The organism is Streptomyces sp. DSM 41931, assembly GCF_050271085.1.
GTDB lineage: Bacteria > Actinomycetota > Actinomycetes > Streptomycetales > Streptomycetaceae > Streptomyces > Streptomyces albogriseolus.
Map to the genome: position 1 here is coordinate 2,282,669 of NZ_CP189902.1, position 57,671 is coordinate 2,340,339.

45 protein-coding genes and 2 tRNA genes (2 of these 47 running past the window's edge) are annotated in these 57,671 nt (G+C 71.9%); 13 read left to right on the forward strand and 34 right to left on the reverse strand.

The features are described from left to right. The 4 genes from ACP7TJ_RS10660 to ACP7TJ_RS10675 form a co-directional block, all read right to left on the reverse strand. On the reverse strand, positions 1-123 hold the 5' end (the start) of the coding sequence (locus ACP7TJ_RS10660; RefSeq protein ID WP_345579043.1) for a phosphocholine cytidylyltransferase family protein. Its footprint begins 630 nt before the window's first position; 123 of the gene's 753 nt are visible here — the first part of the coding sequence; it begins with the start codon at positions 121-123; the stop codon falls past the left edge of the window. An 80-nt stretch (positions 124-203) separates the two neighbouring features. After that, positions 204-4,514, reverse strand: a complete 4,311-nt coding sequence (locus tag ACP7TJ_RS10665) for an Rne/Rng family ribonuclease (RefSeq protein ID WP_427762928.1) — start codon at positions 4,512-4,514, stop codon at positions 204-206. Positions 4,515-4,775: 261 nt separating this feature from the next. Next, positions 4,776-5,564, reverse strand: coding sequence for a TIGR03936 family radical SAM-associated protein (locus ACP7TJ_RS10670; RefSeq protein WP_167742622.1), 789 nt, complete (start codon positions 5,562-5,564; stop codon positions 4,776-4,778). Positions 5,565-5,798: 234 nt separating this feature from the next. Continuing rightward, complete coding sequence (locus ACP7TJ_RS10675; RefSeq protein WP_425935121.1) at positions 5,799-6,824, reverse strand: hypothetical protein; 1,026 nt, start codon at positions 6,822-6,824, stop codon at positions 5,799-5,801. Positions 6,825-7,088: 264 nt separating this feature from the next. Here ACP7TJ_RS10675 and ACP7TJ_RS10680 point away from each other — a divergent pair, with 264 nt between their 5' ends. Next, a complete protein-coding gene (locus tag ACP7TJ_RS10680; protein WP_093765715.1) occupies positions 7,089-7,874 on the forward strand; it encodes a DUF2637 domain-containing protein in 786 nt (261 codons plus the stop codon). 87 nt (positions 7,875-7,961) lie between these two features. On the opposite strand, the gene ACP7TJ_RS10685 is transcribed toward ACP7TJ_RS10680, so the two are convergent. The 12 genes from ACP7TJ_RS10685 to ACP7TJ_RS10740 form a co-directional block, all read right to left on the reverse strand. Next, on the reverse strand, positions 7,962-9,926 hold the full coding sequence (locus ACP7TJ_RS10685) for a TIGR03960 family B12-binding radical SAM protein (protein ID WP_093765716.1): 1,965 nt from the start codon (positions 9,924-9,926) through the stop codon (positions 7,962-7,964). A gap of 102 nt (positions 9,927-10,028) precedes the next feature. Next, positions 10,029-11,606, reverse strand: a complete 1,578-nt coding sequence (locus tag ACP7TJ_RS10690; protein WP_167742620.1) for a CYTH and CHAD domain-containing protein — start codon at positions 11,604-11,606, stop codon at positions 10,029-10,031. Positions 11,607-11,682: 76 nt separating this feature from the next. Beyond that, a complete protein-coding gene (gene rodA, locus ACP7TJ_RS10695; protein ID WP_093765718.1) occupies positions 11,683-12,885 on the reverse strand; it encodes a rod shape-determining protein RodA in 1,203 nt (400 codons plus the stop codon). Next, positions 12,882-15,212, reverse strand: coding sequence for a penicillin-binding protein 2 (mrdA, locus tag ACP7TJ_RS10700; RefSeq protein ID WP_167742619.1), 2,331 nt, complete (start codon positions 15,210-15,212; stop codon positions 12,882-12,884). Before mrdA ends, rodA begins: the two co-directional genes overlap by 4 nt. Before the next feature lie 114 nt (positions 15,213-15,326). After that, the gene (gene mreD / locus ACP7TJ_RS10705) at positions 15,327-15,995 is read right to left on the reverse strand and encodes a rod shape-determining protein MreD (protein WP_093765720.1); all 669 of its coding nucleotides are present in this window, start codon (positions 15,993-15,995) and stop codon (positions 15,327-15,329) included. A gap of 13 nt (positions 15,996-16,008) precedes the next feature. Beyond that, positions 16,009-16,950 (reverse strand): rod shape-determining protein MreC, encoded by a 942-nt coding sequence (gene mreC / locus ACP7TJ_RS10710; RefSeq protein WP_093765721.1) that lies wholly within the window; start codon positions 16,948-16,950, stop codon positions 16,009-16,011. Between the two features lie 166 nt (positions 16,951-17,116). Then, positions 17,117-18,136, reverse strand: coding sequence for a rod shape-determining protein (locus ACP7TJ_RS10715; RefSeq protein WP_006133575.1), 1,020 nt, complete (start codon positions 18,134-18,136; stop codon positions 17,117-17,119). A 435-nt stretch (positions 18,137-18,571) separates the two neighbouring features. Further along, the gene (ndk, locus tag ACP7TJ_RS10720; protein WP_019527665.1) at positions 18,572-18,985 is read right to left on the reverse strand and encodes a nucleoside-diphosphate kinase; all 414 of its coding nucleotides are present in this window, start codon (positions 18,983-18,985) and stop codon (positions 18,572-18,574) included. A gap of 64 nt (positions 18,986-19,049) precedes the next feature. Beyond that, complete coding sequence (locus tag ACP7TJ_RS10725; protein ID WP_427762934.1) at positions 19,050-19,400, reverse strand: DUF4233 domain-containing protein; 351 nt, start codon at positions 19,398-19,400, stop codon at positions 19,050-19,052. Positions 19,401-19,406: 6 nt separating this feature from the next. Then, positions 19,407-20,927 carry a bifunctional tetrahydrofolate synthase/dihydrofolate synthase gene (folC, locus tag ACP7TJ_RS10730; RefSeq protein ID WP_427762936.1) on the reverse strand — a complete coding sequence of 507 codons (1,521 nt, stop codon included), beginning with the start codon at positions 20,925-20,927 and terminating at the stop codon, positions 19,407-19,409. A gap of 54 nt (positions 20,928-20,981) precedes the next feature. Continuing rightward, positions 20,982-22,022, reverse strand: coding sequence for an acyltransferase family protein (locus tag ACP7TJ_RS10735; protein ID WP_427762938.1), 1,041 nt, complete (start codon positions 22,020-22,022; stop codon positions 20,982-20,984). Between the two features lie 146 nt (positions 22,023-22,168). Next, positions 22,169-24,793, reverse strand: a complete 2,625-nt coding sequence (locus ACP7TJ_RS10740) for a valine--tRNA ligase (protein WP_167742616.1) — start codon at positions 24,791-24,793, stop codon at positions 22,169-22,171. Positions 24,794-24,929: 136 nt separating this feature from the next. On the opposite strand from ACP7TJ_RS10740, the gene ACP7TJ_RS10745 reads away from it, so the two are divergent. Both ACP7TJ_RS10745 and ACP7TJ_RS10750 read left to right on the forward strand, forming a co-directional pair. Beyond that, positions 24,930-25,895 carry a hypothetical protein gene (locus tag ACP7TJ_RS10745; RefSeq protein WP_189909742.1) on the forward strand — a complete coding sequence of 322 codons (966 nt, stop codon included), beginning with the start codon at positions 24,930-24,932 and terminating at the stop codon, positions 25,893-25,895. A gap of 37 nt (positions 25,896-25,932) precedes the next feature. Beyond that, positions 25,933-26,886 (forward strand): hypothetical protein, encoded by a 954-nt coding sequence (locus ACP7TJ_RS10750; protein ID WP_189909743.1) that lies wholly within the window; start codon positions 25,933-25,935, stop codon positions 26,884-26,886. 63 nt (positions 26,887-26,949) lie between these two features. Here the strand turns inward: ACP7TJ_RS10750 and clpX are convergent, their stop codons facing one another. The 5 genes from clpX to ACP7TJ_RS10775 form a co-directional block, all read right to left on the reverse strand. Beyond that, on the reverse strand, positions 26,950-28,236 hold the full coding sequence (gene clpX / locus ACP7TJ_RS10755) for an ATP-dependent Clp protease ATP-binding subunit ClpX (RefSeq protein WP_019527658.1): 1,287 nt from the start codon (positions 28,234-28,236) through the stop codon (positions 26,950-26,952). 182 nt (positions 28,237-28,418) lie between these two features. Further along, positions 28,419-29,126, reverse strand: a complete 708-nt coding sequence (locus ACP7TJ_RS10760; RefSeq protein ID WP_033276868.1) for an ATP-dependent Clp protease proteolytic subunit — start codon at positions 29,124-29,126, stop codon at positions 28,419-28,421. Between the two features lie 108 nt (positions 29,127-29,234). Beyond that, complete coding sequence (locus ACP7TJ_RS10765) at positions 29,235-29,840, reverse strand: ATP-dependent Clp protease proteolytic subunit (protein ID WP_163080449.1); 606 nt, start codon at positions 29,838-29,840, stop codon at positions 29,235-29,237. A 300-nt stretch (positions 29,841-30,140) separates the two neighbouring features. Further along, the gene (gene tig / locus ACP7TJ_RS10770) at positions 30,141-31,526 is read right to left on the reverse strand and encodes a trigger factor (RefSeq protein WP_093765729.1); all 1,386 of its coding nucleotides are present in this window, start codon (positions 31,524-31,526) and stop codon (positions 30,141-30,143) included. Between the two features lie 164 nt (positions 31,527-31,690). Continuing rightward, a tRNA-Pro gene (locus ACP7TJ_RS10775) sits at positions 31,691-31,767 on the reverse strand. Positions 31,768-31,932: 165 nt separating this feature from the next. Between ACP7TJ_RS10775 and ACP7TJ_RS10780 the strand changes: the two genes are divergently transcribed. After that, positions 31,933-32,003 (forward strand) — tRNA-Gly (locus ACP7TJ_RS10780). A gap of 92 nt (positions 32,004-32,095) precedes the next feature. On the opposite strand, the gene ACP7TJ_RS10785 is transcribed toward ACP7TJ_RS10780, so the two are convergent. Continuing rightward, positions 32,096-32,290, reverse strand: coding sequence for a hypothetical protein (locus ACP7TJ_RS10785; protein ID WP_093765730.1), 195 nt, complete (start codon positions 32,288-32,290; stop codon positions 32,096-32,098). A gap of 674 nt (positions 32,291-32,964) precedes the next feature. Between ACP7TJ_RS10785 and ACP7TJ_RS10790 the strand changes: the two genes are divergently transcribed. Continuing rightward, positions 32,965-34,107, forward strand: coding sequence for an acyltransferase family protein (locus ACP7TJ_RS10790; RefSeq protein WP_376724715.1), 1,143 nt, complete (start codon positions 32,965-32,967; stop codon positions 34,105-34,107). On the opposite strand, the gene ACP7TJ_RS10795 is transcribed toward ACP7TJ_RS10790, so the two are convergent. Together ACP7TJ_RS10795 and ACP7TJ_RS10800 are read right to left on the reverse strand one after the other, a co-directional pair. Next, positions 34,104-34,565 (reverse strand): HD domain-containing protein, encoded by a 462-nt coding sequence (locus tag ACP7TJ_RS10795; RefSeq protein WP_193458790.1) that lies wholly within the window; start codon positions 34,563-34,565, stop codon positions 34,104-34,106. The two genes, ACP7TJ_RS10790 and ACP7TJ_RS10795, sit on opposite strands and share 4 nt — an antisense overlap. Positions 34,566-34,588: 23 nt before the next feature. Next, positions 34,589-35,767 carry a PP2C family protein-serine/threonine phosphatase gene (locus tag ACP7TJ_RS10800; RefSeq protein WP_093765731.1) on the reverse strand — a complete coding sequence of 393 codons (1,179 nt, stop codon included), beginning with the start codon at positions 35,765-35,767 and terminating at the stop codon, positions 34,589-34,591. 165 nt (positions 35,768-35,932) lie between these two features. Between ACP7TJ_RS10800 and ACP7TJ_RS10805 the strand changes: the two genes are divergently transcribed. Then, positions 35,933-37,183 carry a GNAT family N-acetyltransferase gene (locus ACP7TJ_RS10805; protein WP_427762940.1) on the forward strand — a complete coding sequence of 417 codons (1,251 nt, stop codon included), beginning with the start codon at positions 35,933-35,935 and terminating at the stop codon, positions 37,181-37,183. Between the two features lie 12 nt (positions 37,184-37,195). Here ACP7TJ_RS10805 and ACP7TJ_RS10810 read toward each other — a convergent pair whose 3' ends face one another. Further along, a complete protein-coding gene (locus ACP7TJ_RS10810; protein ID WP_403160344.1) occupies positions 37,196-38,017 on the reverse strand; it encodes an Fpg/Nei family DNA glycosylase in 822 nt (273 codons plus the stop codon). Positions 38,018-38,054: 37 nt separating this feature from the next. After that, positions 38,055-38,540, reverse strand: coding sequence for a ribose-5-phosphate isomerase (locus ACP7TJ_RS10815; RefSeq protein ID WP_093765734.1), 486 nt, complete (start codon positions 38,538-38,540; stop codon positions 38,055-38,057). Positions 38,541-38,744: 204 nt separating this feature from the next. On the opposite strand from ACP7TJ_RS10815, the gene ACP7TJ_RS10820 reads away from it, so the two are divergent. Further along, positions 38,745-40,217 (forward strand): amino acid permease, encoded by a 1,473-nt coding sequence (locus ACP7TJ_RS10820; RefSeq protein WP_189909747.1) that lies wholly within the window; start codon positions 38,745-38,747, stop codon positions 40,215-40,217. A gap of 90 nt (positions 40,218-40,307) precedes the next feature. Here the strand turns inward: ACP7TJ_RS10820 and ACP7TJ_RS10825 are convergent, their stop codons facing one another. Further along, complete coding sequence (locus ACP7TJ_RS10825) at positions 40,308-40,892, reverse strand: biotin transporter BioY (RefSeq protein WP_167742611.1); 585 nt, start codon at positions 40,890-40,892, stop codon at positions 40,308-40,310. Positions 40,893-41,318: 426 nt separating this feature from the next. Between ACP7TJ_RS10825 and ACP7TJ_RS10830 the strand changes: the two genes are divergently transcribed. After that, the gene (locus ACP7TJ_RS10830) at positions 41,319-42,698 is read left to right on the forward strand and encodes an amino acid permease (protein ID WP_093765737.1); all 1,380 of its coding nucleotides are present in this window, start codon (positions 41,319-41,321) and stop codon (positions 42,696-42,698) included. A 63-nt stretch (positions 42,699-42,761) separates the two neighbouring features. On the opposite strand, the gene ACP7TJ_RS10835 is transcribed toward ACP7TJ_RS10830, so the two are convergent. Then, positions 42,762-43,409 (reverse strand): DsbA family protein, encoded by a 648-nt coding sequence (locus ACP7TJ_RS10835; protein ID WP_093765738.1) that lies wholly within the window; start codon positions 43,407-43,409, stop codon positions 42,762-42,764. Between the two features lie 137 nt (positions 43,410-43,546). On the opposite strand from ACP7TJ_RS10835, the gene pepN (ACP7TJ_RS10840) reads away from it, so the two are divergent. Both pepN (ACP7TJ_RS10840) and ACP7TJ_RS10845 read left to right on the forward strand, forming a co-directional pair. Beyond that, a complete protein-coding gene (gene pepN, locus ACP7TJ_RS10840; protein ID WP_189909749.1) occupies positions 43,547-46,123 on the forward strand; it encodes an aminopeptidase N in 2,577 nt (858 codons plus the stop codon). 226 nt (positions 46,124-46,349) lie between these two features. Continuing rightward, complete coding sequence (locus tag ACP7TJ_RS10845) at positions 46,350-47,402, forward strand: hypothetical protein (RefSeq protein WP_167742608.1); 1,053 nt, start codon at positions 46,350-46,352, stop codon at positions 47,400-47,402. 19 nt (positions 47,403-47,421) lie between these two features. Here the strand turns inward: ACP7TJ_RS10845 and ACP7TJ_RS10850 are convergent, their stop codons facing one another. Continuing rightward, complete coding sequence (locus tag ACP7TJ_RS10850) at positions 47,422-48,579, reverse strand: serine hydrolase domain-containing protein (RefSeq protein ID WP_367453586.1); 1,158 nt, start codon at positions 48,577-48,579, stop codon at positions 47,422-47,424. A gap of 121 nt (positions 48,580-48,700) precedes the next feature. Then, positions 48,701-49,159, reverse strand: coding sequence for an NUDIX hydrolase (locus ACP7TJ_RS10855; RefSeq protein WP_266397153.1), 459 nt, complete (start codon positions 49,157-49,159; stop codon positions 48,701-48,703). Positions 49,160-49,453: 294 nt separating this feature from the next. Between ACP7TJ_RS10855 and ACP7TJ_RS10860 the strand changes: the two genes are divergently transcribed. Beyond that, positions 49,454-52,771 (forward strand): S8 family serine peptidase, encoded by a 3,318-nt coding sequence (locus ACP7TJ_RS10860; RefSeq protein WP_427762944.1) that lies wholly within the window; start codon positions 49,454-49,456, stop codon positions 52,769-52,771. A gap of 161 nt (positions 52,772-52,932) precedes the next feature. Here the strand turns inward: ACP7TJ_RS10860 and ACP7TJ_RS10865 are convergent, their stop codons facing one another. Together ACP7TJ_RS10865 and ACP7TJ_RS10870 are read right to left on the reverse strand one after the other, a co-directional pair. Continuing rightward, positions 52,933-53,733 (reverse strand): hypothetical protein, encoded by an 801-nt coding sequence (locus ACP7TJ_RS10865; RefSeq protein ID WP_386000750.1) that lies wholly within the window; start codon positions 53,731-53,733, stop codon positions 52,933-52,935. 1 nt (position 53,734) lies between these two features. Beyond that, complete coding sequence (locus ACP7TJ_RS10870) at positions 53,735-54,268, reverse strand: RNA polymerase sigma factor (RefSeq protein ID WP_093765744.1); 534 nt, start codon at positions 54,266-54,268, stop codon at positions 53,735-53,737. Between the two features lie 333 nt (positions 54,269-54,601). Here ACP7TJ_RS10870 and ACP7TJ_RS10875 point away from each other — a divergent pair, with 333 nt between their 5' ends. Beyond that, positions 54,602-55,618: an aspartate-semialdehyde dehydrogenase gene (locus tag ACP7TJ_RS10875; protein WP_093765745.1), complete on the forward strand. Its 1,017-nt coding sequence runs from the start codon at positions 54,602-54,604 to the stop codon at positions 55,616-55,618. A 57-nt stretch (positions 55,619-55,675) separates the two neighbouring features. On the opposite strand, the gene ACP7TJ_RS10880 is transcribed toward ACP7TJ_RS10875, so the two are convergent. Next, positions 55,676-56,023 carry a type II toxin-antitoxin system PemK/MazF family toxin gene (locus ACP7TJ_RS10880; RefSeq protein WP_093765746.1) on the reverse strand — a complete coding sequence of 116 codons (348 nt, stop codon included), beginning with the start codon at positions 56,021-56,023 and terminating at the stop codon, positions 55,676-55,678. Continuing rightward, positions 56,010-56,240, reverse strand: a complete 231-nt coding sequence (locus ACP7TJ_RS10885) for a ribbon-helix-helix domain-containing protein (RefSeq protein ID WP_167742605.1) — start codon at positions 56,238-56,240, stop codon at positions 56,010-56,012. Before ACP7TJ_RS10885 ends, ACP7TJ_RS10880 begins: the two co-directional genes overlap by 14 nt. Before the next feature lie 142 nt (positions 56,241-56,382). On the opposite strand from ACP7TJ_RS10885, the gene pepN (ACP7TJ_RS10890) reads away from it, so the two are divergent. Beyond that, a protein-coding gene (gene pepN / locus ACP7TJ_RS10890; RefSeq protein WP_427762948.1) for an aminopeptidase N crosses the window boundary here: on the forward strand, positions 56,383-57,671 show its 5' portion. It continues 1,288 nt past the right edge of the window; 1,289 of the gene's 2,577 nt are visible here — the first part of the coding sequence; the start codon lies at positions 56,383-56,385; the stop codon falls past the right edge of the window.

Consider the following 57,671-nt stretch of genomic DNA (forward strand, 5'->3'; position numbering starts at 1 on the left):
GTCCAGGACGGTCGCGGCGTCCGGGTCGCCCTCCGCGCCCACCGGCACCAGGGCCTTGGGGAGCGTGTCGGTGTACGGGCGCAGACGCCGGCCGGCGCCGGCCGCGAGCACGAGGCCTATCATCGCGGTCGTTCTCCTCACGGGACGGAAAAAGCGTGTGGCCCTGCCCCGCAGGGGACAGGACCACACAGCGTAGACGCTGGTCAGCTCTCGTCGGCCGCGGCCGTGACGGAGGAGGGCGCCTGCTGCTCGGCAGCGGCCGTCTTCTTCGTCGTGGCCTTCTTCGCCGTCGACTTCTTGGCGGCGGTCTTCTTCGCCGCCGTCGTCGTCTTCTTGGCCGCGGTCTTCTTGACCGTCGTCTTCTTCGCGGCGGCCTTCTTCGCCGTGGCCTTCTTGGCCGTCTTGCGGGCGGCCTTCTTGGCCGGAGCGGCCTCCTCGGCACCCTCGACGCCCTCGGCGGGCTCGGCGGCACCCTCGGCGGGCTCGGCGGCCTGTACGGCCTCGGGCTCGGCGGCGGGCTCCTCGGCGGGCCTCCGCTCGTCCGCCGGGGCGGACGGCAGGACCACGACGGCCGTGTCCTCGGACGCGGTCGAGGTGCTCGGCTTGCGCACCGCGCGACGCCGCGGACGGGCCGGGGCCGGCGCCTCGGGCGCGGGCTCCGGGGCGGGAGCCTCGGCCGGGGTCTCCTCGGCCTTCGGCGCCTCCTCCGTCTTCGCGGGCTCGGCGACGGTCACCACCGCGGCCTCCGCCCCCGCCGGGGAACCGGCCGGCGCGGACACCTTGCGGGTGGCCCGGCGACGCGTACGGCCCTGCGGAGCGGCCTCCTCGACGGACGGCGGCACCACGGCGTCCTCGGCGGCGGCCGGCTCGGCCAGCGCCTCGGCGGCCGACTCGGGCTGCACCGGACGCCGCTCCTCCTCGGCGACCGTCACGTCCTGCGCCGTGGGGACGGCGGGCGTCTCCTCGGCGACGGGCGCCTCCTCGGCGCGCTCCTCGGCCGCCTGCCTGCGGCCGCCCCTGGCGCCCTCACGCTGCGGGGAGCCCGCGGGCGCGGACGCCCGACGGCTCGCCCGGCGGCGCGTACGGCCCCGGGAGGCCGCGGCCTCCGCCTCGGCGGCGCTGCTGTACAGCTCCTCGTCCGGCGTGAACTCGGGCGCCGGCAGCGCGGCCGGCTCGGCCACCTCGGCGGCCACCTCGGCCGGCGTCTCCGCCTCGGCCTCGGCCTCCTGCTCCGCCGTCTCCACGGCGACGGCCTCGTGCTCGTGCGGCTGGTCCGCCGCGCCGGCCCGGGCCCGCTTGCGGCGCTTGCCGCCGCCGGAGGCGGACGGCTGGTCGAGGTGGACGATGACACCGCGGCCGTTGCAGTGGACGCAGGTCTCGGAGAACGACTCCAGCAGGCCCTGGCCGACCCGCTTGCGGGTCATCTGGACCAGGCCCAGCGAGGTCACCTCGGCGACCTGGTGCTTGGTCCGGTCCCGGCCCAGGCACTCCAGCAGACGGCGCAGGACCAGGTCCCGGTTGGACTCCAGCACCATGTCGATGAAGTCGATCACGATGATGCCGCCGAGGTCGCGCAGCCGCAGCTGACGCACGATCTCCTCGGCCGCCTCCAGGTTGTTCCTGGTGACCGTCTCCTCGAGGTTGCCGCCCTGACCGGTGAACTTGCCGGTGTTGACGTCGATGACGACCATCGCCTCGGTCCGGTCGATCACCAGCGAACCGCCGCTGGGCAGCCAGACCTTGCGGTCCAGCGCCTTGGCGAGCTGCTCGTCGATCCGGTACGTGGCGAAGACGTCGACCTCGCTGGTCCACCGCTGCAGACGGCCGGCCAGGTCGGGCGCGACGTGGGCGACGTAGCCGTGGATGGTCTCCCAGGCCTCGTCACCGCTGACGATGACCTTGGAGAAGTCCTCGTTGAAGATGTCCCGCACGACCCGGACGGTCATGTCCGGCTCGCCGTACAGCAGCGTCGGGGCGGTGCCGCCGTTCTTGGACTTCTTCTTGATCTCCTCCCACTGCGCCTGGAGCCGCTCGACGTCGCGGCGCAGCTCGTCCTCGCTCGCGCCCTCGGCGGCGGTGCGCACGATGACGCCCGCGTCCTCGGGGACGATCTTCTTGAGGATGGTCTTCAGCCGGGCCCGCTCGGTGTCGGGCAGCTTGCGGCTGATGCCGGTCATCGAGCCCTCGGGCACGTACACGAGGTAGCGGCCCGGGAGGGAGACCTGGCTGGTGAGGCGGGCGCCCTTGTGGCCGATCGGGTCCTTGGTGACCTGGACCAGCACCGGCTGCCCGGACTTCAGCGCGGACTCGATGCGGCGCGGCCCGCCGGACATGCCGAGCGCGTCGAAGTTGACCTCTCCGGCGTAGAGCACGGCGTTGCGGCCCTTGCCGATGTCGATGAAGGCGGCCTCCATCGACGGCAGCACGTTCTGCACCTTGCCGAGGTACACGTTGCCGACGTACGAGGTGGCCTGCTCCTTGTTGACGTAGTGCTCGACGAGCACGCCGTCCTCGAGGACGCCGATCTGCGTGCGGTCGCCGTGCTGGCGGACCACCATGACGCGCTCGACGGCCTCGCGGCGGGCCAGGAACTCGGCCTCGGTGATGATCGGCACGCGCCGGCGGCCCTGCTCGCGGCCCTCGCGGCGGCGCTGCTTCTTGGCCTCCAGGCGGGTGGAGCCCTTGATGGACTGCACCTCGTCGGACGGCTCGGCACCCTTTTCCCGCAGGGGACGGGGCTCGCGGACCTTGACGACGGTGCGCTCGGGGTCGTCGGAGGACGGCTCGGGCTCCCCGCCGCTGTCCCCGGCACGGCGACGGCGGCGGCGCCGGCGACGGCTGCTGCTGGAGCCGCCGTTGTCCTCGCGCTCCTCGGCGTCCTCGTCGGTCTGCTCGGCGGCGTCCTCGGCGGACTGCTCGGATCCGGCCCGCTCGGCGCCGTCGGTGTCGCCGTCCTGCTGCTCGCCGCTGTCGGCGTCGGCGGACTCGCCACGCCGGCGGCGACGGCCGCCACGGCGACGGCGGCGGCGCGAACCGGACGACTCGTGGTCGTCGTGCTCGTCGTCCTCGTCGGTGTCGGCGCCGTCGGCCTGGTCCTCGGACTGCTCCTGGGCGTCCTCGGTGTCGGCCTCGGGGGTCTCCTCGACGGCGGCCGGGGCGGCGGCCTCGGGCTCGTCGGACGCGCCCTTGCGGCGGCGGCGACGGCGGGAGGCGGCGGGCTGCTCCTCCGGGAGCTCCTCGGTCTCCTCCTCCGGCTCCGCGGCCTCGGTGAGTCCGGCGGCCGCCTCGGCGGCGGCCCGCTCCGGGGTCTGGAAGCGGGGCTCGGTGAACACCGGCGGCTGGAACACGGCGACGGCGGGACGCGCGGGACGGCGCGGACCGCCCTCCTTGTCCTCGGCCTCGGCGGTGCGGGCGGGGCGCGCGGGCTCGGCGAACCCGGCGGCGGCCTTTCGGACGGCGCGCCGGCGGCGGCGCGGGCCGGCCTCCTCGGCGGGGGCCTCGTCCTGGTTCTCGTTCTCCGTCACCGGGGCCTCCTCGGCGGTCGGGGCGGCCTGCTCGGTCTCGTCGTCGCCCTGTACGGCGACGGCCTCGGCCGTCACGTCGGCGGCGGGGGCGGACGCGCTCCGCGTGGCACGGCGACGGGTGCGGCGGGGAGCGGCGTCCTCGGTGACGTCGGCGGCGGCCTCGGGAGCCGTCCCGGCGGCGGCAGGAGCGGTCTCTTCCGCGGGCTCCTCCGCCTTCGGCTCGGCGGGGGTCTCGGCAGCCGGGGCGGTCACCGTGCGCGTGGCACGGCGACGGGTACGGCGCGGAGCGGCCTCCTCGGTCGCGGCGGCGGCTGGCTCGGCCGGCGTCTCGGCAGTCTCAGGGGTCTCGGGGGCCACGGCCGTCTCCTCGGCGGCCGGGGTCTCCGCGACCGGCGCCGGCGCGGTCACACTGCGCGTGGCACGACGACGGGTACGACGCGGAGCGGCATCCTCCGACGCGGCCACGGCCGGCTCGGCCGGGGTCTCGGCAGTCTCAGGAGTCTCGGGGGCCACGGCCGTCTCCTCGGCGGCCGGGGTCTCCGCGACCGGCGCCGGCGCGGTCACACTGCGCGTGGCACGACGACGGGTACGACGCGGAGCAGCGTCCTCCGTGGTGTCCGCGGCCGGTTCGGGCGCCGGGGCGGTGGCCTCGGACGCGGGCTGCGTCGCGGGCACGACGGTCTCGGCGGCCTCCGCGGACGCCGGCGCTCCGGCGGGCGCGGCCGCGCGGCGGACCACACGTCGGCGCCGGGGCGCGGGGGCCCCGGTCTCCTGCTGGGCGTCGGTCGTGCCCTCGGCCTGGGGCGTCTCCGCCGGCTCGGCAGGCGCCTCGGCGGCCGGTATGGCCGGCGTGACGGTCTCCGCCGTGGAGCCGTCGGCGGCGGGCGGGCCCGCCGGGCGGGACGCGGCCCTGCGTCGCCGACGGGGCGGCAGGGTGTCGCTGGGGGTGTTCGGTTCGGAACCCTCGGTGGGCTCGGTCGGTTCGAGCATGCGGGCGTTTCTCCCGTCAGGCTCCCGGGCGCCGCGCCTGGTCCGGCGATGCCGGTGACGTCCGCGGCCCGCGCGGTGCGCGATGGCCGCCGTCCGGGGCGCGGGCGCCGCTCGGAAGCTCTCTGTGTCCTGTCTCGCCGGTTCCGTACGCCGAATGCGTACGGCCTGGCGAAAGTCTTCTGGTCGGTGCGCTGCCCGACCCAGGTGGCTCCCGAGTTCGAGGGCGGCGCTTACGACGTCCGTCCCTACGCGGGACCTTCCTTACGCCGGCGCCGTCGCGGCGGCAGTGGCGGCGGCCGGGTGCGGCTCGGTCGCTGCTGCCTCGCGGTCGGGCGCGAGCGGGTCGGTCACCGTGCCGGTCTCTTCATCGAACAGCCCCTGCGCCAGCCTGGTCACCGCTACGGGGACCGGCGGCGCCAGGTCGGCCACGGCGCGGAGACCGGACAGGACGTCGTCGGGTCGTACGGCAGGCGTCACGTGCCGAACAACCAGCCGCAGTATCGCACAGGGCCGGTCGGTCGGCCTATCAGCCGGCGAGGAGTCCGTCCCGGCGTCTTCCTCGACGGTTTCGAGGGAGGCGACCGCGGAACGGGCGTCGAAGGTACGGATGCCGTTCTTCATGCGGCGCTGGACCTCGACGGTCCCGGCCGCCTCGAAGGCGTCCACCGCGCGGCGGGCGTCCTCGGGGGCGACGCCGTCCAGCCGCAGCTCCCACACCGAGGCCGTGAGCCGGTCGGCGAGCCCGGAGGTGCGGGCCTCGACGGCCTCGACGATGTCGAGCCCGGCGGGCATCGACTCGTCGAGCAGGGCCCTCAGCCGCTCGGGGTCCCGCGGCGCGGTGAGCGCGATCTCCAGGTACTCGGCCTCGCTGCCGGTGCCGGTGGGTGCGGCATTGGCGTACGACACCTTCGGGTGCGGCGTGAAACCGGCCGAGTACGCCATGGGCACCTCGGCGCGGCGCAGCGCGCGCTCGAAGGCACGCTGGAAGTCACGGTGGCTGGTGAACCGGAGGCGGCCGCGCTTGGTGTAGCGCAGTCGGATGCGCTGCACCGCGGGTGCGGGCGGCGGGCCTTCGGGCTGTCGCTTGCCCAGTGGATCTTCTCCTTGTCGCAAGGGGGCGCGGGGAGCGCCTCCCCTTCCAGGGTACGGCCGTACGGGACGGCCCGACGGGCCCGGTCGGGCACCGGGACCGTGTCCCTTTCAGGGTACGTGCCCCTGGGGACGGCGGTCCCCCGGTGTCACCGGCCGGCGGGACGCTCTCCCTGCGCACAGGTACCCGCACGGTTACCCCAGGAAGCACCGGGCATGCCGTTCCCGTACGTGCCGGCGGGGGCGTCGGCGGGGGCGTACGCGCCGGAGGCCGCCCTGGCGTCCTTCACCTCCCGGTCGCCTTGTTTCACCCGCCCTTCCGGGATCGCCGAGAAGCGCCCGCCGGACGTCCCGGCGGGCCTGGCGGGCAGTAGTACGCACGAGACGGAGGGTTTCGCGTGCGACGCGTCCCGCAGCCCGGGCGGCCTCCGCGACGGGCCTCAGCACCGCGTCACGGACGGCGTGACCGACCGGTGTGAGCACGGTCCGGTACAGCCATCGGGCCGGCTCCACGACCGTCCACCGCAAAAGGGCGGCGAGAGCCCGGCCCACGGCGAGCGAGACGTACCCGGCGACCCGCCAGGCGTGCCCGAGCGCGGCCCCGGCCTCCCGCGCGACGACCCCGAGCACCCGGCCGACGGGCGCCAGCACCCAGCGCCACACGGCGTAGGCGGGCCACACCACCAGGACGCGCACCGTCCAGTACAGGGCCGCGCCGATCCCGGCGACGAGCAGCGCGCCCACCGCGACGAGCCCCCTGCCGCACCACGCCAGCGCGTGCCCGACCGGTGTGAGCACCCACCGGTACAGCCACACCGACGGCACGACGAGAAGCCCGTGCCCGAGGGGCGTCAGCACGCGCGCGTACATCCACACGGCCGCGTGCCCGAGAGGCGTCAGCACCCACCGGTACAGCGCCCCGGCCGGGACGACGACCAGCACCGCGCCCAGCCACCGCAGCGCCGTCCCGAGCGGCACGAGCACCCAGCGCCAGAGCGCCACGAAGGGCCACACGAACACCGCGCGCCCCACCCACGCCAACGCGCGCCCCATCGGACGGAGCACCGTGTCGCCGAGGAACCGCCCCGCGACCACCAGCGCGTCCCACACCATCCGCACCGGCACCACCAGCACGAGCACCACGATCCGCACCGGCATGCGGAGCGCGACGACGAGGCACCCCTCACCGCCCGACCGCTCCCGCGACGTCTCCAGATCCATACCGGCAAGGACGCCGGGGACGCCCGCGCGGATGCGAACGCCCGCTTCCGGGCTCTTCATATGCTGAAAGGCCCATCAAAAAAAGGAAATTCAGAGCCTTCGACAAACCAATTGTCGCTACGGCCGTTCACTCATTCGCCGCGCATCCAAGTGAAAGTGCCGCCGTTAGTCGCTGTATGAAGGCAAGCAGGTCAGGTCCGCTCCAACTGCACTTCGCGCAACCGCTGTTGAGTGCTTCCGTCGGCCCGATGAATCAATCCTGACATGAATGATGAACGCTACGACCCGCTCTGGTACGCCGACGCACCGGACCCGTTCACCGAAATGGGAACCGGCCGGCACCGTGCCGGAGCCGTCTACGCGGAACCCGTCGAGCCCGCCGTGCCGCCCTGGGACCCGGCCGAGGAACTGGCCTACCTCCTCCAGGAAGCCCGCGCCGACGAGTACGCCGCCCCCACGGTGCCGCCACCGCGCGAGGAGACCTCGGTCACCGCTCCCCCGGCCGGCAGCCCCATGGGCAACCTGCAGGAGATCACGGCCGAACTGCCGCCCCTGCGCTCCGCACCGCGCGCCCACCGCAAGCCCCCGCGACCGCGCCCCGACGCCCTGCGCGTCGCCAGCTACGCCATCGCCGCGATGGCGGCGGTCACCGTCTCCATGGTGAGCGTCTTCAGCGGCGTGGTCACCTACGAGCCGCTGCTCCTCGTCACCACGGCGCACAGCAGCGGCGACTCCTCGTCCTGGTGGCCGATCCTGGTGTACGGCCCCTGGCTGGCCGGCTCCTTCTCCATCCTCCGCGCGGCCCTCCACCAACGACGCGCCCTGCACTCCTGGTTCGTCGTCCTGCTCTTCTCCTCCGTCGCGGTCCTGCTGTGCGTGGCCCAGGCGCCCCGCACCGTCACCGACACGGCGGCCGCGGCCCTCCCGGGCGTCGCCGCCCTGGCCTGCTTCCAGCAACTGGTCCGCCAGATCACCCTCACCCGCCCACCCCGCCGCACGGTCGGCCCCCGCCACCGGGTCCGCCCGTACGGCGGCCGCCAGGTCCCGTGACCGGCACCCCGTACAGCACGGAGCAGCGGCCCCTGCCCAGGGGCCGCTGCTCCGTTTCATGCTTCCGCCCGGCCGCCCGGGCCGGTCTCAGTGCGCGTGACCGCTCGGCACCGGGCCCGCGTTCTTGACCGTCAGGGGCAGCAGCTTCTTGCCCGTCGGGCCGATCTGGATGCTCGTGTCCATCTGCGGACACACCCCGCAGTCGAAGCACGGGGTCCAGCGGCAGTCCTCGACCTCGGTCTCGTCGAGGGCGTCCTGCCAGTCCTCCCAGAGCCAGTCCTTGTCCAGGCCCGAGTCGAGGTGGTCCCAGGGCAGGACCTCCTCGTAGGTGCGCTCGCGGGTGGTGTACCAGTCGACGTCCACGCCGTACGGGGCCAGCGCCTTGTCCGCGCACCGCATCCAGCGGTCGTAGGAGAAGTGCTCGCGCCAGCCGTCGAAGCGTCCGCCGTCGTCGTAGACCGCGCGGATGACCGCGCCGATGCGGCGGTCGCCGCGGGAGAGCAGGCCCTCGACGATGCCGGGCTTGCCGTCGTGGTAGCGGAAGCCGATGGAGCGGCCGTACTTCTTGTCGCCGCGGATCTTGTCGCGGAGCTTGGCCAGGCGCTCGTCCGTCTCCTCGGCGGAGAGCTGCGGAGCCCACTGGAACGGGGTGTGCGGCTTGGGCACGAAGCCGCCGATGGAGACCGTGCAGCGGATGTCGTTGGAGCCGGAGACCTCGCGGCCCTTCTGGATGACGCGCGTGGCCATGTCGGCGATCTGCAGCACGTCGTCGTCGGTCTCGGTGGGCAGGCCGCACATGAAGTACAGCTTCACCTGGCGCCAGCCGTTGCCGTAGGCCGTGGCGACGGTCCGGATCAGGTCGTCCTCCGAGACCATCTTGTTGATGACCTTGCGGATGCGCTCCGAACCGCCTTCGGGCGCGAAGGTGAGACCGGAACGGCGGCCGTTGCGGGTCAGCTCGTTCGCCAGGTCGATGTTGAACGCGTCGACGCGGGTCGAGGGCAGCGAGAGGCCGACCTTGTCCTCCTCGTAGCGGTCCGCGAGGCCCTTGGCGATGTCGCCGATCTCCGAGTGGTCGGCGGAGGACAGGGAGAGCAGGCCGACCTCTTCGAAGCCGGTCGCCTTCAGACCCTTGTCGACCATCTCGCCGATGCCGGTGATGGAGCGCTCGCGCACCGGGCGGGTGATCATGCCGGCCTGGCAGAAGCGGCAGCCGCGGGTGCAGCCGCGGAAGATCTCCACGGACATGCGCTCGTGGACCGTCTCGGCGAGCGGGACGAGAGGCTGCTTGGGGTAGGGCCACTCGTCGAGGTCCATGACGGTGTGCTTGGACACACGCCACGGCACACCGCTGCGGTTCGGCACGACGCGGGCGATCCGGCCGTCGGGGAGGTACTCGACGTCGTAGAAGCCGGGGACGTAGACCCCGCCGGTCCTGGCCAGGCGCAGGAGGAGTTCCTCGCGGCCGCCGGGGCGGCCCTCCTCCTTCCAGGCGCGGATGATCCGGGTGACCTCGAGGACGGCCTGCTCGCCGTCGCCGATGATCGCGCAGTCGATGAAGTCGGCGATCGGCTCCGGGTTGAACGCCGCGTGGCCGCCGGCCATGACGATCGGGTCGTCGTCCGTGCGGTCCCGGGCCTCCAGCGGAATGCCGGCCAGGTCCAGCGCGGTGAGCATGTTGGTGTAGCCCAGCTCCGTGGAGAAGCTCAGGCCGAACACGTCGAAGGCGCGCACCGGACGGTGGCTGTCGACGGTGAACTGCGGCACACGGTGTTCGCGCATCAGCGCCTCGAGGTCCGGCCAGACGCTGTAGGTGCGCTCGGCCAGGACGCCGTCCTGTTCGTTGAGGACCTCGTAGAGGATCATGACGCCCTGGTTGGGGAGTCCGACCTCGTACGCGTCCGGGTACATGAGTGCCCAGCGGACGTCGCAGGAGTCCCAGTCCTTGACCGTGGAGTTGAGCTCTCCGCCGACGTACTGGATCGGCTTCTGCACATGCGGGAGCAGAGCTTCGAGCTGCGGGAACACAGACTCGGCGGCTTCGGCAGGCATCTCGCGAACCTTCGTGTGGTGACTGCGGTCCCCCCGGGCCGATGCCTCAGGGGCGGGTGACCATCCAGCCTAACCCGCCCGGAGGGGTCTCCCGTACGGCGCTCAGAACGGGAATGCCCGGCTGATCGAGCTCCACGCCTCGGGCAGCGCCTCCTCGGCGGCCCGGGCGCGGTGGGCCTCACCGGCGTACAGCACCCCGTACGTGAAGTCGCTCTCCCCCGCCGCGTGCGCCACGGCGGCCAGCTCGCGCAGGGTGCGGCGGGCCATGACGCTGTCCTGGTGGTCGCCGAGCAGGCCCTGCAGCGCCTTCATGTCCGAGGCCGCCTCGTCCGCGGGCCCGCCCAGCGCGGGCGCGGCGGCCTCGGCGGCGTACCGGGTGCGCTTGGTCTTCTTGCGAGCCTCGTGCAGCGTGGTGTCGCGCTCCTGGCCGGGCGGCAGTTCCAGGGCGTGCTCGACGAGCCCCGCCAGCTTGCCGAAGTCCTTCCGTACGGCCTTGGCGAGCACCTTGTCCGGGCGGGCGCCGGCCTTCTTGCGCAGGGGAGGGTCGGCGAGCAGGGCGTCCAGGGTGTCGAGGAGGGTGAGGTGGCGGCGTGAGTCGAGGATGGCGAGGAGCTGGTGGTGGGCGCGCTGGTGGCGGGCCTCGGACCAGGCGGCGAGGCGCTCGGCGACCGGGCCGGTGACCTGGTCGGCGGGGAGCCGGTCGAGGGCCTGGGTGAGGCGTTCGGCGAGGACCTCCTGGTCGCGGTCCTTGCCCAGTTCGGCGGCCAGCCACTTCAGGTCGGCGGCGACCGGGTCGGTGGCCGCGCGGTCGAGGACGGTGCGGAAGCTGCGGAAGGTGCTGCGCAGCCGCCGGGTGGCGACCCGCATTCGGTGCACGGCGTCGGGCACGTCCCGCCGCACGGCGGGGTCCAGTTCGACGAGGGCGTCGCGCTGGGCGCGGAGGTAGGCGAGGACGTGGTCGCCGGCGGTGACGGGGGTGCCGTCCGGGCGGGGGCGGTGCTTGTGCCGGGGGGCGGCCTCGGGGGCGGTGGCGGGGGGTGCGCCGACGCCGTCACGCCCGGCGGATCCGGCGGGTCCGGTGTCCGGGGCGGTCTCGGCGAGGGCGCGGGCCAGTTTCGAGGAGGACGTCGAGGGCCGTACGCCCGCCTTCCTCAGCCGTTTCTCCACCTTGTCGAGGAAGGCCGGGTCGCCGTCGTCGGCGAGTTCCACCTCGATCTCGGTCCAGCGCGCCTCGCCGCCCTCGCCGGTGAGGCGTTCGGCGTGCACGGTGTCGACGCTCACCTCGGCGAGCAGCCGGTCCTGGTCGTCGAGGAGGTGACGGACGTCGCGGTCGGAGCGGAGGCGGACCACGGGCAGCAGTTCCCGGTCGCGGACGCGGGAGCGGACCAGGGCGGCGAGTTCGTCCGGGAGGGTGTCGGAGAGGGGGGCGCGGATCTCGTCGCGCACGCCGGGGGCGACGGGGAACTTGAGGTGCCAGCCGGCGTCGGCGCCTCCGGTGCGGCGGCGCAGGGTGAGGGAGGACGCGGCGAGGCGGTGGTCGGCGGTGTCGTGGTAGGTGGCGTCGAGGTGGGTGACGCCCCGCTCGCGCACGGACGCGACGCCGGGGACGCGGGTCAGGTCGGGCAGAGCGGCATCGTCGGACTCGTACTTTCGCTCGATCTCGCGCTTGGTGTCCGCCATGCACCGAATCTAGTCGCCGCGGGTGCGGAGCGGCAGTGGGCCGCTCCGCACCGGTGACGGACAGCCGTCCGTGGGATCAGGCGGACATGGGGCGCTGCATCCGGAGCGACTGCAGCAGTCCGACCGCCAGCCATGTCGCGAACATGGAGGAACCGCCGTAGGACACGAACGGCAGGGGCAGACCGGTGACCGGCATGATGCCCAGCGTCATGCCGATGTTCTCGAAGGTCTGGAAGGCGAACCAGGAGACGATGCCCGCCGCGACGATCGTGCCGTACAGGTCGGTGGTGTCGCGGGCGATGCGGCAGGCGCGCCAGAGGATGATGCCGAGCAGGCCGATGATCAGCGCGCCGCCCACGAAGCCCAGTTCCTCGCCGGCGACGGTGAAGACGAAGTCGGTCTGCTGCTCGGGGACGAACTGGCCGGTGGTCTGCGAGCCCTGGAAGAGCCCGGAGCCGGTCAGTCCGCCGGAGCCGATGGCGATGCGGGCCTGGTTGGTGTTGTAGCCGACGCCGGCCGGGTCGAGCTCCGGGTTGGCGAACGCGGCGAAGCGGTTGATCTGGTACTCGTCGAGGATCCCGAGCTGCCAGACGGCGATCGCGCCGGCCGCGCCCGCGCCGAGCAGGCCGAAGATCCACCGGTTGGAGGCTCCGGAGGCGAGCAGCACGCCGAGCACGATGATGACCATCACCATGACCGACCCGAGGTCGGGCATGAGCATCACGATCAGCATCGGCACGACGGCGAGGCCGAGCGCCTGGAGCACCGTGCGGTGGTCCGGGTAGGGCTTGTCGCCGGCGTCGACCCGCGCCGCCAGCAGCATCGCCATGCCCAGGATGATCGTGATCTTGACGAACTCGGAGGGCTGGAGGGAGAAGCCGCCGGGCAGCTTGATCCAGGAGTGGGCGCCGTTGATCGTGGAGCCCAGCGGGGTGAGCACCAGCAGGATCAGGAACACCGAGGCGCCGTACAGCAGGGGAACCGCCGTGCGCAGCCCGCGGTGGCCCAGCCAGAGGGCGCCGATCATCAGGGCGACGCCGATGCCGGTGTTCAGCCAGTGCCGGACCAGGAAGTAGTACGGGTCGCCCTGGTTCAGCTCGGTGCGGTTGCGGGTGGCCGAGTACACCAGGAGCGAGCCCAGCAGCGACAGGGCGAGCGCCGCGAGCAGTATCGGCCAGTCCAGCCGGCGGGCCAGGCCGTCGCGGGCGAACACCCGCGTCCAGCCGGCCCGCTCGGGTCCGTACCCGGAGACCTGGAAGCTGTTGACGCCGCCGGTCATGACGCCGTCCTCTCCGGGCGTGCCGCACGCGGCCGGGGTGCGCGGCCGCGCGGGTGTCCCCCGCCGCGGCCCGGTCCGCCGCCCCGCCGTCGTCCGCGGCGGGTGTCGCGGTTGGTGTTCTCAGGCGACGGGGTCGTGCCCGCCTGCTGCGGGTCGGCCGGGTCGTCCCCCTGCGGGGTCGTGGCCTCGGCGTCCGGGGAGGGCGTGGCGCGGAACTCCTTGGCGAAGTCCTTGGCGATCTTCGGCGAGGTGATGGTGCCGTCCGTGCGGACCTTGGGGAGGGTCTTCTGCGGCGTGGGCAGCAGCGCCTTCTTGCTGTCGATCTCGCCGTCCTCGGACACTCCGTAGAGGGCGTTGTAGATGTTGCGCACGGCGGGGCCCGAGGCGCCGGAACCGGTACCACCCTGGGAGATCGTCATCACGATCGCGTAGTCCTCGGTGTAGGTGGCGAACCACGAGGTGGTCTGCTTGCCGTACACCTCGGCCGTACCGGTCTTGGCGTGCATCGGGATCTTGTCCTGCGGCCAGCCCCCGAACCGCCACGCGGCCGTACCGCGGGTGGCGACTCCCTCGAGGGCTTCGTCTATCTGCTTGAGCGTCTTCTTCGACGTCGGAAGCTTGCCGTGCGCCTTGGGCTCGATCTCCGTGACGGTCTTGCCGTCGGGGCTGATGACGGCCTTGCCGACGGTCGGGTCGTACAGCGTGCCGCCGTTGGCGATGGCCGCGTAGATGGTGGCCATCTGGATGGGGGTGACGAGCGTGTCGCCCTGGCCGATGGAGTAGTTCACCGAGTCACCGGCGCGCAGCCGGTTGCCTTCGAGGCAGTTCTCGTAGGCGATCTGCTCGGCGTAGCTGCCGCCCTTCTTGCCGTACTTGCACCAGGCGTCCTTGTTGGCCTTCCAGTAGTCGGCCTTCCACTGGCGGTCGGGGACGCGGCCGGTGACCTCGTTGGGCAGGTCGATCCCGGTCTCCTCGCCGAGGCCGAACTGGTGGGCGACCTTGTAGAACCAGTCGTTGGGGTTCTTCTTCGGCTTGTTGCCGCCGTCGCGCTTCCACTCCTCGTGGGAGAGGGCGTAGAAGACGGTGTCGCAGGAGACCTCGAGGGCCCGGCCGAGGCTGATCGGGCCGTGGTTCTGCGACTCGAAGTTCTTGAAGACCTGGCCGCCGATGGAGTACGCGCTGGAGCAGTTGTAGGGGCCCTCGAAGGTGTAGCCGGCCTTGATGGCGGCGGCCGTCGGGATCACCTTGAAGATGGAGCCGGGCGCCGACAGGCCCTGGATGGCGCGGTTCAGCAGCGGGTAGTTGGACTTCTTGCCGGTGAGCTTGGCGTAGTCCTTGGCGGAGATGCCGCCGACCCAGGAGTTGGGGTCGTAGGTCGGGTTGGAGGCCATGGCGACGACGCGGCCGGTCTTGGCCTCCATGACGACGACGGCGCCGGAGTCGGCCTCGTAGTTCCGCCCGGTGTTGCGGTCGTGCTGCTTGCGGGCCTCCTTCATCGCCTCGTTGAGCTCGTACTCGGCGATGCGCTGCACGCGGGAGTCGATGCTGGTGACGAGGTTGGCGCCGGGCTCGGCCGGGTCGGCCTCGGCCTGGCCGAGGACGCGGCCGAGCTTGTCGACCTCGTAGCGGGTGACGCCGGCCTTGCCGCGCAGCTGCTTGTCGTACTGACGCTCCAGGCCGGAGCGGCCGACCATGTCGGAGCGCAGGTAGGGCGAGTCGGTGTCCTGGGCCTGCTGGATCTCCTCGTCGGTGACCGGCGAGAGGTAGCCGAGGACCTGGGCGGTGTTGGCCTTGCCGGGGCTCGGGTAGCGGCGCAGCGCCTGGGGCTCGGCGGTGATGCCGGGGAAGTCCTCGGCGCGCTCGCGGATCTGCAGGGCCTGCCTGGGGGTGGCCTCGTCGGTGATGGGGATCGGCTGGTACGGCGAGCCGTTCCAGCAGGGCTGGGGGGTCTCGGCGTTGCACAGCCGGACCTTCATCAGGACGTCCTGGGGCTTCATGCCGAGGACGCCGGCCAGCTTGGTGAGGACCGCCTTGCCGTCGTCCTCCATCTTCATGAGGTCCGTGCGGGAGGCGGAGACGACCAGCCGCGTCTCGTTGTCCGCGAGGGGCACGCCGCGTGCGTCCAGGATGGAGCCGCGCACGGCGGGCTGGACGACCTGCTGCACATGGTTGCCGGAGGCCTCCTTGGCGTACTGGTCGCCCTCCCGGATCTGGAGGTACCACAGCCGCCCGCCGAGGGTGCCGAGCAGGGAGATGACGAGGACCTGGATGACGACGAGCCGGATCTGGACCCGCGGGCTGCGGCCGGTCTCGGGGATGTTGGTCACGCGGCTTCCTCCCCTCTCAGAGCGCGTGCGGGTGTGAGCTGACGAGTGGTGAACGACCGGCCGGTGGACGCGCGTTCCAGCCGCGTTCACTCGTACCGGTGAAGTTTCGGGAGGTCACAGGCGCTTGACCCCCTTGATGCGTCCGGCGCGGGCCGAGCGGGCGCGGGCCGCCTTGACCCGCAGGCCGTTGCGCTGGCCGCCGATGCGCAGGCCGGTGCCGCCGGAGAGCCAGCCCGAGGAGACGTCACCGGCCTTGACGGAGTTCGTCTCGGCGAGCGGGTCGTTCTCGGCGCGCCGCGCGAGGGCCATCACGCCCGGCACCACGAAGGGCGCGAGCAGCAGGTCGTACAGGGCGGCGGTGAACAGCAGGCCGCTGAGGCCTACATGGCGGGCCGCGGTGTCCCCGACGAGGGCGCCGACGCCGGCGTAGAGGAGGGTGGAGCCGACGGCGGCGGCGACCACCACGAGCATCGGTCCGGCGGCCGTCTTCACCTGTCCGCTCTCGGGTTTGACGAGTCCGGCGAGGTAGCCGATGACGCACAGCACGAGGGCGTAGCGCCCGGCCGCGTGGTCGGCGGGCGGCGCGAGGTCGGCGAGGAGGCCGGCGGCGAAGCCGACGAGGGCGCCGCCGACGTGGCCGTAGACCAGGGCGAGTCCGAGGACGACGAGCAGCAGCAGGTCGGGGACGGCGCCGGGGAGGTGGAGGCGGGCGAGGACGCTCACCTGGATGACGAGGGCCACGACGATCAGCGAGCTGGAGAGCAGGATCCGGTTGACGCGCATGGGGTGACAGCTCCTACTGCTCAGGCTGGTCGGGACCGTCGGCGGGCGCCGAGGGCGTGACGGTCACGGTCACGGTCGGCGTCGGGGTCGGCTTGGGCTTCGCGGGCAGCACCGTGTCGCGCGGATCCTTCTTCGGCGCCTGGACGACGACGCCGACCACGTCCAGCTTGCTGAAGTTGACGAACGGCGTGACGTACAGGGTGCGGGTCAGGTCGCCGCCGGAGGGGTCGACGCGGGAGACGACGCCGACAGGGACGCCGGGCACGAACGGCTTGTCGGCCTGCGAGCCGAAGGTGACCAGCCGGTCGCCCTTCTTGATCTCCGCCTTGCCGTTGAGCAGTTCGACGCGCAGCGGGCGGTCGCCCTGGCCGGAGGCGAAGCCGAGTTCGTCGCCGGCCTCCATGCGGGTGCCGACGGTGAAGTCGGGGTCGCTGGCGAGCAGCACGGTGGCGGTGCTCGGGCCGACGGTGGTGACGCGGCCGACCAGCCCGTCGCCGTTGAGGACGGTCATGTCGCGCTCGATGCCGTCGTCGGCGCCTGCGTCGATGGTGATGGTCCAGGAGAAGCCCTGGGCCGCTCCTATGGCGATGACCTGGGCCCCCTTGATGCCGTACTGGCCCTTGCCGGCGACGCCGAGCAGCTTGTCGAGCTGCTTCAGGCGGCTGCGGTTGCGGTCGTCGCTGCCGAGTTCGGCCTTGAGCGCCGCGTTCTCCCGCTCCAGCCGGGCGAGCCGGTCGTGGCGTTCGCCGGAGTCGCGGACGGCGGTGACCGCGTTGCCGATCGGGTCGACCGCGCTGGACACGCCGTTCTCGATCGGGCCGAAGACCGACGCCGCCGCCTGGCGGGCACCGTCGACCGGGGAGTCCTCCCCGCCGCGGATGTCCACCGTGATCAGCGCGAACGCGATGGCGATCAGCAGCACCAGGAGCAGCCGGCTCTCTTTCGTGTCCCTCACGTGCGGCGGCCGTGCCTTCCTCGTCGAGAACGGGTATGAGGTGAAATCTCTTCAGGTTTTGAGTCGCGTCAGGGGACGTCGGGGCGTCACCGCCCGGACCGCCCCCGACACCAGCGCTCCGCCGTACGGGAGGGAACGTCCCGTACGGCGGAGTCGTGGCGGTGTGTCATCGGCGGGGCTGGGCGTCCAGAACTTGCTGAAGCGCCTCGAACTCCTCGACGCACTTGCCGGAGCCGAGCGCCACGCTGTCCAGGGGGTCCTCGGCGATGTGGATCGGCATGCCGGTCTCCCGGCGCAGCCGCTCGTCGAGGCCGCGCAGCAGGGCGCCGCCGCCGGTGAGCACGATGCCGCGGTCCATGATGTCGCCCGACAGCTCGGGCGGACACTTGTCGAGGGTCGTCTTGACCGCGTCCACGATGGCGTTGACCGGTTCCTCGATCGCCTTGCGCACCTCGGCGGCGGAGATCACCACGGTCTTCGGCAGACCGGAGACGAGGTCCCGGCCGCGGATTTCGGTGTGTTCGTCGGTGTCGAGGTCGTACGCCGAACCGATCGTGATCTTGATCTGTTCCGCCGTCCGCTCACCCAGCAGGAGCGAGTACTCCTTCTTGATGTGCTGGATGATGGCGTTGTCGAGCTCGTCGCCCGCGACGCGGATGGACTGGGCGGTGACGATGCCGCCGAGGGAGATGACCGCGACCTCCGTCGTGCCGCCGCCGATGTCCACCACCATGTTGCCGGTGGCCTCGTGGACCGGCAGCCCGGAGCCGATGGCGGCCGCCATGGGCTCCTCGATGATGTGCACCTGGCGGGCGCCGGCCTGGGACGACGCCTCGATGACGGCGCGGCGCTCGACGCCCGTGATGCCGGAGGGCACGCAGACGACGACCCGCGGGCGAGCCAGATACCGCCGCTTGTGGATCTTCAGGATGAAGTAGCGGAGCATCCGCTCGGTGATCTCGAAGTCGGCGATGACGCCGTCCTTCAGGGGGCGCACGGCGACGATGTTGCCCGGCGTGCGTCCGATCATCTTCTTCGCTTCGGCACCGACCGCGAGGATGCCACCGGTGTTGGTGTTGATCGCGACGACGGACGGCTCGTTGAGTACGATTCCGCGACCCCTGACGTACACCAGCGTGTTGGCGGTCCCGAGGTCGACAGCCATGTCACGGCCGATGAACGACATTGAGTTCCCCATCAGGATTCGTCTGGCCTTCCCACGAGCTTTTGAGGGCTTTTCAGGTCGGCGAGGTGGGTGCGGTGACGCGATGGCGTCCATGGTAGACGTGCCTTCGCGCACACTGTGCGAGGGTCTTCGCCATTGTCATCAGATGGCGCGTCGCACTGCCTTTGGAGACGGGCCAACGGGGGCATCCGTTCCCCCGAACGCCGTGCATATGCCAGAAAAGGCCCGAGGGCAAAGCGCTCAGACCATACGGGGTACGACAAAAGCCCGGGCCGCGTCCGCGATGTGATCGTTATGCGCGGATTTCGTCGCGACGGCACTCCCGCGCGCGGCGGCGCCCCCGCGTGTCCGCGCAGCCGCGCCGGGTCACCGCCGGCGCCCGCCCGGGAGCAGGCGCGCCGGTCACCACCGCGACCGGCGCGCGCCGGGAAGCGCTCAGGCGCGGCCCGGGAAGAAGATCTTGATCTCCCGCGCGGAGGACTCCTCCGAGTCGGACGCGTGGATCAGGTTCTCCCGCACGATCACGCCGTAGTCGCCGCGGATCGAGCCCGGGGCGGCCGCGATCGGGTCGGTCGGGCCGGCGAGCTGGCGCAGGCCCTCGATGACCCGCTCGCCCTCGACGATCATCGCGACGACCGGGCCGGACGCCATGAACTCCACGAGCGGCTCGTAGAAGGGCTTGCCCTTGTGCTCGCCGTAGTGCTGCTCCAGCGTGTCCTGGTCCAGCGTGCGCAGCTCCAGCGCGGTGATCCTCCAGCCCGCCTTGCGCTCGATACGGCTGATGATCTCGCCGGTCAGGCCACGACGGACGGCGTCGGGCTTGAGGAGGACGAGGGTGCGCTGGCTCACTGCGGGCTCCTTGTGGGTCACATGCTGCGGGGCACCGAGATTACCGGGCGTGTCGGACGGCCCGTCACGCAGTGTCGGGCTGCTCCGCCTGTGCGGCGAAACGGGCCTTCGCCTCGTCCACCTTTCGCCCGAAGTGCACCGACGTCCACCACAGCAGGGCGAACACCGCGCCCATGAAGAACATCATCGGGACGAACACGCCGGAGGCGACGAGCGCGATCTGCAGCGTCCACCCGAGGGCCACCCCGCCCGGCCGGCCGACCATCCCGCACAGCACCACGGACAGGAACATCGCGATGCCGCAGACCGTCCACACCGTGCCGGTCGACAGGTCGGGCTGCTTCATCGCGACCAGACCTGCGAACCCGATGACGAAGAACTCGCCGATCAGCGTCGAAGAACAGAGCGTACGCACGGGATGTCAGCCCTTCCCCAGGAGCAGCCGGGCCTCGCCGACCGTGATGACGGAACCGGTGACGAGCACACCGCCGCCGGCGAACTCGCCCTCCTCCTCGGCCAGCGTGATCGCGGCCTCCAGGGCGTCCGGCAGCCGCGGCTCGACCTGCACGCGCTCCTCCCCGAACACCTCCACGGCGATCGCCGCCAGCGCGTCCGCGTCCATCGCGCGGTGGCTGGAGTTCTGGGTGACGACGATCTCGGCGAAGACCGGCTCGAACGCCTCCAGCAGTTCGCGCACGTTCTTGTCGCCGCTCGCGCCGACCACCCCGATGAGGCGGCTGAACTGGAAGGCCTCGCCGATCGTTTCGGCCGCCGCCCGCGCGCCGGCCGGGTTGTGGGCGGCGTCCAGCACGACGGTCGGCGACCTGCGCACGACCTCCATGCGGCCCGGTGAGGCGACGGAGGCGAACGCCTTGCGCACGGTGTCGATGTCGAGCGGCCGGGCGTGCTGGGAACCGACGCCGAAGAACGCCTCGACGGCGGCGAGGGCGACCGCCGCGTTGTGCGCCTGGTGCGCGCCGTGCAGCGGCAGGTACACCTCGCTGTACTCGCCGCCCAGCCCGCGCAGCGTCATCATCTGGCCGCCGACGGCGACCTGCCGGTCGAGGAACCCGAACTCCAGGCCCTCGCGGGCCACGGTGGCGCCCACCTCGACGGCCTTCTTCAGCAGCACCTGCGCCGCTTCCACCGGCTGCTGGGCCATGATCACCGTCGCGTCCTGCTTGACGATGCCGGACTTCTCCGTGGCGATCTCCGCGGGCGTGCCGCCGAGCCGGTCGGTGTGGTCCAGGTCGATCGGCGTCACCACGGCGACGCCGGCGTCGATGACGTTCGTCGCGTCCCAGGCGCCGCCCATGCCGACCTCGACGACGGCCACGTCCACGGGAGCGTCGGCGAAGGCGGCGTACGCCATGCCGGTCAGCACCTCGAAGAAGGACAGCCGGTACTCCTGCGAGGCGTCGACCATCTCCACGTACGGCTTGACGTCCTGGTACGTCTCGATGAACCGCTCGGCGGAGACGGGCGCCCCGTCGAGGCTGATCCGCTCGGTGACCGACTGGACGTGCGGGGAGGTGTAGCGGCCGGTGCGCAGGTCGAAGGCGCCGAGCAGCGCCTCGATCATGCGGGCGGTGGAGGTCTTGCCGTTGGTGCCGGTGATGTGGATCGAGGGGTACGAGCGCTGCGGCTCGCCCAGGACGTCCATCAGGGCGGAGATCCGGTCCACCGAGGGCTCGAGCTTGGTCTCGCCCCAGCGGGTGGCGAGCTCGGCCTCCACCTCGCGCAGGGCCTTGTCGACCTCGGGGTCGGCGGGGCGCGCCGGGACGTCCGCCTGCGGCGGGCCGCCCTGGGTGCGCAGCGTACGGCTGCCGGCCTCGATCACCGCGAGGTCGGGGTCGCGGCGGGTCTCCTCCTCCACGAGCTCCGCGAACTCGTCGAAGGTGTCGTCCGGGTCGGGACCTGCTGAATCTGGGCGCTCGCTCACGGTCCCCAGTCTACGGAGCGGCGCGGGTGGTCCCCCGCACACCCCGCTGTCGGCTCAGCCGAGCCAGGGACGCCACCCCAGGCGCCCCCACAGCAGGCTCACGGCGAAGGACAGCGCGGCCGCCGCCACCGTGGTCACGGCGAGCGCCACCGGGGCCCAGGGCCCTGCCGGCAGGTGCCCGGCGACCGGCCCGGCCAGCAGCGTCACGAACACCAGGTGCACCAGGTACGTCCCGAACGACGCGTCCGACAGCCGCGCCAGCAGCGGCCGGGCCCGCTCCGGCACCCGCACCCCGGCCACCGTGCCGAGCACCGCGAACGTCACCGCGGCCACCGCGGCGCTGCCGTACGCGGCGGGGTGGCGCACCGTGAGCTGGTACACGGCGAGGACGACGAGCGTCACCGCGGCGGCCGCCGCCCACAGCACGCGCGGCCCGAGGCGCGGAGCGGCGAGCAGCGCGGCGCCGGCCACCGCGTACACCACCGAGGACAGCGGCACCGACCACGCCCAGTCGGGCGGCGCCCACCCGGTGAGCGTCGTCACGTCCCCGAGGAGCGCCGGTGCGACGGCCAGGGCGACCAGCAGCACCGCCGAACGGCGGGGCAGGGCACGCCCCCGCACCACCAGCACCACGACGCCGAGCAGCAGGAGCAGCGGGACGTAGGCGTACAGGTACCAGAGGTGGAAGGCCGCCTCCACGGACCCGAAGAGGGCACGTACGGCCTCCTCTCCCGCCTGCCCCCGGTTCCCGCCGAACACGTAGGACGCCAGCAGGTAGAGGGCCGTCCAGAGGGCCATCGGGCGCAGGATCCGGCCCAGCCGGGCCAGCAGCCGGGCCTCGTCCCGCACCGGCGCACCGGACAGCGCGGCCCAGCCCGCCATCGCGAAGAACGCGGGCACGGCGTACCGGCCCGCCGTGTCCCCGAGGATCCCGGTGGTGCGGTGCCCGGCGTCGATGAACTCGGCGGAGGCGTGCACCAGCACGACGGCAGCGGTGCACAGCACCCGCAGCAGGTCGATGTCGTACCGCCGCTCCCGGCCGGTGGCGCGGTCCGGCGCTTGCGGTGCGGCGGCGGGGGACGTGGCTGAGGACATCGGCGGGGGCGCTCCTGGCGGCGTCGGCCTGTCGGCGGGCGGAGCCGACAGGTTCCCCCCGCCGGGTTACGGGGCCCCCACCACGACGTGAACGGCCCCCGGCCGGGAGGTACCGGTCGGGGGCCGTACGGACTGCGGGCCGGGCGTCAGGCCTGGGGCAGCCGCTCGAGCTGGGTGCGGATGCGGACGATGTCCTCCTCCGCCTTGGCGAGCCGGGTGCGGATCTTGTCGACCACATGGTCCGGGGCCTTCGCCAGGAACGCCTCGTTGCCGAGCTTCGCCGTCGCCTGGGCCTTCTCCTTCTCGGCGGCGGCGAGGTCCTTGGCGAGCCGCTTGCGCTCGGCGGCGACGTCGATCACACCGGACAGGTCCAGCGCGACCTCGACACCGGCTACGGGCAGGGTCGCGGTCGCCGTGAAGGAGTCGCCCTCCGGCTGGAGGCGCAGCAGCTGGCGGATGGCCGGCTCGTGCGCGGCGAGCGCGGTGCCTTCCAGCGCCAGCCGGGCCGGGACCCGCTGGCCGGGCTGGAGGCCCTGGTCGGCGCGGAACCGGCGGACCTCGGTGATCACCGACTGGAGCGTCCCGATCTCCCGCTCGGCGGCCTCGTCGCGGAAGCCGCTGTCGGCCGGCCAGTCGGCGATGACGACGGACTCGCCGCCGGTCAGCGTCGTCCACAGGGTCTCGGTGACGAACGGGACCACCGGGTGCAGCAGCCGCAGCGTGACGTCGAGGACCTCGCCGAGGACGCGCTTGCTGACCTCGGCCGCCTCGCCGCCCGCCTGGAACGTCGTCTTGGACAGCTCGACGTACCAGTCGAAGACCTCGTCCCAGGCGAAGTGGAACAGCGCGTCCGACAGCTTCGCGAACTGGTAGTCGTCGTAGTACGCGTCGACCTCGGCGACCACCGTGTTCAGGCGGGACAGGATCCAGCGGTCGGTGGGCGACATCCTCGACGCGTCCGGCAGCGGGCCCTCGACCGTGGCGCCGTTCATCAGCGCGAAGCGCGTGGCGTTCCAGATCTTGTTGGCGAAGTTGCGGGAGCCCTGGACCCAGTCCTCGCCGATCGGCACGTCGACACCCGGGTTGGCGCCGCGCGCCAGGGTGAAGCGGAGCGCGTCGGAGCCGTACTTGTCCATCCAGTCCAGCGGGTTGACCACGTTCCCGAAGGACTTGGACATCTTCTTGCCGTTCTGGTCACGGACCATGCCGTGCAGGGCGATGGTGTGGAACGGCGGGGTGCCGTCCATGGCGTAGAGGCCGAACATCATCATCCGGGCGACCCAGAAGAAGAGGATGTCGTAGCCGGTGAGCAGGACGGAGTTCGGATAGAACTTCGCGAGCGACTCGGTCCGCTCGGGCCAGCCCAGGGTGGAGAAGGGCCACAAACCGGAGGAGAACCAGGTGTCCAGGACGTCGGAGTCCTGGCGCCAGCCCTCGCCGCCCGGCGGCTCCTCGTCCGGTCCGACGCAGACGACCTCGCCGTCCGGGCCGTACCAGACGGGGATGCGGTGGCCCCACCACAACTGCCGCGAGATGCACCAGTCGTGGAGGTTGTCGACCCAGTCGAAGTAGCGCTTCTCCATCTCCTGCGGGTGGATCGTGACGCGGCCGTCGCGGACCGCGTCACCGGCGGCCTTGGCGAGCGGGCCGACCTTGACCCACCACTGCATGGACAGCCGCGGCTCGATGGTGGTGCTGCACCGCGAGCAGTGGCCGACCGAGTGGACGTAGGGGCGCTTCTCGGCGACGATCCGGCCCTCGGCGCGCAGCGCGGCGACGATGGCGGAGCGGGCCTCGAGCCGGTCCAGACCCTGGAACGGGCCGTGGGTGGTGATGACGGCGTGCTCGTCCATCACGGCGATGGACGGCAGGTCGTGGCGCTGGCCGATCTCGAAGTCGTTCGGGTCGTGGGCCGGTGTCACCTTGACGGCGCCGGTGCCGAACTCGGGGTCGACGTGCTCGTCCGCGACGACCGGGATGGAGCGGTCGGTCAGCGGCAGCTTGATGAGCTTGCCGACGAGGTGCTTGTAGCGCTCGTCCTCGGGGTGGACCGCGACGGCGGTGTCGCCGAGCATGGTCTCCGCGCGGGTCGTGGCGACGACGATGGTGTCGTCCCCCTCGCCGTACTTCATGGAGACGAGCTCGCCGTCGTCGTCCTGGTAGTTGACCTCGATGTCGGAGATCGCGGTCAGGCAGCGCGGGCACCAGTTGATGATGCGCTCGGCGCGGTAGATCAGCTCGTCGTCGTAGAGCCGCTTGAAGATCGTCTGGACGGCCTTGGACAGGCCCTCGTCCATGGTGAAGCGCTCACGCGTCCAGGCGACGCCGTCGCCGAGGCGGCGCATCTGGCCGCTGATCTGGCCGCCGGACTCGGCCTTCCACTTCCAGACGCGCTCGACGAACGCCTCGCGGCCCAGGTCGTGGCGGGACTTGCCCTCCTTGGCGAGCTCCCGCTCGACCACGTTCTGCGTGGCGATGCCGGCGTGGTCCATGCCGGGCTGCCACAGCGTCTCGTAGCCCTGCATGCGCTTGCGGCGGGTGAGGGCGTCGATCAGCGTGTGCTCGAAGGCGTGGCCCAGGTGCAGGCTGCCGGTGACGTTCGGCGGGGGGATGACGATGGTGTACGGAGGCTTGTCGCTCTTCGCGTCGGCCTCGAAGTAACCCCGCTCCACCCAGCGCTCGTACAGCGGCCCCTCTACGTCGGCCGGCGCGTACTGGGTCGGCAGTTCGGTCGTGGGCGCTGGTGGCTGCTGCTGAGCGTTGTCGGTCACGCGCTCAGTTTAGAGCCGTCACGGCGCTGTCCCGAAACGCGTTTCCTTTGTAACGGTGCGACCCCCGCCGGTCTGGAGTCGTCGACTCTGAGCCAGGATGTCAGGAGAAATTGAGCGTCTCGAGGGGAACCGAGTCATGAGTCACCACCAGCCGGGGCCGTACGGCGGGCAGCCGCAGCAGCCCGGTCCGTACGGACAGCAGGGACCGTACGGCGGACAGCCGCAGACCCCGCAGCCCGGTTACGGCTACCCCCAGCAGACGCCCCCGCCGGCCCAGCCCGGCTACGGCTACCCGCAGCAGCCCCCGTACGGCCAGCCGCCGTACGGCCAGCAGCCCCCGTACGGCATGCCGCCCCAGCCCCCCGCCTCCGGCGGCGGTGGCGGGGGCAAGGTGGCCGCGATCGTCGTCGGCGCGGTCGCGGTCGTCACGGCCATCGGCGTCGGCGCCTACGTCCTCCTCGGCGGCAGCGGCGGGGGCGGCGGCGCGGCCGGCCTGACGGACGACGGCCCGCACAAGCTGACCGTGCCGAAGACCGTGCTGGACGAGTACCAGCGGTTCGGCGACGGCTCCGAGGAGAGCGGCTCGGACACCGCGAAGGACATGGAGAAGAGCGGGGTGAAGAACGGCACCGCCGTCCTCGGCCAGTGGTCCACCGCGGACTTCGGGAACTACGACCCGGCCGACCCCAGCACCGCCGGCGACTTCCCCGACCGCGACGAACTGCTGAGCGCCAAGGGCATCACCATGGTGGGCGGTTACGGCGAGATCGCCGACCCGGAGAAGACGCTGGACAAGTTCTTCGCCAACATCCAGGAGCAGGTGGAGAAGAGCGCGGAGCAGAACACCGGGGGCATGGAGAACGCGGAGCTCGTCGGCGAGCCCGAGGAGGTCGAGATCGCCGGTACGGTGGCCAAGTGCCAGTCGACGAAGAGCACCAACGCGCTCACCAACAAGGAGTCGACGGACTGGTTCTGCGCCTGGGCCGACCGCAGCACGGTCGGCATGGTCTCGCCCGGCGACAACGCCGGCACGGGAGTGGGCAAGGACACCGCGGTCGAGCTCACCACCAAGCTCCGCGAGCAGATCCGCGTCAAGGTCTGACGGCACCGCAGCAGCGAACACGAGGGGGAACCCAGTCATGAGCTACAACCAGCCGGGCCCGTACGGCGGGCAGCCCCAGCAGCCCGGCCCGTACGGCCAGCAGCCGGGACCGTACGGCCAGCCGCCGCAGACCCCGCCCCAGCCGCAGCCCGGCTACGGCTACCCCCAGCAGACGCCCCCGCCGGGCCAGCCCGGCTACGGCTATCCGCAGCAGCCCGGCCAGCCGGGACACCCGGGTGTCCCGCCGCAGCAGCCGCCCTACGGCCAGCAGCCGCAGTACGGCATGCCGCCCCAGCCCCCGGCGTCCGGCGGAGGCGGCGGCGGCAAGAAGGCGGCGATCATCGTCGGCGCGGTCGCGGTCGTCGCGGCCATCGGCGTGGGCGCGTACTTCCTGCTCGGCGGCACCGGCGGCGGCCTGGAGGACGACGGTCCGCACAAGCTGACCGCGCCCGCGTCGGTCCTCTCCGACAAGTACGACCGTATGGGCAACGAGCAGGAGGAAGAGGCGAGTTCCAGCGACGCCGAGGACCTCGCCAAGGCCGGTGTGAGCGACGCGACGTCGGTCGGCGCCATCTACTCCACCATCGACCTCACGGCCCTCGACCCGGCAGAGCCGGCGGACGTGGCGAAGATCCAGACCGCCGAGAACATCACCTACTTCGGTGTCTACGGCAAGGTCAAGGACCCGGAGAAGGCGCTGGACATCACCTTCGCGCAGATCCGCAAGGACACCGACGACAAGAAGGTCAAGCTGGTCGGTGAGCCGCAGTCGGTGTCCCCCGACGGACTGGACGGCGCGGTGATGAAGTGCCAGCAGGCCGAGACCACGCACCCGGTCACCAAGAAGGAACAGACGACCTACATGTGCGTGTGGGCCGACTACAGCACGATGGCCGTGGTCGAGCCGACGGCCGGCGGCAAGACGTACTCGCTGGACGAGTCCGCCGGCATCGCCGCCGACGTGCGCAAGGACGTGCGGGTCGCCAAGTAGCACCTGAACACGGAAAGGGCGTCCGGCGCGGTGCGCCGGACGCCCTTTCCGTCTGTCAGGGGCTTACGCCGTCTTCTGCTCGCCCGAGCCGCGGCCGCGCGAGTCGCGCGGGATGAGCGTCGGGTTGACGTTGGAGAGCACCACGTCCGCGGTGATGACCACGCGGGCCACGTCCTTGCGGGACGGCACCTCGTACATCACGCCCTGGAGGACCTCCTCCATGATGGCGCGCAGGCCGCGGGCGCCGGTCTGGCGCAGGATCGCCTGGTCGGCGATGGCCTCCAGCGCCTCACGCTCGAAGTCCAGCTCCACACCGTCGAGTTCGAAGAGGCGCTGGTACTGCTTCACCAGCGCGTTGCGCGGCTCGACGAGGATCTGCAGCAGCGCCTCACGGTCGAGGTTGTGCACGCTGGTGATGACGGGGAGACGGCCGATGAACTCGGGGATCATGCCGAACTTGACCAGGTCCTCCGGCATGACCTCCTCGAACTGGTCCTTGGACTCCATCTCCCGCTTGGAGCGGATCGTCGCGCCGAAGCCGATGCCCTTGGCGCCCGCCCGGCCCTCGATGATCTTCTCCAGACCGGCGAAGGCGCCGCCCACGATGAACAGCACGTTCGTCGTGTCGATCTGGATGAACTCCTGGTGCGGGTGCTTGCGCCCGCCCTGCGGCGGCACGGAGGCGGTGGTGCCCTCGAGGATCTTCAGCAGCGCCTGCTGCACGCCCTCGCCGCTCACGTCCCGCGTGATCGACGGGTTCTCACTCTTTCGGGCGACCTTGTCGATCTCGTCGATGTAGATGATCCCGGTCTCGGCCTTCTTGACGTCGTAGTCGGCCGCCTGGATCAGCTTGAGCAGGATGTTCTCGACGTCCTCGCCGACGTAGCCGGCCTCGGTGAGCGCCGTGGCGTCGGCGATCGCGAACGGGACGTTCAGCATGCGGGCGAGGGTCTGCGCCAGCAGGGTCTTGCCGGAGCCCGTGGGGCCGAGCAGCAGGATGTTGGACTTCGCCAGCTCGATGGCGTCGTCACGGCCCTGGGCGCCGCCGTTCTCCCCGGCCTGGACGCGCTTGTAGTGGTTGTAGACCGCCACGGAGAGGGCCTTCTTGGCCGCCTCCTGGCCCACCACGTACCCCTCGAGGAACTCGTAGATCTCGCGGGGCTTGGGGAGCTCCTCCCAGCGGACCTCACTGGTCTCGGCGAGCTCCTCCTCGATGATCTCGTTGCAGAGGTCGATGCACTCGTCGCAGATGTACACACCGGGCCCTGCGATGAGCTTCTTGACCTGCTTCTGGCTCTTGCCGCAGAACGAGCACTTGAGCAGATCGCCGCCGTCACCGATGCGTGCCACGGTGTGCTTCCCCTTCGCCTGGGAGACGACCGGACGTCCGTGTCCGGCGGCTCCTGGTGCTGCCTTATGTCGACGGTACCTTGCCTGGCCCCCCGTTCGGGCCCCCCTTGGCACGGTTCACTTTGACGTGGACCGTGCCAAACCGTGCCAAGGGGCGGCAGACGTTACACCCCAGCCCCGCCTCAGCGCAGGCTGGAGTTGTCCATCTTCCGGGTGGTGATGATCTGGTCGATCAGGCCGTACTCCAGCGCGTCCTCGGCCGTGAGGATCTTGTCGCGCTCGATGTCCTCGCGGATCTTCTCGATCGGACGGGTGGAGTGCTTGGCCAGCATGTCCTCCAGCTGCGTCCGCATGCGGAGGATCTCGTTGGCGGCGATCTCCAGGTCCGAGACCTGGCCGCGGCCGGTCTCGCTGTAGGGCTGGTGGATCAGCACCCGGGCGTTCGGCAGCGCCATGCGCTTGCCGGGCGTGCCGGCGGCGAGCAGGACGGCGGCGGCGGAGGCCGCCTGGCCCATGCACACCGTCTGGATGTCCGGCTTCACGTACTGCATCGTGTCGTAGATCGCGGTGAGCGCGGTGAAGGAGCCGCCGGGGCTGTTGATGTAGACCGAGATGTCCCGGTCGGGGTCCATCGACTCCAGGCACAGCAGCTGCGCCATGACGTCGTTGGCGGAGGCGTCGTCGATCTGCACGCCGAGGAAGATCACGCGCTCCTCGAAGAGCTTCGCGTACGGGTCGTACTCGCGGATGCCCTGGGAGGTGCGCTCGACGAAGCGCGGAATGACGTAACGGGACTCGGCCTGCGGACCGGTGTAACGGCCCTGCGAGCCGGACATGTCCTGCACGGCCTGCATACGGTCGTAGATCCCGCTGCCGGGGAATGCGTTCACGGTGTCTCCTGAAAGGGGCTGAGGCGGTCGGCTGGGGCTGCTGGGGGCCCCGGGCTCTCACGGGCCCGGGCGGGGTCCTACGGGGCTCGTGGAGCCTCGTAAGGCCGCTCAGGCCCCGGTGCCGCCGCCGCCCGGCATACCGGCGGCCGTGGCGATCACGTCGTCGATGAGGCCGTACTCCTTGGCCTCGAAGGCGTCGAACCAGCGGTCACGGTCCGAGTCGCGGGTGATCTGCTCCACCGTCTGGCCCGTGTGCTGGGAGGTGAGCTCGGCCATGCGCCGCTTGGTGTGCAGCAGCCGCTCGGCGTGGATCTTGATGTCCGACGCGGAGCCGGCGAGGCCCGCGGAGGGCTGGTGGATCAGGATCTCGGCGTTCGGCAGCGCGAAGCGCTTGCCGGGCGTGCCCGCGCTGAGCAGGAACTGCCCCATGGACGCCGCGAGACCCATGGCGATCGTCACCACGTCGTTCTTGATGTACTGCATGGTGTCGTAGATCGCCATGCCGGCCGTGATCGAACCGCCGGGGCTGTTGATGTAGAGGTAGATGTCCTTGTCGGGGTCCGAGGCAAGGAGCAGCAGCTGCGCGGTGATCTTGTTCGCGATGTCGTCGTCGACCGGCTGGCCGAGGAAGATGATCCGCTCGCCGAGCAGCCGGTTGTAGACCTGGTCGCCGAGGCCACCACCGATGGAGGGCTCGCCGGCGGCTGAAGGCATCAGATTCGTCACGTATCCACCTGCTCGTCTTACGACGGCGCCGGGCCGTCTCACGTGTTCCCTGCGGGGCGGGAGCCGTATCGGAGACTCCACTGCCCTGGTACTCATGGACCCTAACGCGCGGGTCCCTTCGGGGAATCCCGGAGATGGGAGTGTTCGCCGGGGGCGTAGTCGGGGGCCGGTGCGCCGTGGTTGCCCGCGCAGTTCCCCGCGCCCCTGGAGGGTGTACCGCCCCTGGTGTCGAGAAGGCCCCGGGGTGTGCGCCCCGGGGCCTTCTCACATGATCACCGCTGCCGGGGCTCAGCCCTCGGTCTTCTCCTCGGCCGTCTCGTCGGCGGAGGCCTCGGAGGTCTCGGCCTCGGCGGCCTCGTCCTCGTCGTCCTCGAGGTCGACGATCTCGCCGTTGGTGTCCTTGACCGTGGCCTTCTCGACCACGACGGCCAGCGCCTTGCCGCGGGCGACCTCGCCGACGAGCAGCGGGACCTGGCCCTGCTCGACGACCGCCTGGGCGAACTGGTCGGGGGACATGCCGGAGGAGGCCGCACGCCGCATGAGGTGCTCGGTGAGCTCCTCCTGGTTGACGTTGAGCTTCTCCTGCTTCACGAGCTCGTCGAGCACGAACTGGGTCTTGATGCCCTTGACCGCGGCCTCGCGGGTCTCGTTCTCGAACTCCTCCTCGGTCTTGCCCTGGATCTCCAGGTACTTCGCGAGGTCCAGGCCCATCTGGCCCAGCTGGTGGTGCTCGAGGTTGTGCTTGCGGGTGTTGATCTCGTCCTCGAGCAGCTTCTCGGGGACGGGGACCTCGACCAGCTCGAGCAGCTTGTCCAGGACGCGCTCCTGGGCCTGCGTGGCCTGGTCGTACTGCTTCATGTTCTCCAGGCGCTTGCGGCTGTCCGCCTTCAGCTCCTCGAGGGTGTCGAACTCGGAGGCGAGCTGGGCGAACTCGTCGTCCAGCTCGGGCAGCTCACGCTTGGCGACCTGGGTGACCTTGACGGTGACCTCGGCCTCCTTGCCGGCCGCCGAGCCGCCCTTCAGCTCGGAGGTGAAGGTGGCCTCGCCACCGGCCTCCAGGCCCTTCACGGCGTCGTCGATACCGTCCAGCAGCTCACCGGAGCCGATCGTGTAGGAGACGCCGCTGGCGACGCCGTCCTCGAGGACCTCTCCGTCGACCTTGGCCTCCAGGTCGATGGTGACCACGTCGCCGTCCTCGGCGGCACGCTCGACCGGGGTCGTGGAGGCGAAGCGCTCACGGAGCTGCTCCACCGACTTCTCCACGTCCTCGTCGGTGACCTCGACGGCGTCGACCTCGACCTCGATGCCGGAGTAGTCCGGGATCTCGATGGCCGGGCGGATGTCGACCTCGGCGGTGAAGTTCAGCGTCTCGCCGTCCTTCAGCTCCGTGATGTCGACCTCGGGCTGGCCCAGGGGGCTCAGCTCGGCCTCGTTCACGGCGTCGGTGTAGAACTTCGGGAGGGCGTCGTTGACCGCCTCCTCCAGGACCGCACCACGGCCGAAGCGCTGGTCGATGACCCGGGCCGGGACCTTGCCCTTGCGGAAGCCCTTCACCGTGACCTGCTGGTTGATCTTCTTGTACGCCGCGTCGAGGCTGTCCTTGAGCTCCTCGAAGGGCACCTCGACAGTGAGCCGAACCCGGGTCGGGTTCAGGGTCTCCACGGCGCTCTTCACGGTTCGGTCTCCTTGTGGCTGACTTCTCGGGTTCTGCCGGGACCAGAGCGGTCCGGCCGATTCGCCGCCCGGAGGACTTGCAGAGACACACGGGCGTGCAGCTTGCATAGTAACGGCAGCGGCTGCGGCACCCAAAAGGCGATCACCGATGGTGAGCAGGTGGCTGGTCGGGGTGGCGGGATTTGAACCCACGGCCTTCCGCTCCCAAAGCGGACGCGCTACCAAGCTGCGCCACACCCCGTCTGGTGCGATCCGTAGGGTACATGCACGCGGGCGAAAGGGCCGCCGCCTTAACGGCCACGGAGCCGCGCCCGGCGACCGGCCGGGCACGGGGTGTGCGACGAGGGCGCACGACCCGCTACGATGCCTGTCGGTGCCGCGGTCGCAGACGCGCGGCGCGCAGCGTGCGGGCGTAGCTCAATGGTAGAGCCCCAGTCTTCCAAACTGGCTACGCGGGTTCGATTCCCGTCGCCCGCTCTCGACAGGCTCAGGGCCGGTCCGGATCTTTCCGGGCCGGCCCTGAGGCGTGTCGGCGGGCTGTCCGCTGCCGCGTGGGGGCGGGGGCGGGGTCAGAAGCTGATCGAGTTGATCATGTCGGCTATCGAGTCCAGGAAGCGCTGGATGTCGTCGGCCATGCCCGTCGAGGCGAGGAAGAAGCCGAAGAGGACGGCGACGATCGCCGGCCCGGCCTTGAGGGAGCCACCTCTCAGCAGCACCACCAGGATGATCGCCAACAGCAGCACCACTGACAGTGAAATGGCCACAACAGATCACACCCTTGGTCGGTTCGGCTTCGCCGGCCCGGGCGACGCATCCCCGCGCACCCCGCCAGAACCATCGTGCCACCAAGACGCCCGGCCTAACCGGCCGCTGACACATCGTCCGTCCCGCGGTCCCGCCGGCGTCGCCGTCGCCCCGGGCAGGGAGACGCAACACCCTTTTGTCGCACGGCAATTCGAGAGAACACCCGCACGGGTAATGGAACGTCCCCCTGAGCCCTTGCACGGGATTCAGCGAGGTCTCCTTCTCCGTGTCCTCACAAGGTGTTCGCAGGCAATTCGAATTGCCGGTGTTCCACCCCGACAAGGGGACATGTCACCGGAGTCGCCACTCACCCCCATGACCGGATTGATCCGGAACAATCCTGACAAGAACGGCCACGGTGAGGGCAACACGGCATCTTTTCCCTTGTGTTGCCGCTCACGCCCACGGCATGCGCGCATTTCCGGATCCGGGGTACTCGAACGCAATAACCAGGAATGACGTCGGGCGTTTTACGGATTCCCGAAGACGACGCTAGGGTGCCTGAGATGTTCCACGCTGCCTCGTCCCCCGCAAGCGCAGCGAGCTCCCCGATCGCCTCCCCGTCCCACCGCCGGGAGGGCCCGTGACGAACTCGCAGCGACCGTACGGCAACAGCAGGACGCCGCTCCCCCCGGTGCAGACGCCGGCGGACGGAGTGCCGACCCCGCGCACCAGGACCCCGGAGGGATCCCGGCCCGCTCCGGGAGGCAGACAGCGCGACGCCTTCTTCGACAACGCCAAGTACCTGGCGATCGTGCTGGTGGCCGTCGGCCACGCCTGGGGGCAGCTCCTGGACGACGGGGCGGTCGAGACCGCCTACCGGGTCGTCTACACGTTCCACATGCCGGCGTTCATCCTCATCTCCGGCTACTTCTCCCGCAGTTTCGACCTGCGCCCCCAGCACGTGCGGCGCCTGGTCACCGGGGTCGTCGTCCCCTACGTGGTCTTCGAGACCGCGTACTCCCTCTTCCAGCGCTACGGCAACGACGAGCCGGAGCACGGCATCACGCTGCTGGACCCCACGTACCACCTGTGGTTCCTCTGCGCGCTGTTCGTGTGGCGGCTGACCACGCCGGTGTGGAGGGCGGTCAAGCACCCGCTGCCGGTCTCGCTGGTCCTCGCCGCGCTGGGCTCGGTGTCCCCGCAGATCGGCGACGACCTGGAGCTGCAGCGGGTGCTGCAGTTCGCCCCCTTCTTCGTGCTGGGCCTGACCCTGCGCCCCGAGCACTTCCGGATGGTCAAGCGCCGCTCGGTGCGGGTGGCGTCCGTGCCGGTGTTCGTCGCGGCGGCGGTCACGGCCTGGGCGACGATGCCGTACATGCGGCTCGGCTGGCTGTACCACAGCGACGCCGCCCAGGAGCTGGGCACCGCCTGGTGGACCGGCCCGGTCATGGTGTGGGCCACGCTCGGCTGCTCACTGGTGACGACCGTCTGCTTCTTCGCCTGGGTGCCGCGCCGCCGCATGTGGTTCACCGCCCTCGGCGCGGGCACGATCTACGGCTATCTGCTGCACGCCTTCCTGGTGCGGGCGGGCAACTACACGGACTTCTACGACCAGCCCGCGCTGCACGAGCCGCTCGGCGTGCTGGGTCTCACCGTGTTCGCGGCGGCCGCCGTGACGCTGCTGTGCACCCGGCCGGTGCAGCGGGCGCTGCGCTGCGTGGTGGAGCCGCGCATGGAGTGGGCGTTCCGGCGGGACGCGGGCGAGGCGGCACGGGTCCGTGAACAGCCCCGGCCCGCCGAGGTGCGGGCGCCCGGCGAGAAGGTCGCCGTCTAGAGGCCCGCGTCCAGGCCGAGGAGGGCGCGCATCCGCGCGTACTTGGCGGTCAGCCGGGCGCGGGTGGCGTCGTCGAGGACGGCGAGGCGGGCCGGGTCGGCGTTGTGCGCCAGGTCCGCCTCCTTCACCAGCAGCGCGCCCGGAGTGGCCAGGATGCGGGCCGCGTACTCCTCGGGCTCCTCGCCGGACCGCTTCGTCACGGCGAGGACGATGTCCTTGGTACGCCGGGTGAGCGCCGCCTCCTCCAGCCACGCGGGGCTCAGCCTGTCGTCCTCCACGGCGTCGTGCAGCCAGGCCGCCGCGATCTGCTCGTCGTCGCCGCCCCGCAGCCGTACGCCCTCGGCGACCGCGCGCAGGTGCTCGGCGTAGGGGCGGCCCGCCTTGTCGGTCTGGCCGGCGTGCGCGGCGCGGGCGGTGGCCTCGACCTCGGCCAGGTTTGTGATCGGTGTCCGGTTCACGCGTCCAGTGTGCCCGGCGCGGCTCAGCGGGCCGCGGCCGCGGTGGGGCCCTCGCGGCAGATCAGCAGCAGCGCCCGGTCGTCGTTGACGTCCTTGGCGACGGCCTCGATGAGGTGCCAGGCGGCGCCGTGGAAGCCGCCGGCGACGTAGCGGTCGGCCTCGCCGGTGAGCCGGTCGATGCCCTCGACCATGTCCCGGTCGGAGGTCTCCACCAGGCCGTCGGTGAACAGCACCAGCACGTCGCCGGGGCGCAGCGAGCCCTTCACCGGGTCGAACTGGGCGCCGTCGTACACGCCCAGCAGGGGTCCGTCGGCGGACTTCTCCTCCCAGCGGCCGCTGCCCGCGCTGAGCTGGAGGCCCGGCGGGTGTCCGGCGGAGTAGAGCTCGTAGTCGCCGGAGTCCAGGTCGAGGACCAGGTGGATGGAGGTGGCGAAGCCCTCCTCCCAGTCCTGGCGGAGCAGATAGCCGTTGGCGGCCGGGAGGAAGTCGTGCGGGGGGAGGCTGCCGAGCAGGCCGCCGAAGGCGCCGGACAGCAGCAGGGCGCGCGAGCCGGCGTCCATGCCCTTGCCGGAGACGTCGGTCAGGACGACCTCCAGGGTGCGTCCGCCGTTGGTGCGGGCCGCGACCACGAAGTCGCCGGAGAAGGACTGGCCGCCCGCCGGGCGCAGCGCCATCTCCCGGTGCCAGCCGGCCGGCAGCTTGGGCAGCTTGCTCTGCACCCGGATGCGTTCGCGCAGGTCGAACAGCATGGTGCCGCCACGCCGCCAGGGCACGCCGACCCGGCTGCGGAACTGGGCGACGAGCAGCCCGAAGAAGCCGCAGGCCGCGACGACCAGGACCACGCCGGGGGTGACCCGGGCCACGCCCTCGGTGTACGGGCCGAGCTGCACGGCCTCCACGATCAGCGCGGTGGCCGCCGCGGCGTAGAGCCCGAGCAGGCTGGCCGGGCGCAGCAGCAGGCCGCCCGCGACGATCGGGATGCACAGGGCGGCGGGCGAGCACCACACGGAGTTGGCGAGGGTGCCGGCGGCGATCAGCGGGACGGTGAGGAGCAGTCCGGCGAGCGCGATCCAGTCGGAGCCGTCGCCGCGGAAGTAGTCGACGGCGGCCCGGCGCATGCCGACGCGGGCCCGGTGCCACTGCTTCTTCAACCGGGCCGTGAACGTCTCGGCCGCTGTGCGCCGCCCTCGTCCTGCTGCCATCAGTTCGGGACCCTATCCATCCAACCGGCCGCTTGGCACGGGAGGTCCAGCTTGTCCCCCCTCATGGGGACCGGACTCACAGTGAACTTCATGCCGGGGCGTCCCGGGGCCCGGGCGACGGAAATTGCCTCGCCTCGATTCCGGGGCCCTGGTAGGCATGGCCCCATGGTCGACGATCACACGGGCCAGGCGCCCGCATTGCGCAGCCTCCAGCCGGACGAGTGGGACAGCGCGTACGGGAACCTGCTGCGGGCCTTCGGCGGGCTGCCGGAGGCCGACGAGGAGCGCGAGATGTGGCGCTCGCTCACCGAGTTCGGCCGTTTCCTGGCCGCCTGGGACGGTGACCGGTGCGTGGCGTCCGGGGGCGCCTTCTCCTTCCGGCTGACCGTGCCCGGCGGAGCGTCGGTGCCGGCCGCGGGCGTGACGATGGTGAGCGTGGCCGCCACCCACCGGCGGCGCGGGCTGCTGACGGCGATGATGCGCCGGCAGCTGGACGACATACGTTCCTGGGGCGAGCCGCTGGCGGTGCTGACGGCGTCGGAGCCGGCGATCTACGGCCGGTTCGGCTACGGAGCGGCCACCTTCCAGCTGGACGCGGAGATCGACACCCTGCGCGCCGGCCTGTCGGTGCCGGACGGTACGGATGACGTACTGCTGCGGTACGCGGACCCGGCCGAGGTGCTGGACGCGTGCGAGGCGGTCTACGCCCGGCTGGTGCCGGGGCGTCCCGGGATGCTGGCGCGCCGTCCCGGCTGGGAGCGGCTGGGGGTGCTGGATCCGGAGAGCGAGCGCGGCGGGGCGTCGCCGCTGCAGTGCGTGGTCGCCGAGCGCGACGGCGCGGGGGCCGGGTACGCGCGGTTCCGGGTGAAGCCGTCCTGGGGTCCGGGCGGGCCCGAGGGCGAGGTGGTGCTGAGCGCCCTGGAGGCGCTGGACCCGGCGGCGGGGGCGGCGCTGTGGCGCTTCCTGTTCGACCTGGACCTGACGTCGTCGCTGCGGGTGCGGGGGCGGCCGGTGGACGACTCGTGGCAGTACCTGGTGAAGGACGTGCGGCGCTGCCGTCCGGCGTTGCGGGACGCGCTGTACGTGCGGCCGGTGGAGGTGGGTGCGGCGCTCGCGGCGCGCACCTACCGGGCGCCGGTGGACGTGGTGCTGGAGGTGGAGGACGCCTTCTGCCCGTGGAACGCGGGGCGCTGGCGGCTGAGCGGGGACGCCAAGGGGGCGACCTGCGAGCCCACCCGGGACGCGGCCGATCTCGCCCTGTCGGTGCGGGAGCTGGGCGCCGCCTACCTGGGCGGGGTGAGTCTGACCGCGCTGGCCGCGGCCGGGCGGGTGCGGGAGCTGCGGGGCGGCGCGCTGGCCGAGGCGTCGGTGGCGTTCGGCAGCGACCCGGCGCCGTGGCTGCCCCACGGCTTCTGATCGGGTCCGGGGTCAGGGCCGCTGGCAGCCCGGGCACCAGAAGAGGTTGCGGGCGGCGAGGTCGGCGGTGCGGATCTCGCCGCCGCAGATGTGGCAGGGCTGGTGCGCCCGGCGGTAGACGTACACCTCGCCGCCGTGGTCGTCGACGCGCGGTGGGCGGCCCATGGCCTCGGGGGTGTGCTCGGGGCGGACGGTGTCGATGCGGTTGTTCCGGACGCCCTCGCGCATCAGGGCGACCAGGTCGTCCCAGATCGCGTCCCACTGGGCGCGGGTGAGGTCCTTGCCGGCCCGGTAGGGGTCGATGCCGTGCCGGAAGAGCACCTCGGCCCGGTAGACGTTGCCCACGCCCGCGACGACCTTCTGGTCCATGAGGAGCGCCGCGACGGTCGTGCGGCTGCGGCTGATCCTGCGGTAAGCCCGCTCGGGGTCGGCGTCGGGCCGGAGGGGGTCCGGGCCGAGCCGGTCGTGTACCGCCCGCTTCTCGGGCTCCGTGATCAGGGCGCAGGTGGTGGGGCCGCGCAGGTCGACGTAGGCGGTGTTGCCGGTCAGGCGCAGCCGCACGGTGTCCGTGGGCGGCGGCGCCGGGGCGGGGCCGAAGGTGACCTTGCCGAACAGGCCGAGGTGGATGTGCACCCACTCGGGGTGCCCGGGGTCGCCGAAGCCCAGGAAGAGGTGCTTGCCGTGGGCGTCGGTGGTGCGCAGCGGGGTGCGGTCGAGGAGGGCCGCGGCGTCGCTGAACTTGCCCTGGGGGCTGGTGACGCGCAGGGAGGTGTCCGCCCGGAAGGCCTTGGCGTAGTCCTCGGCCAGCCGGTGGATGGTGTGTCCCTCGGGCACGGTCCCCCTCGCTCGCTCCGCTGTCTGCTTCCGGTCGTTACTGCTGCGGGTGGTGCGCCGGGATCGGGGGGAGGTCGCCGGTGGTCTCGTAGGAGGAGAGCATGTCGATCCGGCGGATGTGGCGCTCGTCACCCGAGAACGGGGTGTTGAGGAAGATCTCGACGAACTTGGTCGCCTCTTCCTGGCTGTGCATGCGCGCGCCGACGGCGACCACGTTGGCGTCATTGTGCTCGCGGCCCAGCGCGGCGGTCTGCTCGCTCCACGCCAGGGCGGCCCGTACGCCCTCGACCTTGTTGGCGGCGATCTGCTCGCCGTTGCCGGAGCCGCCGATCACGATGCCGAGGGAGCCGGGGTCCGCGGCGGTCCGCTCCGCGGCGCGGAGGCAGAACGGCGGGTAGTCGTCCTGGGCGTCGTAGAGGTGCGGGCCGCAGTCGACGGGTTCGTGCCCCGCCTCCTTGAGCCACTCGACGAGGTGGTTCTTCAGTTCGTAGCCCGCATGGTCGGAGCCGAGATACACGCGCATGCGACGAGTGTGACACGGGCCCCCGGGGGAAGCGGCGCGGGGTGGGCCGTGTGAAAAGTGTGAGCCAATCCACAGGACCTCAGGAAAAGCTCGGGTAAAGATTGGAAATCAAAGGTTCCTGTAAAAGTAAGCCTCCGTTTCACTGGTTCAGCTCGTACACCGCTCGTACGGGTACCGCTCAACCGGCGCAAAGGAAGACCCCACATGACGTCGCAGCCGACCCTCACCAAGGCCGGTCACGGCCCCGAGGGCCCCGGAGGCCCGCCCACGGGCTCCGGGCTCCAGGCCGGCCTGAAGAACCGGCATCTGTCGATGATCGCCATCGGCGGTGTCATCGGTGCCGGACTCTTCGTCGGTTCCAGCACCGGCATCGCCACCACCGGCCCCGGCATCCTCCTGTCGTACGCGCTCGTCGGCACGCTCGTGGTGCTGGTGATGCGCATGCTCGGTGAGATGTCCGCGGCGAACCCGACCTCCGGCTCCTTCTCCGCGCACGCCGACCGGGCCCTCGGACCCTGGGCCGGCTTCACCATCGGCTGGCTGTACTGGTTCTTCTGGGTCGTCGTGCTCGCCGTGGAGGCGACCGCGGGCGCCGCCATCCTCGAAGGATGGATACCCGCCGTCCCGCAGTGGGGCTGGGCGCTCATCGTGATGGTGGTGCTGACCGCGACGAACCTGGCGTCGGTCGGCTCCTACGGCGAGTTCGAGTTCTGGTTCGCCGGCATCAAGGTCGTCGCGATCAGCGCGTTCATCGTCGTCGGCGGGCTGGCCGTCTTCGGCCTGCTGCCCGGCGTCGACAGCGACCAGGCGGGCCTGTCCAACCTGACCGGCCACGGCGGGTTCCTGCCCAACGGCGCGGGCGCGATCCTCACCGGCATCCTGCTCGTGGTGTTCTCCTTCATGGGCAGCGAGATCGCCACCCTGGCCGCCGGCGAGTCGGAGGACCCGCAGCGGGCCGTCACCAAGGCCACCAACAGCATCATCTGGCGGATCGGCGTCTTCTACCTCGGCTCGATCCTCGTCGTGGTCTGCCTGCTGCCCTGGGACAGCAAGGCCATCGCCGAGGACGGCTCGTACGTCGCCGCGCTGGACTCGCTGGGCATCGCGCACGCCGGTCAGATCATGAACTTCATCGTGCTGACGTCCGTGCTGTCCTGTCTCAACTCCGGGCTCTACACGGCCTCACGGATGGCCTTCTCGCTCGGTCAGCGCGGGGACGCGCCGCAGGCGTTCGCCCGGACCACCCACCGGGGCGTGCCGCGGGCCGCGATCCTCGTCTCGGTCGTGTTCGGCTTCGTCGCCGTCTTCTTCAACTACAAGTTCCCCGACTCCGTCTTCCTCTTCCTGGTCAACTCCTCCGGCGCGGTCGCGCTGTTCGTGTGGCTGGTCATCTGCTTCTCGCAGCTGCGGATGCGGAAGATCATCCAGGCGGAGGCGCCGGAGAAGCTGGTCGTGCGGATGTGGCTGTACCCGTACCTGACCTGGCTGAGCATCGCCTTCATCGTCTTCGTGCTGCTCTACATGCTCACCGACACCGAGCACGACGGCCGGTCCACGGTGCTGCTGACGATGCTGGTCGCGGCCGTGGTGCTGGCGATCGCCCTGGTCCGGCACCGGCTGGCCGGCCGGAGGGCGGCCGCCACCGCCCCGGAGCGGGACGAGGTGGGCGTGGGCTGACCCGCCCTCCCCGGACACGGCACGACAGAAGGGCTCGGCGGGCGCTGTGCACAGCGCCCGCCGAGCCCTTCGGCGTGAGAGGTGGAGTCGTCAGCGCTTGTCGACGAGCTTCCAGGCGGTGGGCAGCAGGCCCATCGCGAGGGCCGCCTTCAGCGCGTCACCGATGAGGAACGGGGTCAGGCCGGCCGCGATCGCGGCGGAGGCGGACATCCCGGTGGCCAGGGCCAGGTACGGCACGCCGACGGCGTAGATGATCGCCGAGCCGAGCAGCATCGTGCCGGCCATGCGCCAGGCGGAGCGGTCGGCGCCGCGGCGGGCGAGCGCGCCCACGACGACGGACGCCAGCAGCATGCCGAGGATGTAGCCGAAGGACGGCATGCTCATCCCGGACTTGCCCTCCGCGAACCACGGCACGCCCGCCATGCCCACGAGCGCGTACACCGCGAGCGAGGCGAAGCCGCGGCGGGCGCCGAGGGTGGTGCCGACGAGGAGCGCCGCGAAGGTCTGGCCGGTCACCGGCACCGGGGAGCCGGGGACGGGCACCGCGATCTGGGCGGCGAGACCGGTGAGCGCGGCGCCGCCGAGCACGAGGGCCGCGTCCCGGACACGGGAGGCGGGGACGAGGTCGGCGAGGACCTGTCCGGGCCGGGCGGAGGTGACGGTGGCGGTGCTCATGGGGACTCCCCGGGGTGAGGGCAAGTGGGAACACCGCGACGCTATACCGGCGCCCCCGTGCTGATCACCAGCAGCGCTCGACAAAGGCTCGAACAGGGAGTTGGTGGGCTCCGGACAAAGGACGGGGGCCACACGTCGCCCGAGGTGACACGGGTCACTGAGGTGACGTGGCGTCGCCGACACGGAGGGGCGGAGGAGCGGCTGTAGGGATCCACCAAGGAGTCCTGCGCGACCGAGGCGGACGCCTCGCACCGCACGGGCGCCGTGAAGGCGGCCGGCCGTACGGGACGATCAGCCCGCAGTGAGCGGACTGTGACCCTCCGCTTGACTGTCGTCCACATGCTGGGCGGCCGCCTCAGGACCTCCGGGCCGCCGCCCAGACTAGGGGCGTTTTTGCCTTCCCCCCACATTGGACGAGCCGCGCCCATGCCCCTCACCACGGTCGAGACGCCCACGGACACCGGCGGCGCCTCCCTCTCGCCCGGTCTCAAACAGCGCCATCTGTCGATGATCGCCCTCGGCGGGGTGATCGGCGCCGGACTGTTCGTCGGCTCCGGCGCGGGCATCGCCGCCGCGGGCCCCTCCGTCGTGATCGCCTACGCCCTCTCCGGCCTGCTGGTCATGCTGGTGATGCGGATGCTGGGCGAGATGTCGGCCGCGTACCCGTCCTCCGGGTCCTTCTCCTCGCACGCCGAGCGGGCCATCGGCCCCTGGGCCGGGTTCACCGCCGGCTGGGCGTTCTGGGTGCTGCTGTGCACCGCGGTCGGCCTGGAGGGCATCGGCGCCGCGCAGATCGTCCACGGATGGCTGCCGGGCACGCCCGAGTGGGCGTGGGTGGCGCTGTTCATGGTGGTGTTCTGCGGGACCAATCTCGCCGCGGTGAAGAACTTCGGCGAGTTCGAGTTCTGGTTCGCCGCGCTGAAGGTCGGCGCGATCACCCTGTTCCTGGTGCTGGGCGTGCTGGCGCTGGCCGGCGTGCTGCCGGGCACCGACTCGCCGGGCGGCTCGAACCTCACCGAGCTGCTGCCCAACGGCGGCGAGGGCCTGGTCATCGGCCTGCTCGCGTCCGTCTTCGCCTACGGCGGCCTGGAGACGGTGACCATCGCGGCCGCCGAGTCCCAGGACCCGGTCCGCGGCGTGGCGCGCGCGGTGCGCACCGCGATGTGGCGGATCGCCGTCTTCTACGTCGGCTCGATGGCGGTCGTCGTCGCCCTCGTCCCCTGGGACTCCCCGCAGGTGGTCGAGGACGGCCCCTACGTCGCCGCCCTCGACCGGCTCGGCATCCCCGGCGCCGGCCAGCTGATGAACGTGGTCGTGCTGGTGGCGCTGCTGTCCGCGATGAACGCCAACATCTACGGCGCCTCCCGCATCGGCTACTCGCTGGTGCGGCGCGGCCAGGGCCCGACGTGGCTGGGCCGGGTGTCGGGCGGGGTGCCGCGCGCCGCCGTGCTGGCGTCCTCCGTCTTCGGCTTCCTGTGCGTGCTGCTGAGCTACTGGCGGCCGGATGACGTCTTCCCCTGGCTGCTGAACATGATCGGCGCGGTGATCCTGGTCGTCTGGATCTTCATCGCCGTCTCCCAGCTGCGGCTGCGGCGCCGCCTGGAGCGTGAGACGCCGGAGCGGCTGGCCGTGCGGATGTGGGCGTTCCCCTGGCTGACCTGGGCGGCGCTGGCCGGCATGGCGACGGTCTTCGTGCTGATGGCCCGGGAGCCGGACACGCGGGTGCAGCTCTACTCCACCGGCGCGATGACGCTGGCGCTGGCGGCGGTCGGCTACGCCTGGCAGCGGACCCGCGAGCGCCGCTGAGGCAGGCGGAAGCCCCCGCGAGGACAGGACGCGCGGGGGCTTCGGCGTGTGCCGGACCGGTGATCAGAGGTTGCTGAAGTCCGGGCCCTTCGTGCGGGTGCGCTTGATCTCGTAGAAGCCCGGGACCGAGGCGACCGCGAGGGTGCCGTCCCAGAGGCGGACGGCCTCCTCGCCCTGGGGGGCCGGGGTGACGACCGGGCCGAAGAAGGCGATCTCCTCGCCGTCGGGACCGGGGACCGCGATCACCGGGGTGCCGACCTCCTGGCCCACCTTGTCGATGCCCTCCTTGTGGGAGGCGCGCAGCTGCGGCTCGTACGGGGTGGAGTCCCAGTGCTCCATGAGGGAGTCGGGCAGCCCGACGTCCTTCAGCGCCGCCGCGACCGTCTCCTTGCCCGGGCCCTCACCCTTGTTGTGGATGCGGGTGCCGAGCGCGGTGTAGAGGTCGCCGAGCACCTGCGGCCCGTGCTCCTCCTGCGCGGCGATGACCACCCGGACCGGGCCCCAGGCCTTGAGCTCGAGCATCTCGCGGTACTCGGCGGGCAGCTCGTCCAGCTTGTCCTCGTTGAGGACGGCGAGGCTCATCAGGTGCCAGCGCACGTCCAGGTCCCGCTGCTTCTGCACCTCCAGCACCCACCGGGAGGTCATCCAGGCCCAGGGGCACAGCGGGTCGAACCAGAAGTCGACGGGCGTGGCGGGAGACTTGTCCGACATGTCGCTCCTCGTGAAGGCGGTGTTCCACCGTGTCAACGCCGGAGCTCGCCCCGGCCATTCCCGGCTGACCCGCGTCAGGGGCGCATGGCAGGATCGGTGCTGTCCTTCCCTGTCGACGACGCATGAGGAGTCCGCCCGTGCCCGGTGAGAACCTGACCCGTGACGAGGCCCGGGAGCGGGCAGCACTGCTGTCCGTCGACGGGTACGAGGTGTCCCTGGACCTGCGCTCCGCGACCGGCGAGCACGACGGCGACGGCCCGCGCACCTTCCGGTCGGTCACCACGGTGCGGTTCCGCTGCGCCGAGCCGGGGGCGAGCAGCTTCGCCGACCTGATCGCGCCGAGCGTGACGGCGGTGTCCCTGAACGGCCGGGACCTCGACCCGGGCCAGGTCTTCGACGGCAGCCGCATCCTGCTGGAGGACCTGGCCGCCGACAACGAGCTCGTGGTGGACGCGCGGTGCGCCTACTCCCGCACCGGCGAAGGCATGCACCGCTTCGTCGACCCCGAGGACGGCGAGGTGTACCTGTACACCCAGTACGAGCCGGCCGACGCCCGCCGGGTCTTCGCGAACTTCGAGCAGCCCGACCTGAAGGCGCCGTACCGCTTCGAGGTGCGGGCCCCCGAGGGCTGGACGGTGTGGAGCAACGGCGCGGGCGAACTGGCCGACGGGGTCTGGCGGTTCGCGGAGACCAAGCCGATCTCGACGTACATCACGTGTGTCGTCGCGGGTCCGTACCACTACGTGACCGACCGCTACGAGCGGGTTCTCGAAGACGGCACCCGGCTGGAGATCCCGCTCGGCGCGATGTGCCGCAAGGGCCTCGCCCCGCACTTCGACGCCGACGACGTCTTCCTGATCACCAAGCAGGGCCTGGACTTCTTCCACGACCACTTCGACTACCCGTACCCCTTCGGGAAGTACGACCAGGCGTTCGTGCCGGAGTACAACCTGGGCGCGATGGAGAACCCGGGGATGGTGACCTTCCGCGAGGAGTTCATCTTCCGCGGCAAGGTGACGCGGGCCTCCTACGAGGGCCGGGCCAACGTGATCCTGCACGAGATGGCCCACATGTGGTTCGGCGACCTGGTCACCATGGAGTGGTGGGACGACCTGTGGCTGAAGGAGTCCTTCGCCGACTTCATGGGCGCCTTCTCGCTGGTCGGCGCGACCCGCTTCACCGACGGCTGGATCACCTTCGCCAACCGCCGCAAGGCGTGGGCGTACCGCGCGGACCAGCTGCCCTCCACGCACCCGGTCACCGCGGACATCCGCGACCTCCAGGACGCCAAGCTCAACTTCGACGGCATCACCTACGCCAAGGGCGCCTCCGTGCTCAAGCAGCTGGTGGCGTACGCCGGCCAGGACGCGTTCCTGGAGGGCGCCCGGCGCTACTTCAAGCGGCACGCCTACGGCAACACGCGGCTCGGCGACCTGCTGTCGGTGCTGGAGGAGACCAGCGGGCGTGACATGGCCGCCTGGTCCCGGGCGTGGCTGGAGACGGCCGGCGTCAACTCCCTCACCCCGCAGGTGCTGCTGCGCGCGGACGGCACCGTGGACGAGCTGGCCGTGGTGCAGGAGGCCGCGGAGTCGCACCCCGAACTGCGCCCGCACCGGGTCGCGGTGGGCCTGTACCGGCGCACCGACGCGGGCGCCCTGGAGCGGTACGCGCAGGCCGAGACGGACGTCGAGGGGCCGCGGACGGTCGTGGCGGAGCTGGCGGGCGCGGACGCGCCGGAGCTGGTGCTGGTCAACGACGACGACCTGACGTACTGCAAGACGCGCTTCGACGACACGTCGCTGGCCACGCTCCGGGAGGCCCTGGGCGACCTCTCCGACCCGCTGGCCCGCGCGCTGTGCTGGTCCGCGCTGTGGAACATGACGCGCGACGCGCTGCTGCCGGCCCGGGACTTCACCGAGCTGGTGCTGCGGTTCGCGGGCCGGGAGACCGACATCGGCGTGCTCCAGACGCTGCACGCCTGGGCGGAGTCGGCGGCCGTGCACTACACCGCGCCCGAGCGGCGCGAGGAGGCCGGGCGGCGGCTCGCCGAGGGCGCGGCGGAGCAGCTGCGGGCGGCCGGCGAGGGCAGCGAGCAGCAGCTGGCGTGGGCGCGCTTCTTCGCCCGCGTGGCGTGCGGCCGGGCCGACTTCGAGCTGCTGGCCTCGCTGCTGGACGGCACGGTGACCCTGCCGGGTCTGGAGGTGGACCAGGAGCTGCGCTGGGCGTTCCTGGAGCCGCTGGCCGCGCACGGTGCGGCCGACGAGAAGCGGCTGGACGAGGAGCTGGCGCGGGACGACACCGCCTCCGGGCGGCGCCACCACGTCCGCTGTCTGGCGGCCCGCCCGTCGGAGGCGGTCAAGGCGCAGTGCTGGGCGCAGGTCGTGGAGTCGGACGCGCTGTCCAACGCGCTGGTGGAGGCGACGATCGCGGGCTTCGCGCAGCCGTCCCAGCGGGAGCTGCTCGCGCCCTACGCGGAGAAGTACTTCGCGGCGATCGAGCGGGTGTGGACGGAGCGGTCGATCCAGATCGGCATGGACGTGGTCCGCGGCCTGTTCCCGTCCTACGAGGACTCCCGGGCCACCCTGGACGCCACCGACGCGTGGCTCGCCTCTCACGAGGACGCGGCGCCCGCGCTGCGGCGTCTGGTGCTGGAGGCGCGCGACGACCTGGCGCGCGCCCTGCGGGGCCAGGCCTGCGACGCGGCGGCGGGCTGACACTCCCGCGCCTCGAACGCCGGAGGGGCTGAATCGTCAGCCTCTCCGGCCGTGCAACCACCGTTACCGAACGCGGGCATTCGGCCCCGTAACCCCGCCCCTCACCCGAACGGACCAGCGGCTTTCGGTATCCGAACACGCGTCCTTTAGTGCGGGCTTGTCCGGGTTCGGCGACGGGCGTGTAACAGGGGTTCGGAGGGCGGCCGGAGGCGGGAAATTGCCGGTCATGAACCACAACACCCCCCTCTCCCCGCGCCCCTCGCACCACCTCGCCACCGGCACCGGACGGCGCGTGCTGACCCATACGCAACTGCGGGCGCACGGCGTCTCCGCCGTGGAGGCCGGAGAGCAGTGCCGCCCCGGCGGGCCCTGGCGGCAGCTGTTGCCCGGCGTGGTCCTGCTGCACCCGGGGCCGCCGACCAGCGAGGAGCGACTGCACGCGGTGCTGCTGTACGCGGCGCGGGAGCGGACCGTGAGCGTGCCCGTGCAGCCGGGCGGGGACGAGCCGCCCGCCTCCCCCTACGGCGAGGCGATGATCACGGGGCTGGCCGCGCTGACCCTGCACGGTTTCACGTCCGCTCCCCCGCTGCCGTCCCAGGAGACGTTCGACGTCCTGGTGCCGCGGCTGCGCCGGCTGCGGTCGACGGGCTGCGCCCGGATCGTGCGGGCCGCCGCGCTGCCGGTCCCGGAGCAGGTCACGGGCCTGCCGGTGGCCCCGGTCCCGCGGGCGCTGGCCGACGCGGTGGCGGGCGTGAAGGACGCGGTCGTCGTGCGCCGGCTGCTGACCGAGGCGGTGCGCGGCGGGCACTGCGAACCGGCCGCGGTGGTCCGGGAGCTGACGGCGGCGAAGCTGCTGAACCGCCCGCACGTGGTGCACGCGGTGGACTCCCTGCTGGCCGAGGGCCGGGCGCTCGCGGAGTCCCGGCTGTACCGGATGGTCCGCGAGTACGGCCTGCCGGACCCGTGCTGGAACGTGGACCTGCGCCTGCCCGGCGGCCCGCGCCTGGGGGGCCTGGACGCGTACTGGCCGGAGCAGGCGGTGGCGGTGGAGCTGGACACCCGCGCGCCCCGGCCGGGCGGACGGCCGGAGGACGACGCCGAGTGGGTGGAGCACACCCGCAAGCGCGAGCACCTGGAGCGTCTCGGCATCACGGTCGTGCACATCACGCCGCGCAAGCTGCGGGACGCGGCGGAGCAGCAGGCCGTGGTGGTCCGCACGGCCCTGATGGCGTCGGCGGACCGGGATCCGGCCGCGTACGTCGTCGTGCTGCCCCGCTAGTGCGACGGCCCGCCTCGTGTCAGTCGCCGCAGTACTCGGCGTCGATCACCGCCTCGGGGTCCCCGGTCCAGTCGCCGTTGAAGTTGAACGCCAGGGAGTGGCGCCCGTTCCGGGTGGTGACGGCGTCGGACGTGGAGCCGTGGATGCCGCCGCCGTGGCCCCAGACGGTCACCCCGCAGCTCAGCTCGGTGCTCATCAGGCCCAGCCCGTAGCCGTGCGTGTCGTCCACGGCCACCGTGTCGGTCATCTCGTCCAGCTGCTCCTTCGGCAGCAGCCGTCCGGTGAGCAGGGCGCGGTAGAAGCGGCCCAGGTCCTTGGAGTCGGAGATCATCTCGCCCGCCGAGAAGGCCATGGACGGGTTGATCCGGGTGACGTCGTGGACGGGACCGCTGCCGTCCGCGGTGAGCTTGCCGTAGGCGCGGCTGCTGGGTCCGGGCACGCCGGTGCGGGTGCCGGGGACCGAGGTCCCGGTGAGGTGCAGCGGCGTGATGACGCGCCGGCGGATCTCCTCGCCGTAGGGGCGGCCGGTGGCCTTCTCGATCACCAGTCCCGCCAGCACGTAGTTGGTGTTGGAGTAGTTCCACCCGGCGCCGGGCGCGAAGTCCGGCTTGTGGGACATCGCGATGCGCACCAGTTCCTCGGGGGCGAGGGTGTCGTAACGGTGCTCGAAGAAGCCTTCCTTGAGGAAGTAGGTGCGGCCGAAGTCCTCGTCGGCCGTGTAGTCGAAGACGCCGCTGGTGTGGTTGAGCAGCTGGCGCAGGGTGATCCGGGCGCCGTCGTGGCCGTTGCCGGTGACCAGGCCGGGCAGCCAGGAGTCGACGGTGTCGTCCAGCGACAGCGTGCCCTCCGCCTCCAGTTGCAGCAGCACCGTCGCCACGAAGGTCTTGGTGATGCTGCCGACCCGGTAGCGGTCGTGCGGGGAGCGCGGGCGCTCGGTGCGCAGGTTCCCCACCCCGGCGGTGGCCGTCCACACGCCCCGCCGGTCCTCCGCCCGCAGCGTCACGCCCGGCACCCCGCCCTCGACCGCGGCCCGCACGGCCCGGGCGGTGGCCTTGTGGTCGCCGGTGTCCCCCGTGCGGTCCGCGCCGGGTCCCGCCGCGACCGCGGGGGCCGCCAGGGCCGCCGTGAGGGCCACCGCCACCGCTGCCACCGCCGTCGTCCGCATCCGCTTCCGCATGCTCGTGCCTCCCCTGTCCGTCCTGCGTGGTCGTGGGGAGGGACCGCGCCGGGGGCGGCGGGGTTGCCACGGCTCCCGGCGGTTGATCAGGTTTCGGCCGTTCCGCGCGCCGGCGCGGGCGTCATCCCCGGCCGGCCTCCAGACGTCCCCCCGCGGGGCGTTCGCGCCACAGCCGCAGGGCGGTGTCGACGAGGCCGATGCGGACCAGGCCGGGGACGGCGTCGAGGGGCTGCCAGGCGGCGAGTTCGGTGGAGCCGCCGATCTCGTGGCGGAGCTCCCCTCCCGCGACCCGCGCCTCGTAGAGCAGCCGCAGGCCGTGGTGGTCGACCGGGCGGCGGAGGCGGCCGGGCAGGGTGCGGCGGCTGGAGTCGACCCCGAGGAAACCGGTGACCTCGACGAGATAGCCGGTCTCCTCCTCCAGTTCGCGCCGCACGGTGTCGTACGGATCCTCGCCGTGCTCCATGCCGCCGCCCGGCAGCACCCACTCGGGGACGCCGTTCTCACCCCGGGACCGGGCGAGCAGGAGCTGTCCGTCGCGCACCACCACGGCGTAGGCCGCCACCCTCAACGTCCGTCGCATCGCCGGACGGTATCCCGGGCGGCCGGGAACGCGCAGGGGAGTATTCGGGCGGGTCCGCACTGTGGACACCCACCCTGCATGAGCATGACGGACTTGCCCGCTTCAGGCGTGATCTCCCCATACGGGCACCGGGGGTTTTCCCCACACCTCTCCCGGCCTTCCGGCCAACCCTCGCCAAACAAAGGCCCTTTACGCGAAGCTCATCGATCGTCCGGTAGTGCATTCCGGACCCCCGCGACCAGGAACGATCACCCCTGGCCGCTCCCGATCGTTCGCTCCTTGCAAGGGATGCCGATGACCAACTCCCCGCAGCGCGCCCCCATATCGGGCACCAGACGCGCGGCCCGCATAGCCGTCGCCGCCGGTCTCGTCGCCGCGCTCTCCGCGGCCGGGCCGGTCCCGCTGGCCCTCGCCGCCGACGGCCCGGCCGCCGCACCGGCCGACGCGGACGTCAAGTCCGCCCACGACAAGCTCGGCTCGCACGACGCGGAACTGCTCGCCGAGGCCAAGGCCGAGGGCGCCAAGCACGTCACGATGATGATCGCGACGGCCCCCGGGAAGACCGCCCAGGTCACCGAGGAGATCGAGTCCCTCAAGGGCGCCTCGGTCGGCCGCTTCGACGACAAGCTCGGCTACGTCCGCGCCACCGTGCCCACCGGCAAGGCGGACGCGGCCATCGCCGCCGCCACCAAGCTCTCCTCCGTGCACGGCGTCGACCTGCGCGAGGAGATCCTGCTCGACGACCCGACCCCGGCCGCCGACACCACGAAGGCCGCCAAGGGCACGGGCGCGAGCGCCACGAGCTACCCCGCGCCGGACCGGAAGACGCCCGCGAAGAACCCGTACAACCCGTCCTTCGAGACGGGCGCCGTGGACTTCGTGAAGAAGAACCCCAAGGCGGACGGCCGCGGCGTCACCATCGGCATCCTCGACTCCGGCGTCGACCTCGGCCACCCCGCGCTGCAGAGGACCACCACCGGCGAGCGCAAGATCGTCGACTGGGTCACGGCGACCGACCCGATCGTGGACAGCGACCAGACCTGGCGCCCCATGGTCAACGCGGTCTCCGGCCCGGCGTTCACCTACGGCGGCGCCACCTGGACGGCCCCCGAGGGCTCCTACCAGGTCAGCCTCTTCCGCGAGTCGTACACCACCGGCGGCGACGCGAAGGGCGACGCCAACCGCGACGGCGACACCACCGACGTCTGGGGCGTCCTCTACGACGCGGCCGCCGGCACGGTCCGCGTCGACCTGAACAACAACCAGGACTTCTCGGACGACACCCCGATGAAGCCGTACAAGGACGGCTTCCAGATCGGGTGGTTCGGCACCGACGACCCGAAGACCGACGTCGCCGAGCGCCAGCCGTTCGTCGTGGAGATCCGCAAGGACGTCCCGATGGACCCCTACGGCGGCGACTGGATCGGCAAGAAGGCCGACTTCGTCAACATCGGCGTCATCGAGTCCGAGCACGGCACCCACGTCGCCGGCATCACCGCCGCCCACGGCCTGTTCGGCGGGAAGATGAACGGCGCCGCGCCCGGCGCCAAGCTGGTCTCCTCCCGCGCCTGCACCTGGTCGGGCGGCTGCACCAGCGTCGCGCTCACCGAGGGCATGATCGACCTCGTCACCAAGCGCGGCGTCGACATCGTCAACATGTCCATCGGCGGTCTGCCGGCGCTGAACGACGGCAACAACGCCCGTGCCGAGCTGTACAACCGGCTGATCGACACCTACGGCGTCCAGCTGGTGATCTCCGCGGGCAACTCCGGCCCTGGCGCCAACACCATCGGCGACCCCGCCCTGGCCGACAAGGTCATCTCGGTCGGCGCGTCCGTCTCCAAGGAGACCTGGGCCGCCAACTACGGCTCCGAGGTCAGGACCAGGTACGCGATGATGCCGTTCTCCTCGCGCGGCCCGCGTGAGGACGGCGGCTTCACGCCGACCCTGGTCGCGCCCGGCGCGGCCGTCAACACCATCCAGACCTGGCTGCCGGGCGCCCCGGTCGCCGAGGCGGGCTACAGCCTGCCGGCCGGCTACGGCATGCTCCAGGGCACCTCGATGGCCTCCCCGCAGGCCGCCGGCGCCTCCGCGCTGCTGCTGTCCGCCGCGAAGCAGAAGCGCGTCGAGCTCACCCCGGCGACGCTGCGCACCGCCCTCACCTCCACCGCCCGGCACATCAAGGGTGTGCAGGCCTACGAGGAGGGCGCCGGTCTCATCGACGTCGTGGACGCCTGGGAGGCGATCCGCGACGGCGCCACCGCGCACGAGTACACCGTGAAGGCGCCGGTCGACACCGCGATCGACCAGTTCCTCAAGACCCCCGGCTACGGCACGGGGCTGTACGACCGTGAGGGCGGCCTGAAGGCCGGCCAGAAGAAGACGTACGACATCACCATCACCCGTACGACCGGCCCGGACCGGGCCGTCCGCCACGACCTGGACATCGCCAACAACGCGGACCGCACCTTCCGCATCGTCGGCGACGACGAGGTGTCGCTGCCGCTGAACAAGCCGGTGACCGTCAAGGTCCAGGCGCGGCCCGGCTCGGCCGGCATCAAGAGCGCGATCCTCGAGGTCGACGACCCGCGCACCGAAGGCGTGGACCGGCAGATCCTCACCACCGTGGTGGTCTCCGCCTCGCTGGAGTACACCTACTCGGTGAAGGGCACCGCCCAGCGCAACGACACCACCTCCTACTTCGTCACCGTGCCCGAGGGCGCGAAGACGCTGGAGGTCGCGATGAGCGGGCTGAAGGCGACGAGCCAGACCCGGTTCGTCTCCATCCACCCGTACGGTGTGCCGGCCGACCCGACGTCGACCGTCAACTGCTACCCGAACTACACCAACCCGGCGAACACCTGCCGCCCCGACGTGCGGTCGTACGCGGCCCCGCAGCCGGGCGTCTGGGAGATCGAGGTCGAGTCGCGCCGCACCTCGCCGCTGCTCGACAACCCGTACACGCTGGACGTCGCCGTGCTCGGCGCGGCCTTCGACCCGGAGACCGTCACGGTGCCCGAGGCGAAGGTCGGCACCCCGGCCGCCGTCGGCTGGACGGTGACCAACGAGGCCGCCGCGATCGACGGCAAGCTGGTCGGCGGTCCGCTCGGCTCGTCGAAGACGGCCCGCCCGTCGATCGCCACGGGTGACGTCCACACCACCACGGTCGAGGTGCCCGAGGGCGCCGCGTCGCTGGACGTGTCGATCGGCAACGTCTCCGACACCGCCGCCGACCTGGACCTGGCCGTGTACGACGCGTCCGGCGCCCGGGTCGCCCAGTCCGCGGACGGCGACTCGGAGGAGTCCGTCTCCATCGCCTCCCCGAAGGCCGGCACGTACACCATCGAGGTGGACGGCTACTCGGTCCCGGCGGGCACGACGGAGTACGACTACCTGGACGTGTTCTTCTCCGCCACGCTCGGCACCGTCACCGTCGACGAGTCCGCGCCGGTGAAGCTGGGCACGGGCGCGAAGGCCGCCGTCTCCGGCGAGGTCACCGTCGCCGCCGCGGCCCCCGAGGGACGTGCGTTCTTCGGCCGCGTGCAGCTGGTGAACGCGCGCGGCACGGTCGCGGGCATCGGCAACGTGGCGATCGAGAAGGTCGTCCCGTAGCGGACCGGCAGTCACCGGATCACCTACGAGGGGCGGGCGCCCGTACGGACGCCCGTCCTTCGCCGTGCCCGGCCGCACGGAGACGGCCGCGGGCCGGACTCCGAGAGGGGCGGATGTCCGCCGGGGACGCCCGCCCCTCTCCGTGCCCCGGCCGCGAGGCCTCAGCCGCAGGCCAGGCCCCGCGACTCGGACGCGGCGACGGTGAGCCCGGCCCGCAGCGGGGCGATCTCCTCCTCGCCGGTCACCACCGCGTCCGGGTACGGGCCCTCCTCGGGCAGACCGACCAGGACGCGGTCGCGCGGGCGCGGCGGGGCGTCCGCGGCGTCACGGAGGAAGGTCACCGGGCCGGTGCCCTTGTAGTACCGGGTCGCCCGCACCGTGACCCGGTACGTGCCGGCGGCTCCCGGCACCCGCTCCACCGCCGTCACCTCGCCCTCGGCGACGAGGCGCGCGCACGCCAGGTAGCGGGGGGTGCCGAAGGCGGCGCCCCCCGCCTCCTTGGCGTCCGAGGCGACGCCCTGGTCCGCCGAGCCGGCCGTCGTGCCGTGCTGCGACACGAGCCAGCCCAGCCCGAGGACGAACCCGGCGGCGGCAGCGGCGGCGAGCCCGCCGAGCGCCAGCTTCAGGGGCCGGTACCGGGACCGTCGCCGCAGCGGCGCGGCGGGCGTGGTGCGTGCGGGGCGCGGCCCGGCCGCTCCGGGCCCTTCCGCCGGCCGCTCCCCGGCCGGAGCGGCCTCTTCTCGCCCCGCCAGCGCGTCCCCGATCAGCGTCAGCTGCTCCTGGAGCACCGCGATGTCGGCGAGCGCGGCGTCCCGCGCCGCGAGGAACCCGGCGTCCTCGCGCACCCCCTCGGGCGGCGGCTCGTCGAACAGGGCCGCCGTGAGCGCGTCGTGCCCCGGGTCCTCGCGCCCTGCGTCCTCCCGGAACGGGTCCTTGTCCCCGCTGTTGTCGTGGGCGGTCACGTCACACCACCTCGTCCTCGTGCAGGCGGGCGCGCAGGGCCCGTACCGCCGTGTGCAGCCTGCTCTTGACCGTGCCCTCCGGGACGCCGAGCTGCTCCGCGATGGAGCGGACCGGCAGGTCGGCGTAGAAGCGCAGCACCACGACCTGGCGCTGCGCGTCGGGCAGCGCGTCCAGGCCCCGCGCGACGGCCAGCGAGAGCACGCTGGTCTCCTCGCCGGACGGGCTCTGGGCGGGCCGCAGCGCGGCCAGCCGCTCCCCCAGCCGTTCCTGCCGCCGTTTGGCCCGGTGCCAGTCCATGGCGAGGTTGGAGGCGACGACCGCCGCCCACGCCGAGACGTCCCGGGGCGCCTCCCTGCCGCTCGCGGCGCGTTCCAGCAGCCGCAGGCGGACCTGCTGCACCCCGTCCGGCAGGTCCGCCTGCGGCACTCCCCCGAGTGCGAGCACCGCCCGCACCCGGCGCTCCTGCGCCGCGTCCAGCGGGTCGTCGTCGGTGACGTACGGCCCGCGGCCGCGCCGGGTTCTTCCGCGCAGCACCGCTCACCCCCCTCACGCTGTTTCCCCTACGACGCGACGGCCGCCCGGAACGTTCGGACGGATCCGCGGGGCCCGCAGAGGCGTACGTCACACCTTCGTGTGGACGGGGTCCGCCTGGGCAGGGGTCCTTGCGGCCGACGGCCCCCGCAGGGGGAATTTCTGCAGCTCAGAGGGGTTGACGCCGAAGGTCCGCAACCGGCGCCCGGAACCGGTTCGTCCCACTGTGCGGGCACCCGGGGCAAAGAATTGGACAGCCGGGGCGTGGTCGGCCGCATGATGGAAGTGCCCCGTCCAGGCACATCAGGTACGCGAGAGACGCAGTAGGGAGACGCCGTGAGGGTCGGAATCGTCGGAGCCACCGGTCAGGTGGGCACGGTCATGCGCAGGATCCTCAAGGAGCGGAACTTCCCGGTCACGGAGCTGCGCCTGTTCGCCTCGGCCCGTTCGGCGGGCACGGAGCTGGACGGCGTGACGGTGGAGGACGCCTCCACCGCCGACTACAGCGGCCTGGACATCGTGCTGTTCTCCGCGGGCGGCGCGACCTCGAAGGCGCTGGCCGAGAAGGTCGCCTCGCAGGGCGCCGTGGTGATCGACAACTCGTCCGCCTGGCGCAAGGACCCCGAGGTCCCGCTCGTGGTCTCCGAGGTCAACCCGCACGCGATCGCGAACCGCCCCAAGGGCATCATCGCCAACCCGAACTGCACGACCATGGCCGCGATGCCGGTGCTGCGTCCGCTGCACGCGGAGGCGGGCCTCGAGGCGCTGGTCGTCGCCACGTACCAGGCGGTGTCCGGTTCCGGTCTCGCGGGCGTGGCGGAGCTGCACGGCCAGACGCAGAAGGTGGTCGACGAGGCCGACAAGCTGACGCACGACGGCTCGGCGGTCGACTTCCCCGAGCCCGGGGTCTACAAGCGCCCCATCGCCTTCAACGTGCTGCCCTTCGCGGGCAACCTCGTCGACGACGGTCTGAACGAGACCGACGAGGAGCAGAAGCTGCGCAACGAGTCCCGCAAGATCCTGGACATCCCCGGGCTGAAGGTCTCGGGCACCTGCGTGCGCGTCCCGGTCTTCTCCGGCCACTCCCTCCAGATCAACGCCCGGTTCGCCCGCCCGATCAGCCCGGAGCGCGCGGCCGAGCTGCTGGCCGAGGCTCCCGGGGTGGTCCTCACCGACATCCCGACCCCGCTGCAGGCCGCCGGCCAGGACCCGTCGTACGTGGGCCGCATCCGCCGTGACGAGACGGTGGAGAACGGCCTGGCGCTGTTCGTCTCCAACGACAACCTGCGCAAGGGCGCGGCCCTGAACGCGGTGCAGATCGCGGAGCTGGTGGCGCAGGAGCTGAGCGGCTGACGTCGCAGGCATGACAGAGGGGGCGGGCCCGCCGGTGGGCCCGCCCCCTCGGCGCTTTCAGAGCGCCAGGTGCCGCCGCAGCGCCACGTCGATGTCGGCCATCCGCTGTCGGGGGACAGCACCGACCCGATGCAGCAGACGGTCGGGGGCGACGGCGCGCACCTGCTCGCACTGCGCCTTGGAGTCCTTGGGCAGCCGGCTCTCGTCCGCGCGCAGGAAGACCTGGAACGACAGGACACGGGCGGTGTTCGACGTCAGTGGCACCACGCTGACGACACCGCGGCCGTGCCGCTCGACGGATGCGTTGGCGCCGTCGTTGGACACGATCACGGCCGGCCTGACCTTGTTGGCCTCGCTGCCCCTGACCGGCTCCAGATCCACCATGTAGATGTCACCACGCCTCATCGGCGACCCCGTCCCCACTCGTCCGGTCCCAGGCGGCGGCGTCCTCACCGGCGTCCCACTCGGCGAACGCCTCGGTGTACTCCTGTACGAGCTGCGCCTGTCGCAGCAGCTCGATCGCGGCGTGTATCACGGCGGACCTGGACTCGGCGTCGGTGCGTGCGGCGTACTCGTCGACGAAGGCGACATCCGCCTGCGGCAGGCTCACACTGATCTTCATACGGTCAATGCTACTCCCGGTATGACCACCTTGGCCACCCGCACGACACAGGGGTATCCCCATGCCTGCGGTCTCGTCATCGCGTGATGCCGATCTCGCGTGGAAGGATGACGCAACCCACACATATCGAGGAGATGACCGCGTGCCTGGCACAAACCTGACCCGCGAAGAGGCGCAGCAGCGGGCGAAGCTGCTGACCGTTGACTCGTACGAGATCGAGCTCGATCTCTCCGGCGCGCAGGAGGGCGGCACCTACCGGTCCGTGACCACGGTGCGCTTCGACGCCGCCGAGGACGCGGAGTCCTTCATCGACCTGGTGGCCCCCGCCGTCCACGAGATCACCCTGAACGGTGACGCGCTGGACCCCGCCGAGGTCTTCGCGGACTCCCGTATCGCCCTGCCCGGTCTGCTCCGGGGCCGCAACGTGCTGCGGGTGAGTGCCGACTGCGCGTACACCAACACGGGTGAGGGCCTGCACCGCTTCGTCGACCCGGTGGACGACCAGGCGTACCTGTACACGCAGTTCGAGGTGCCGGACGCCCGCCGGGTGTTCGCGAGCTTTGAGCAGCCGGACCTCAAGGCGACGTTCCAGTTCACCGTGAAGGCGCCGGAGGGCTGGACGGTCATCTCCAACTCCCCCACGCCGGAGCCGAAGGACAACGTGTGGGTCTTCGCGCCGACCCCGCGTCTGTCCACGTACGTCACGGCGCTGATCGCCGGCCCGTACCACTCGGTGCACAGCGTGTACGAGAAGGACGGCCGGTCGGTGCCGCTCGGCATCTACTGCCGGCCCTCGCTGGCCGAGTACCTCGACGCGGACGCCATCTTCGAGGTGACCCGGCAGGGCTTCGACTGGTTCCAGGAGAAGTTCGACTACGCCTACCCGTTCGAGAAGTACGACCAGCTGTTCGTGCCCGAGTTCAACGCGGGCGCGATGGAGAACGCGGGCGCGGTCACCATCCGCGACCAGTACGTGTTCCGTTCGAAGGTGACGGACGCGGCGTACGAGGTGCGGGCGGCCACGATCCTGCACGAGCTGGCGCACATGTGGTTCGGCGACCTGGTCACCATGGAGTGGTGGAACGACCTGTGGCTGAACGAGTCGTTCGCCACCTTCGCGGAGGCCGCCTGCCAGGCCGACGCGCCCGGCTCCAAGTGGCCGCACTCGTGGACCACGTTCGCGAACCAGATGAAGACCTGGGCCTACCGCCAGGACCAGCTGCCGTCCACCCACCCGATCATGGCGGACATCCGCGACCTGGACGACGTGCTCGTCAACTTCGACGGCATCACGTACGCCAAGGGCGCCTCCGTGCTGAAGCAGCTCGTCGCCTACGTCGGCGAGGACGAGTTCTTCCGGGGCGTGCAGGCGTACTTCAAGCGCCACGCGTACGGCAACACGCGCCTGTCCGACCTGCTGGGCGCCCTGGA

Bases quoted from the DNA above. Each gene is read 5' to 3' on its own strand.
- ACP7TJ_RS10800 (WP_093765731.1), bottom strand. From the start codon at position 35,767: ATGGCAGCAGGACGAGGGCGGCGCACAGCGGCCGAGACGTTCACGGCC.
- ACP7TJ_RS10735 (WP_427762938.1), bottom strand. From the start codon at position 22,022: ATGTCCTCAGCCACGTCCCCCGCCGCCGCACCGCAAGCGCCGGACCGC.
- ACP7TJ_RS10690 (WP_167742620.1), bottom strand. From the start codon at position 11,606: ATGGCGGACACCAAGCGCGAGATCGAGCGAAAGTACGAGTCCGACGAT.
- ACP7TJ_RS10675 (WP_425935121.1), bottom strand. From the start codon at position 6,824: ATGGATCTGGAGACGTCGCGGGAGCGGTCGGGCGGTGAGGGGTGCCTC.
- ACP7TJ_RS10845 (WP_167742608.1), top strand. From the start codon at position 46,350: ATGAACCACAACACCCCCCTCTCCCCGCGCCCCTCGCACCACCTCGCC.
- ACP7TJ_RS10815 (WP_093765734.1), bottom strand. From the start codon at position 38,540: ATGCGCGTGTATCTCGGCTCCGACCATGCGGGCTACGAACTGAAGAAC.
- ACP7TJ_RS10685 (WP_093765716.1), bottom strand. From the start codon at position 9,926: ATGCCTGCCGAAGCCGCCGAGTCTGTGTTCCCGCAGCTCGAAGCTCTG.
- ACP7TJ_RS10765 (WP_163080449.1), bottom strand. From the start codon at position 29,840: ATGCCTTCAGCCGCCGGCGAGCCCTCCATCGGTGGTGGCCTCGGCGAC.
- ACP7TJ_RS10825 (WP_167742611.1), bottom strand. From the start codon at position 40,892: ATGAGCACCGCCACCGTCACCTCCGCCCGGCCCGGACAGGTCCTCGCC.
- ACP7TJ_RS10880 (WP_093765746.1), bottom strand. From the start codon at position 56,023: ATGAGGCGTGGTGACATCTACATGGTGGATCTGGAGCCGGTCAGGGGC.
- ACP7TJ_RS10745 (WP_189909742.1), top strand. From the start codon at position 24,930: ATGAGTCACCACCAGCCGGGGCCGTACGGCGGGCAGCCGCAGCAGCCC.
- ACP7TJ_RS10860 (WP_427762944.1), top strand. From the start codon at position 49,454: ATGACCAACTCCCCGCAGCGCGCCCCCATATCGGGCACCAGACGCGCG.
- mreD (WP_093765720.1), bottom strand. From the start codon at position 15,995: ATGCGCGTCAACCGGATCCTGCTCTCCAGCTCGCTGATCGTCGTGGCC.
- ACP7TJ_RS10855 (WP_266397153.1), bottom strand. From the start codon at position 49,159: ATGCGACGGACGTTGAGGGTGGCGGCCTACGCCGTGGTGGTGCGCGAC.
- ACP7TJ_RS10665 (WP_427762928.1), bottom strand. From the start codon at position 4,514: ATGCTCGAACCGACCGAGCCCACCGAGGGTTCCGAACCGAACACCCCC.
- ACP7TJ_RS10830 (WP_093765737.1), top strand. From the start codon at position 41,319: ATGCCCCTCACCACGGTCGAGACGCCCACGGACACCGGCGGCGCCTCC.
- ACP7TJ_RS10850 (WP_367453586.1), bottom strand. From the start codon at position 48,579: ATGCGGAAGCGGATGCGGACGACGGCGGTGGCAGCGGTGGCGGTGGCC.
- ACP7TJ_RS10715 (WP_006133575.1), bottom strand. From the start codon at position 18,136: ATGTCGTTCATCGGCCGTGACATGGCTGTCGACCTCGGGACCGCCAAC.
- ACP7TJ_RS10835 (WP_093765738.1), bottom strand. From the start codon at position 43,409: ATGTCGGACAAGTCTCCCGCCACGCCCGTCGACTTCTGGTTCGACCCG.
- ACP7TJ_RS10805 (WP_427762940.1), top strand. From the start codon at position 35,933: ATGGTCGACGATCACACGGGCCAGGCGCCCGCATTGCGCAGCCTCCAG.
- ACP7TJ_RS10820 (WP_189909747.1), top strand. From the start codon at position 38,745: ATGACGTCGCAGCCGACCCTCACCAAGGCCGGTCACGGCCCCGAGGGC.
- ACP7TJ_RS10750 (WP_189909743.1), top strand. From the start codon at position 25,933: ATGAGCTACAACCAGCCGGGCCCGTACGGCGGGCAGCCCCAGCAGCCC.
- ACP7TJ_RS10885 (WP_167742605.1), bottom strand. From the start codon at position 56,240: ATGAAGATCAGTGTGAGCCTGCCGCAGGCGGATGTCGCCTTCGTCGAC.
- ACP7TJ_RS10680 (WP_093765715.1), top strand. From the start codon at position 7,089: ATGAATGATGAACGCTACGACCCGCTCTGGTACGCCGACGCACCGGAC.
- rodA (WP_093765718.1), bottom strand. From the start codon at position 12,885: ATGACCGGCGGCGTCAACAGCTTCCAGGTCTCCGGGTACGGACCCGAG.